At 71.0% G+C, this 55,743-nt stretch carries 54 protein-coding genes (2 of these 54 running past the window's edge); 31 read left to right on the forward strand and 23 right to left on the reverse strand.

Annotated features, from left to right (window positions below):
* The 9 genes from dnaK to ACFVU2_RS06310 all read left to right on the forward strand — a co-directional run.
* A protein-coding gene (gene dnaK, locus ACFVU2_RS06270) for a molecular chaperone DnaK (protein ID WP_387872197.1) crosses the window boundary here: on the forward strand, positions 1–1,461 show its 3' portion. 399 nt of this gene lie to the left of the window's left edge; 1,461 of the gene's 1,860 nt are visible here — the last part of the coding sequence; its start codon lies beyond the left edge, outside the window; its stop codon occupies positions 1,459–1,461.
* A gap of 2 nt (positions 1,462–1,463) precedes the next feature.
* Positions 1,464–2,063: a nucleotide exchange factor GrpE gene (locus ACFVU2_RS06275; protein ID WP_387872199.1), complete on the forward strand. Its 600-nt coding sequence runs from the start codon at positions 1,464–1,466 to the stop codon at positions 2,061–2,063.
* Between the two features lie 117 nt (positions 2,064–2,180).
* Positions 2,181–3,179, forward strand: a complete 999-nt coding sequence (locus ACFVU2_RS06280) for a DnaJ C-terminal domain-containing protein (RefSeq protein WP_387872201.1) — start codon at positions 2,181–2,183, stop codon at positions 3,177–3,179.
* 2 nt (positions 3,180–3,181) lie between these two features.
* A complete protein-coding gene (locus ACFVU2_RS06285) occupies positions 3,182–3,595 on the forward strand; it encodes a heat shock protein transcriptional repressor HspR (protein ID WP_387872203.1) in 414 nt (137 codons plus the stop codon).
* A gap of 101 nt (positions 3,596–3,696) precedes the next feature.
* Entirely contained in the window at positions 3,697–4,590 is an 894-nt protein-coding gene (locus ACFVU2_RS06290; RefSeq protein WP_387872205.1) for a sigma-70 family RNA polymerase sigma factor, read from the forward strand.
* 23 nt (positions 4,591–4,613) lie between these two features.
* Positions 4,614–5,090, forward strand: a complete 477-nt coding sequence (locus ACFVU2_RS06295) for a carboxymuconolactone decarboxylase family protein (protein ID WP_387872206.1) — start codon at positions 4,614–4,616, stop codon at positions 5,088–5,090.
* A 133-nt stretch (positions 5,091–5,223) separates the two neighbouring features.
* The gene (locus ACFVU2_RS06300; RefSeq protein ID WP_387872208.1) at positions 5,224–5,397 is read left to right on the forward strand and encodes a hypothetical protein; all 174 of its coding nucleotides are present in this window, start codon (positions 5,224–5,226) and stop codon (positions 5,395–5,397) included.
* Between the two features lie 174 nt (positions 5,398–5,571).
* Positions 5,572–5,895 carry an SdpI family protein gene (locus ACFVU2_RS06305; protein WP_387872402.1) on the forward strand — a complete coding sequence of 108 codons (324 nt, stop codon included), beginning with the start codon at positions 5,572–5,574 and terminating at the stop codon, positions 5,893–5,895.
* 144 nt (positions 5,896–6,039) lie between these two features.
* Positions 6,040–6,450 carry a hypothetical protein gene (locus ACFVU2_RS06310; protein ID WP_387872210.1) on the forward strand — a complete coding sequence of 137 codons (411 nt, stop codon included), beginning with the start codon at positions 6,040–6,042 and terminating at the stop codon, positions 6,448–6,450.
* On the opposite strand, the gene ACFVU2_RS06315 is transcribed toward ACFVU2_RS06310, so the two are convergent.
* Positions 6,447–7,187 carry a cysteine hydrolase family protein gene (locus tag ACFVU2_RS06315; RefSeq protein ID WP_387872212.1) on the reverse strand — a complete coding sequence of 247 codons (741 nt, stop codon included), beginning with the start codon at positions 7,185–7,187 and terminating at the stop codon, positions 6,447–6,449. The genes ACFVU2_RS06310 and ACFVU2_RS06315 overlap by 4 nt on opposite strands.
* A 125-nt stretch (positions 7,188–7,312) precedes the next feature.
* On the opposite strand from ACFVU2_RS06315, the gene ACFVU2_RS06320 reads away from it, so the two are divergent.
* On the forward strand, positions 7,313–7,825 hold the full coding sequence (locus ACFVU2_RS06320) for a hypothetical protein (protein WP_387872214.1): 513 nt from the start codon (positions 7,313–7,315) through the stop codon (positions 7,823–7,825).
* Positions 7,826–7,853: 28 nt separating this feature from the next.
* Here ACFVU2_RS06320 and ACFVU2_RS06325 read toward each other — a convergent pair whose 3' ends face one another.
* On the reverse strand, positions 7,854–8,531 hold the full coding sequence (locus tag ACFVU2_RS06325) for a GAP family protein (protein ID WP_387872216.1): 678 nt from the start codon (positions 8,529–8,531) through the stop codon (positions 7,854–7,856).
* Between the two features lie 126 nt (positions 8,532–8,657).
* Between ACFVU2_RS06325 and tdh the strand changes: the two genes are divergently transcribed.
* Positions 8,658–9,701 (forward strand): L-threonine 3-dehydrogenase, encoded by a 1,044-nt coding sequence (gene tdh / locus ACFVU2_RS06330; RefSeq protein WP_387872218.1) that lies wholly within the window; start codon positions 8,658–8,660, stop codon positions 9,699–9,701.
* Positions 9,701–10,891, forward strand: a complete 1,191-nt coding sequence (locus tag ACFVU2_RS06335) for a glycine C-acetyltransferase (protein ID WP_387872219.1) — start codon at positions 9,701–9,703, stop codon at positions 10,889–10,891. Before tdh ends, ACFVU2_RS06335 begins: the two co-directional genes overlap by 1 nt.
* A 168-nt stretch (positions 10,892–11,059) precedes the next feature.
* On the opposite strand, the gene ACFVU2_RS06340 is transcribed toward ACFVU2_RS06335, so the two are convergent.
* The 7 genes from ACFVU2_RS06340 to ACFVU2_RS06370 form a co-directional block, all read right to left on the reverse strand.
* Positions 11,060–13,123, reverse strand: a complete 2,064-nt coding sequence (locus ACFVU2_RS06340; protein ID WP_387872221.1) for an efflux RND transporter periplasmic adaptor subunit — start codon at positions 13,121–13,123, stop codon at positions 11,060–11,062.
* Entirely contained in the window at positions 13,120–14,013 is an 894-nt protein-coding gene (locus ACFVU2_RS06345; protein ID WP_387872223.1) for a hypothetical protein, read from the reverse strand. Before ACFVU2_RS06345 ends, ACFVU2_RS06340 begins: the two co-directional genes overlap by 4 nt.
* Before the next feature lie 37 nt (positions 14,014–14,050).
* On the reverse strand, positions 14,051–15,280 hold the full coding sequence (locus ACFVU2_RS06350; RefSeq protein ID WP_387872225.1) for an ABC transporter permease: 1,230 nt from the start codon (positions 15,278–15,280) through the stop codon (positions 14,051–14,053).
* Positions 15,277–16,002: an ABC transporter ATP-binding protein gene (locus ACFVU2_RS06355; protein WP_387872226.1), complete on the reverse strand. Its 726-nt coding sequence runs from the start codon at positions 16,000–16,002 to the stop codon at positions 15,277–15,279. The genes ACFVU2_RS06350 and ACFVU2_RS06355 overlap by 4 nt, the downstream gene beginning before the upstream one ends.
* On the reverse strand, positions 15,995–17,320 hold the full coding sequence (locus ACFVU2_RS06360) for an efflux RND transporter periplasmic adaptor subunit (RefSeq protein ID WP_387872228.1): 1,326 nt from the start codon (positions 17,318–17,320) through the stop codon (positions 15,995–15,997). The genes ACFVU2_RS06355 and ACFVU2_RS06360 overlap by 8 nt, the downstream gene beginning before the upstream one ends.
* Before the next feature lie 168 nt (positions 17,321–17,488).
* Positions 17,489–18,847 carry an alpha/beta hydrolase gene (locus ACFVU2_RS06365; protein WP_387872230.1) on the reverse strand — a complete coding sequence of 453 codons (1,359 nt, stop codon included), beginning with the start codon at positions 18,845–18,847 and terminating at the stop codon, positions 17,489–17,491.
* An 88-nt stretch (positions 18,848–18,935) separates the two neighbouring features.
* A complete protein-coding gene (locus ACFVU2_RS06370) occupies positions 18,936–19,970 on the reverse strand; it encodes a LacI family DNA-binding transcriptional regulator (RefSeq protein WP_387872231.1) in 1,035 nt (344 codons plus the stop codon).
* A 141-nt stretch (positions 19,971–20,111) separates the two neighbouring features.
* Here ACFVU2_RS06370 and ACFVU2_RS06375 point away from each other — a divergent pair, with 141 nt between their 5' ends.
* The 3 genes from ACFVU2_RS06375 to ACFVU2_RS06385 all read left to right on the forward strand — a co-directional run bounded on the left by ACFVU2_RS06375 (position 20,112) and on the right by ACFVU2_RS06385 (position 24,424).
* On the forward strand, positions 20,112–21,515 hold the full coding sequence (locus tag ACFVU2_RS06375; protein ID WP_387872233.1) for an MFS transporter: 1,404 nt from the start codon (positions 20,112–20,114) through the stop codon (positions 21,513–21,515).
* A gap of 13 nt (positions 21,516–21,528) precedes the next feature.
* Entirely contained in the window at positions 21,529–23,997 is a 2,469-nt protein-coding gene (locus ACFVU2_RS06380; protein WP_387872235.1) for a glycoside hydrolase family 3 C-terminal domain-containing protein, read from the forward strand.
* Between the two features lie 157 nt (positions 23,998–24,154).
* Positions 24,155–24,424: a hypothetical protein gene (locus ACFVU2_RS06385; protein WP_387872237.1), complete on the forward strand. Its 270-nt coding sequence runs from the start codon at positions 24,155–24,157 to the stop codon at positions 24,422–24,424.
* A gap of 43 nt (positions 24,425–24,467) precedes the next feature.
* On the opposite strand, the gene ACFVU2_RS06390 is transcribed toward ACFVU2_RS06385, so the two are convergent.
* Positions 24,468–25,157 carry a TetR/AcrR family transcriptional regulator C-terminal domain-containing protein gene (locus tag ACFVU2_RS06390; protein WP_387872239.1) on the reverse strand — a complete coding sequence of 230 codons (690 nt, stop codon included), beginning with the start codon at positions 25,155–25,157 and terminating at the stop codon, positions 24,468–24,470.
* A 129-nt stretch (positions 25,158–25,286) separates the two neighbouring features.
* Between ACFVU2_RS06390 and ACFVU2_RS06395 the strand changes: the two genes are divergently transcribed.
* The 5 genes from ACFVU2_RS06395 to ACFVU2_RS06415 all read left to right on the forward strand — a co-directional run bounded on the left by ACFVU2_RS06395 (position 25,287) and on the right by ACFVU2_RS06415 (position 31,909).
* Positions 25,287–26,894, forward strand: a complete 1,608-nt coding sequence (locus ACFVU2_RS06395) for an amidohydrolase (protein ID WP_387872241.1) — start codon at positions 25,287–25,289, stop codon at positions 26,892–26,894.
* 89 nt (positions 26,895–26,983) lie between these two features.
* A complete protein-coding gene (locus ACFVU2_RS06400; RefSeq protein WP_387872243.1) occupies positions 26,984–28,363 on the forward strand; it encodes an APC family permease in 1,380 nt (459 codons plus the stop codon).
* Positions 28,364–28,400: 37 nt separating this feature from the next.
* Positions 28,401–29,534, forward strand: coding sequence for a class I SAM-dependent methyltransferase (locus ACFVU2_RS06405; protein ID WP_387872244.1), 1,134 nt, complete (start codon positions 28,401–28,403; stop codon positions 29,532–29,534).
* Between the two features lie 129 nt (positions 29,535–29,663).
* On the forward strand, positions 29,664–30,290 hold the full coding sequence (locus tag ACFVU2_RS06410; RefSeq protein ID WP_387872246.1) for a GNAT family N-acetyltransferase: 627 nt from the start codon (positions 29,664–29,666) through the stop codon (positions 30,288–30,290).
* Between the two features lie 119 nt (positions 30,291–30,409).
* Entirely contained in the window at positions 30,410–31,909 is a 1,500-nt protein-coding gene (locus ACFVU2_RS06415) for an APC family permease (protein WP_387872248.1), read from the forward strand.
* A gap of 7 nt (positions 31,910–31,916) precedes the next feature.
* On the opposite strand, the gene ACFVU2_RS06420 is transcribed toward ACFVU2_RS06415, so the two are convergent.
* On the reverse strand, positions 31,917–32,882 hold the full coding sequence (locus ACFVU2_RS06420) for a zinc-binding alcohol dehydrogenase family protein (RefSeq protein ID WP_387872249.1): 966 nt from the start codon (positions 32,880–32,882) through the stop codon (positions 31,917–31,919).
* Between the two features lie 41 nt (positions 32,883–32,923).
* On the opposite strand from ACFVU2_RS06420, the gene ACFVU2_RS06425 reads away from it, so the two are divergent.
* Positions 32,924–33,343 (forward strand): MarR family winged helix-turn-helix transcriptional regulator, encoded by a 420-nt coding sequence (locus ACFVU2_RS06425; protein WP_387872251.1) that lies wholly within the window; start codon positions 32,924–32,926, stop codon positions 33,341–33,343.
* Between the two features lie 122 nt (positions 33,344–33,465).
* Positions 33,466–34,374, forward strand: a complete 909-nt coding sequence (ppk2, locus tag ACFVU2_RS06430; RefSeq protein WP_387872253.1) for a polyphosphate kinase 2 — start codon at positions 33,466–33,468, stop codon at positions 34,372–34,374.
* 45 nt (positions 34,375–34,419) lie between these two features.
* Here ppk2 and ACFVU2_RS06435 read toward each other — a convergent pair whose 3' ends face one another.
* Positions 34,420–34,770 (reverse strand): hypothetical protein, encoded by a 351-nt coding sequence (locus ACFVU2_RS06435; RefSeq protein ID WP_387872255.1) that lies wholly within the window; start codon positions 34,768–34,770, stop codon positions 34,420–34,422.
* A gap of 134 nt (positions 34,771–34,904) precedes the next feature.
* Between ACFVU2_RS06435 and ACFVU2_RS06440 the strand changes: the two genes are divergently transcribed.
* Together ACFVU2_RS06440 and ACFVU2_RS06445 are read left to right on the forward strand one after the other, a co-directional pair.
* A complete protein-coding gene (locus ACFVU2_RS06440; RefSeq protein WP_387872256.1) occupies positions 34,905–35,390 on the forward strand; it encodes a hypothetical protein in 486 nt (161 codons plus the stop codon).
* 151 nt (positions 35,391–35,541) lie between these two features.
* Positions 35,542–37,695 (forward strand): ATP-dependent Clp protease ATP-binding subunit, encoded by a 2,154-nt coding sequence (locus ACFVU2_RS06445; protein ID WP_387872258.1) that lies wholly within the window; start codon positions 35,542–35,544, stop codon positions 37,693–37,695.
* A 33-nt stretch (positions 37,696–37,728) separates the two neighbouring features.
* On the opposite strand, the gene ACFVU2_RS06450 is transcribed toward ACFVU2_RS06445, so the two are convergent.
* The 6 genes from ACFVU2_RS06450 to ACFVU2_RS06475 are packed head-to-tail and all read right to left on the reverse strand — an operon-like array spanning position 37,729 to position 40,488.
* Positions 37,729–38,259, reverse strand: a complete 531-nt coding sequence (locus ACFVU2_RS06450; RefSeq protein WP_387872260.1) for a phage tail protein — start codon at positions 38,257–38,259, stop codon at positions 37,729–37,731.
* 7 nt (positions 38,260–38,266) lie between these two features.
* The gene (locus ACFVU2_RS06455; RefSeq protein ID WP_387872262.1) at positions 38,267–38,767 is read right to left on the reverse strand and encodes a phage tail protein; all 501 of its coding nucleotides are present in this window, start codon (positions 38,765–38,767) and stop codon (positions 38,267–38,269) included.
* 14 nt (positions 38,768–38,781) lie between these two features.
* Positions 38,782–39,291, reverse strand: coding sequence for a phage tail protein (locus ACFVU2_RS06460; protein WP_387872263.1), 510 nt, complete (start codon positions 39,289–39,291; stop codon positions 38,782–38,784).
* Positions 39,291–39,611 (reverse strand): DUF6916 family protein, encoded by a 321-nt coding sequence (locus ACFVU2_RS06465; protein ID WP_387872265.1) that lies wholly within the window; start codon positions 39,609–39,611, stop codon positions 39,291–39,293. The genes ACFVU2_RS06460 and ACFVU2_RS06465 overlap by 1 nt, the downstream gene beginning before the upstream one ends.
* Positions 39,608–40,072 carry a GNAT family N-acetyltransferase gene (locus ACFVU2_RS06470; RefSeq protein ID WP_387872267.1) on the reverse strand — a complete coding sequence of 155 codons (465 nt, stop codon included), beginning with the start codon at positions 40,070–40,072 and terminating at the stop codon, positions 39,608–39,610. Before ACFVU2_RS06470 ends, ACFVU2_RS06465 begins: the two co-directional genes overlap by 4 nt.
* Positions 40,072–40,488: a DUF6916 family protein gene (locus ACFVU2_RS06475; RefSeq protein ID WP_387872269.1), complete on the reverse strand. Its 417-nt coding sequence runs from the start codon at positions 40,486–40,488 to the stop codon at positions 40,072–40,074. The genes ACFVU2_RS06470 and ACFVU2_RS06475 overlap by 1 nt, the downstream gene beginning before the upstream one ends.
* A gap of 179 nt (positions 40,489–40,667) precedes the next feature.
* Between ACFVU2_RS06475 and ACFVU2_RS06480 the strand changes: the two genes are divergently transcribed.
* Positions 40,668–44,498, forward strand: a complete 3,831-nt coding sequence (locus ACFVU2_RS06480; protein ID WP_387872271.1) for a beta strand repeat-containing protein — start codon at positions 40,668–40,670, stop codon at positions 44,496–44,498.
* A gap of 25 nt (positions 44,499–44,523) precedes the next feature.
* Positions 44,524–45,573, forward strand: coding sequence for a zinc-dependent alcohol dehydrogenase family protein (locus tag ACFVU2_RS06485; RefSeq protein WP_387872273.1), 1,050 nt, complete (start codon positions 44,524–44,526; stop codon positions 45,571–45,573).
* A 120-nt stretch (positions 45,574–45,693) separates the two neighbouring features.
* On the opposite strand, the gene ACFVU2_RS06490 is transcribed toward ACFVU2_RS06485, so the two are convergent.
* The 3 genes from ACFVU2_RS06490 to ACFVU2_RS06500 all read right to left on the reverse strand — a co-directional run bounded on the left by ACFVU2_RS06490 (position 45,694) and on the right by ACFVU2_RS06500 (position 48,956).
* Positions 45,694–46,284 (reverse strand): nitroreductase family protein, encoded by a 591-nt coding sequence (locus ACFVU2_RS06490; protein WP_387872275.1) that lies wholly within the window; start codon positions 46,282–46,284, stop codon positions 45,694–45,696.
* A gap of 126 nt (positions 46,285–46,410) precedes the next feature.
* Positions 46,411–47,421 (reverse strand): LacI family DNA-binding transcriptional regulator, encoded by a 1,011-nt coding sequence (locus tag ACFVU2_RS06495; RefSeq protein WP_387872277.1) that lies wholly within the window; start codon positions 47,419–47,421, stop codon positions 46,411–46,413.
* 8 nt (positions 47,422–47,429) lie between these two features.
* A complete protein-coding gene (locus ACFVU2_RS06500) occupies positions 47,430–48,956 on the reverse strand; it encodes an alpha-N-arabinofuranosidase (protein ID WP_387872279.1) in 1,527 nt (508 codons plus the stop codon).
* 220 nt (positions 48,957–49,176) lie between these two features.
* Between ACFVU2_RS06500 and ACFVU2_RS06505 the strand changes: the two genes are divergently transcribed.
* The 3 genes from ACFVU2_RS06505 to ACFVU2_RS06515 are packed head-to-tail and all read left to right on the forward strand — an operon-like array spanning position 49,177 to position 52,239.
* On the forward strand, positions 49,177–50,427 hold the full coding sequence (locus ACFVU2_RS06505) for an extracellular solute-binding protein (protein WP_387872281.1): 1,251 nt from the start codon (positions 49,177–49,179) through the stop codon (positions 50,425–50,427).
* A 34-nt stretch (positions 50,428–50,461) separates the two neighbouring features.
* On the forward strand, positions 50,462–51,409 hold the full coding sequence (locus ACFVU2_RS06510) for a carbohydrate ABC transporter permease (RefSeq protein ID WP_387872282.1): 948 nt from the start codon (positions 50,462–50,464) through the stop codon (positions 51,407–51,409).
* 2 nt (positions 51,410–51,411) lie between these two features.
* A complete protein-coding gene (locus tag ACFVU2_RS06515; protein ID WP_387872283.1) occupies positions 51,412–52,239 on the forward strand; it encodes a carbohydrate ABC transporter permease in 828 nt (275 codons plus the stop codon).
* Here the strand turns inward: ACFVU2_RS06515 and ACFVU2_RS06520 are convergent.
* Complete coding sequence (locus ACFVU2_RS06520; RefSeq protein ID WP_387872284.1) at positions 52,190–52,720, reverse strand: hypothetical protein; 531 nt, start codon at positions 52,718–52,720, stop codon at positions 52,190–52,192. The two genes, ACFVU2_RS06515 and ACFVU2_RS06520, sit on opposite strands and share 50 nt — an antisense overlap.
* Positions 52,717–53,388: a VOC family protein gene (locus ACFVU2_RS06525; RefSeq protein WP_387872285.1), complete on the reverse strand. Its 672-nt coding sequence runs from the start codon at positions 53,386–53,388 to the stop codon at positions 52,717–52,719. Before ACFVU2_RS06525 ends, ACFVU2_RS06520 begins: the two co-directional genes overlap by 4 nt.
* Before the next feature lie 442 nt (positions 53,389–53,830).
* On the opposite strand from ACFVU2_RS06525, the gene ACFVU2_RS06530 reads away from it, so the two are divergent.
* Complete coding sequence (locus ACFVU2_RS06530) at positions 53,831–55,384, forward strand: glycosyltransferase family 2 protein (RefSeq protein ID WP_387872287.1); 1,554 nt, start codon at positions 53,831–53,833, stop codon at positions 55,382–55,384.
* A protein-coding gene (locus tag ACFVU2_RS06535) for a glycoside hydrolase family 26 protein (RefSeq protein WP_387872288.1) crosses the window boundary here: on the forward strand, positions 55,377–55,743 show its beginning. The gene runs 1,115 nt beyond the window's last position; 367 of the gene's 1,482 nt are visible here — the first part of the coding sequence; it begins with the start codon at positions 55,377–55,379; its stop codon lies off the right edge, out of view. The genes ACFVU2_RS06530 and ACFVU2_RS06535 overlap by 8 nt, the downstream gene beginning before the upstream one ends.

A 55,743-nucleotide genomic window follows, 5' to 3' on the forward strand; every position in this document is an offset into this window, starting at 1 on the left:
GGTGAGATCGCGGGCCTCAACGTGCTCCGCATCATCAACGAGCCCACCGCCGCGGCCCTCGCGTACGGCCTCGACAAGGGCAAGGAGGACGAGCTCATCCTCGTCTTCGACCTCGGTGGCGGAACCTTCGACGTCTCCCTCCTCGAAGTGGGCAAGGACGACGACTTCTCGACCATCCAGGTCCGCTCGACCGCCGGCGACAACCGCCTCGGCGGCGACGACTGGGACCAGCGCGTCGTCGACTGGCTGATCAAGAAGTTCAAGGACACCACCGGCGTCGACGTCTCCGGCGACAAGATCGCCAAGCAGCGCCTGAAGGAGGCTGCCGAGCAGGCCAAGAAGGAGCTGTCGTCGAGCATGTCGACCAGCATCCAGCTGCCCTACCTCTCGCTCACCGAGAACGGCCCGGCCAACCTCGACGAGACGCTCACCCGCGCCCAGTTCGAGCAGATGACCAGCGACCTCCTCGACCGCACGAAGAAGCCGTTCCAGGACGTCATCCGCGAGGCCGGCATCAAGGTGGGCGACATCGCCCACGTGGTGCTCGTCGGCGGCTCGACCCGTATGCCGGCCGTCTCCGAGCTCGTGAAGCAGGAGACCGGCAAGGAGCCCAACAAGGGCGTCAACCCGGATGAGGTCGTCGCCGTCGGCGCCGCGCTGCAGGCCGGTGTCCTGAAGGGCGAGCGCAAGGACGTCCTCCTCATCGACGTCACCCCGCTGTCCCTCGGCATCGAGACCAAGGGCGGGATCATGACCAAGCTCATCGAGCGCAACACGGCCATCCCCACCAAGCGCAGCGAGACCTTCACCACGGCCGACGACAACCAGCCGTCCGTCGCGATCCAGGTCTTCCAGGGCGAGCGCGAGTTCACCCGCGACAACAAGCCGCTCGGCACCTTCGAGCTCACCGGCATCGCCCCGGCCCCCCGCGGCATCCCGCAGGTCGAGGTCACCTTCGACATCGACGCCAACGGCATCGTGCACGTGTCCGCCAAGGACAAGGGCACCGGCACCGAGCAGTCGATGACGATCACCGGCGGCTCCAGCCTGCCGAAGGACGACATCGAGCGCATGGTGCGCGAGGCCGAGGAGCACGCGGCGGAGGACAAGAAGCGCCGCGAGTCCGCCGAGACCCGCAACCAGGCCGAGCAGCTCGTCTACCAGATCGAGAAGCTCATCAAGGACAACGAGGACAAGCTCCCCGAGGACGTCAAGAACGAGGTCCAGGGCGACGTCGACGCACTCAAGACGGCTCTGGCCGGCGAGGACGACGAGGCCGTCAAGACCGCGTTCGAGAAGCTGAGCACGAGCCAGCAGAAGCTCGGCGAGGCGATCTACTCGTCGAGCCAGGCCGACGCCGCGGCTCCCGAGGCGGATGCCCCCCAGGGCGATCAGGCGGGTGAGTCCTCCGACGAGGACGTCATCGACGCCGAGGTCGTCGAGGACGAGGAGAAGAAGTAATCATGTCGGACAACACCCCGGGCGCACCCGGGTCGGGCGAGCCCGACCCGGAGCGCGAGGAGCAGTCGTCCGAGCACGACCTCTCGCACGAAGAGCTGGTCGACGTCGGCCCGGCCGCCGAGGAGGAGGAGACCGTCCTGTCGGACGACGACCTCGACATCCTCTCCGGCCAGACCACGGCCGACGAGCTCGCGGCGGAGCGTCTCGCCGACCTCCAGCGGGTCACCGCCGAGTACGCGAACTACCGCAAGCGCACGGAGGCCAACCGCGAGGTCGAGCGCGAGCGCGCCGTGAGCGAGGCCGTCAAGGGTCTCATCCCGGTGCTCGACGACCTCGAGCGCGCCGAGAAGCACGGCGACCTGACCGAGGGCAGCGCGTTCTCGACGATCGCGGCCAAGCTGCGCACCAACGTCGAGCGGCTCGGCCTCACCCCCTACGGCGAGAAGGGCGAGCCCTTCGACCCGCAGATCCACGAGGCGATCTTCCAGCAGCCCACCCCCGACGTGACGGCCGACACCGTCGCGGAGGTCGTCGAGACCGGGTACCGCCTGGGCTCGACCACCGTCCGGGTGGCGAAGGTCGTCGTCTCGGTCCCGGCCTGATCGACCGGATGCACGGCACGGCGGAGCGGCGGGACCACGGTCCCGCCGCTCCGGCCGCCCGCCGTGCGGACATCATGCAGACTTCACCCACGACCAGAACGATTGAGAGGAGGCGCCGTGGCTAGCCAGGACTGGTTCGACAAGGACTTCTACAAGGTCCTCGGCGTCTCCAAGGACGTCAGCGACGCGGACCTCAAGAAGACCTACCGCAAGCTCGCCCGCAAGTACCACCCGGACTCCAACCCGGGGGACGACGCCGCCGAGGCGAAGTTCAAAGAGGTCAGCGAGGCCTACTCGGTGCTCAGCGACGCCGAGGAGCGCAAGGAGTACGACCAGATCCGCGCCATGGGCGGCGGAGCCCGCTTCACGGCTCCCGGCACCGCCGGGCAGGGCGGCTTCGACGACGTCTTCGGAGGCATGTTCGGCGGCGGCCAGCAGCGCGGCGGCCAGTACACGTTCCAGCAGGGCGGCCAGAACGGCGGCTTCGACGACGTGTTCGGCGGCCTCTTCGGCAACGGCCGGTTCGGCCAGACCAGTGGAGGCTATCGCGGCTACGGCGGACCGACCCGCGGCCGCGACGTCACCGCGCACACCACCATCGACTTCCTCACCGCGACGCGCGGCGAGACCATCAGCCTCCAGTCGGCGGACGGCAAGCCGTTCAAGGTGAAGATCCCCGCGGGGGTCTCGGACGGCCAGAAGATCAAGCTGCGCGGCAAGGGGCAGCCGAGCGCGGACGGCGGCGAGGCCGGCGACATCGTGCTCACCGTCACCGTGCGCAAGCACCCCGTCTTCGAGCGGGACGGTCTCAACCTGCGCGTCACCGTGCCGGTGACCTTCGCGGAGGCCGCCCTCGGCGCCACCATCGAGGTCCCGACCCTCGGCGGCGACCCCGTCAAGTTGCGCGTGGCTCCTGGCACCCCGAGCGGCCGCGTGCTGCGTGTGAAGGGCCGCGGCGTCGAGACCGCCAAGGGCACCGGCGACCTCCTCGCCGTCGTGCAGGTCGCCGTCCCGTCCCACCTCTCCGCCGAGGCCAAGGAGGCCCTGGAGGCATTCGCCGAGAAGCTCCCGGACGAGAACCCCCGAGAGGACCTTCTGGCGAAGGCCCGGAGCTGACGATGGACGAGAACACCCAGGTCTTCGTCATCTCGATCGCGGCAGAGCTCGCCGGGATGCACCCGCAGACCTTGCGCCAGTACGACCGGCTGGGGCTCGTCAGCCCCAGCCGGACGGCCGGCAAATCGCGCCGCTACTCGATGCGCGACGTCGAGAAGCTGCAGGAGATCGCGCGTCTCGGCGCCGAGGGCGTCAGCCTCGAAGGCATCCGCCGCATCCTGGAGCTCGAAGACCAGGTGGGCTCGCTCCGCTCGCGCGTGCGCGAACTCGAATCGGCCCTCGCCGACGAACTCCTGAACCGCCCGGGCCGCCGCGTCTTCGCCGCCGGCTCCGAGGGCGAGGTCGTGTCCCTCCGCGCCGGCACCCGTGTGCGCCGGAGCACCCAGATGGTCGTCTGGCGCCCGCTGGAGCAATAGCGCTCGGCCCGCCGTACTCGATCACCGTGCGGACGGGGCTGTTACGTTTTCGCCGTCCGGATCGTCCCCTCTCGTAGAGTGCAGACGAGAGGGGACGCACGATGGACGGGAATGCCACGAGCGAGGCTTTCGAAGCGCAGCGCGGCCGGTTGACCGCGTTGGCAGCGCGAGTGCTGGGTTCGCGGGCCGACGCGGACGATGCGGTGCAGGAGGCGTGGCTGCGGCTCTCGCGGCAAGATGCGGCCTCCATCGACAACCTCTCCGGATGGCTGAGCACGGTCGTGGGGCGGATCTGCATCGACATGCTGCGAGCGCGGCGTTCCCAGGGCGAGACCGCATGGGAGGAACCCGGGCGCGAGTGGATCGTCGCCGACGACGTGGACGGCCCCGAGAGCAGCGCCGTCCAGAGCGACCTGGTCGGCGTGGCGCTGCTGATGGTGCTGGAGACGTTGACGCCGGAGGAACGGCTGGCTTTCGTGCTCCACGACACCTTCGCGGTCCCGTTCGAGGAGATCGGCCGGGTGCTCGGCAGATCGACCGACGCGGCGAAGATGCTCGGCAGCCGCGCGCGGCGCAAAGTGCGGGGTGCCGAGCCTCCCACCGACCGCCGGAGGCAGCGCGAGGTCGTGGACGCCTTCCTCGCCGCCGCGCGGGGAGGCGACTTCGAGGCGCTGCTGCGCGTCCTCGACCCCGATGTGGTCTGGCGCGTGCACACCCCCCGCGGCGTGACGGTGCGCCTCGGCGCGAGGGAGCTCGCACGCCACGCGGCGCTCGGCGGCCGGACGGGGACGATCGCCCGCCGGGTGAACGTCGACGGCGCCCCGGGCGTGATGGCGTGGCGGGCGGACGGCACGCCCCTGGCCGTCATGGCCTGCGTCGTCGCCGACGGCCGGATCGTGCAGGTCGACTCGCTGCTGCGTCCCGAACGGCAGGCGACGATCGCGGTGTCGCCGCCGTCTGTTACCTCCGAGGCCGGCGATCCGTCTACCTGGTGAGTCCGATCGAAAAGGAGAACATCATGGGACCCAGGTTCGACATGTACGCCGCCGAGATCACGCCCAAGTTCGTCAAATACATCGTCTCGGCCAATCGCGTGGTGCGTCAATCGACGCTGCCGCACACGATCGAAGGGCTCGTCGACATCAGAGCCAGCCAGATCAACGGCTGCGGCGCCTGCCTGGACATGCACGTCAAGGAGGCCGTCCAGGCCGGTGAGACCGCACTGCGACTCAGCCTCATCGCCGCCTGGCGGGAGACGACCGTCTTCACCGATGCCGAACGCGCCGCGCTTGAGCTGACCGAGCAGGGCACGCGCCTGGCCGACGGGGCCGGAGTCGACGACCGGGTGTGGGAGGCCGCGGCCGCGCACTTCGACGACGAGCAGCTCGCTGCGCTCGTCGCCCAGATCGCGCTCATCAACGCCTTCAACCGCATGAACGTGATGATCCGGATGCCCGGCGGGTCGTATGAGGCGGGGCAGCTCGACGGGGCGTGACGGGCCCGCCGGCGGGGCTAGAGTCGAGTCCGTCTCGCCCCTCGCCCGTACTCCGTGCCAGTTAGATCAACGGCTGCGGCGCGTGCTTCGACATGCGCAACAAGGAGGCCGTCCAGGCCGGGGAGACCCGGCGGTGATCGAGAACGTCGAGGACGAGCAGTTCGCGACGCTCGTCGTCCAGATCGCCCTCATCAATGCGTTCGACCGCATGAACCTGATGATCCGGATGCCCGAGGACCGCGTTCGAGGTGGGGCAGCGGGAGGACGGGCCAAGGATCGCAAGTGTGTGAACGCGCTTGTTTCATAGTGAAATGTGCAGTATTTTCAGAGAAATTGCAAATACGCACAGTGAAGTGGGTAAACACTATGAGCATGCCAGCGATCAGCGGCGAGTGGCATCCTTCATCCGGGCGATCAGGAGCGTGTGTGTGAGGGACGATCGTCCGGCCAGCCACGGTGGCGTCTCATGATCGTGATCTCCATGGCAACCCTCGTTCTGGCGGTGGGTGCCGACATCGTCATCGAACTCGCGGCGCACGGGAGACTTCGTCGGAATTCCGTCGTGGGTATCCGCACCCAGCGGGTCCGGCAAACCAACGCGACGTGGGTACGGGGACACGCTGCGGCGGTTTGGCCCGCTCGTGCAACGGCGATGCTGGTAACGGCTATCGGTGTCTGGGCCGTAGCTGTGGAATCGCCTCAACTGTCGGTCGTTTTGACTGCTGCCGGAGTTGTGGCGCTGTTCCTCGGGACGGGTACCGCGGCGCTTGTAGCGAGTCGGTCGGTCCGGAGGGTGAGACGCTGATCGGCTTCATCTCGCTCGCCGCGCATCACAAGCGCTCACAGAGCCGTGGGCCCAGCCCTCGTCCGTCACCTCCCTGCGATCCCGGCTGCGGCGCTAGAGTCGAGGCCTGACCACGCGCAGTCTAGCGATCGGGGAATCCAGATCATGTCCGAGCAGTCTCCGTTCCAGCCGACGTTCCAGACTCCTCCCGCGCAGCATGGTGTGACCTACGCTGCGCCGCCGTCCGTGTCGGCTTCGCGGCGTTCGCCCGTGCTCGGCTACGTCTCCCTCGGTGTCGCCGCGTTCGATGTGCTCGCCGGTCTCGTCATGGAGACGGCGCTGCGCCAGTTCGTGCTCACGATGCATTACGCCGATGCGGGGTACGTGGCCTTCTCGAGTATCTCCATGACCGTCGGGATCCTGCTGGACCTGGTGGTCATCGCGATCGCGGTCGTCGCCCTCGTCGGCCGACGCGGGACTGTTCCGGCCGCGATCGCGCTCGGCGTGGGCGGCGCGGGCCTGGTCTCCGCGCTCGGGAGCCTCCTCATCAACTCCCTGCCGCCGTTCGGCGGCTAGAGCGCCGTCGACGCCCCCTGCCCGACGTACAGGGTGTGCGTGAACTCGCGTGCATCCTCGGCCGCGATCTCGTTGTCGATGCCGGCGCGGACCTCCCGCATCAGCTTGTGGAGCTCCTCGTGCTTGCCGGGCATCCGTGCGTGACCGGTGCTGTCCCACAGGTTCGAGACGGGGAGCGTCTGCCCGGCCTCGACCGCGAGGGTCCACTCCTCGGTGGTCGCGACGGCGGCGAACTCGGAGTCCATCGTCACCAGCACGCTGACGTGCAGGGCGTCGGCCGAGATCGACCCGGCCTCGTTGACGAGGTCGAGAGTGCCGGTCGCGTCGGAGAGGAACTCGACCGTGAACCCGAGGGCGTGCGCGTCCCGGGCGGTGCCCGCGCAGCAGTGCTGGGTCATGTATCCGGCGATCGCGACGGTGTCATAGCCGCCCGCACGCAGCCACTGCTCCAGGTCGGTGTCGCGGAAGGCCGAGACGTCGGACTTCGTGATGAGGTGATCCGGGGTCCGGTCGGCGACGGACTCGTGCAGGGCCGCACCGTGCGAACCGCGCGCGAAGACCGGGGCGCCTTCGTCTTCGATGTGCTGGACGAGCACCAGCGCGACGCCGTGGTCGGCGGCCGCATCCATGGCGACCTCGATGTTCGGGATGGAGGTCATCAGATCCGGGTGGCAGATCGTCAGGTTGCCGTCGACGTACTCGTTCTGGACGTCGATCACGATGAGTGCGCGCTTCATGAGGGGACTCTAGCGCGACGGCCCGGCGACGACGAGAGAGGCCGGGGTTCGGTCAGCACGTCTCCACTCGTGTCGCCGGGCGCGGCTCCTGCGATGATGCCGAGCAACTCATCGAAGGAGGATCGATGGCCGACTACCCCCGGATCGCCTCGGCCCTGACCTCGCCGGACGGATTCCTGGCGCTCGCCGACGACCGGCGCGTGTTCGGCGCGAAGAAGCAGGCGGCCGCCGCGTTCGATCTGTGGAGCAGCGCGGACGCGCGGTACGTCGGCGCCTCCCGCGCCTTCGCGACGGCGGCCGGCACCGGCACCGGGCTCGCGATCCGCGTCTACTGGGACCCATCGACGACCACGCCGCGTCTCGCCGCCATCGCGTCCGCGATCGCGACGTCGCTGCCCGACGCGCTTGCGCGCGCAGACGAGAAGGCGACCTACGACTCCCGCGACAAGAGGCAGAGCGTCTTCTTCTCGTGGCGGGGGATGAGCTCCCGGCCGCTGTCGCAGTGGTTCCGCGAGCGGTTCGGGGTGGAGGCGTGCACCACCCGGCTGGAGAGCCTCGCCGACCTGACGCAGGACGTGGCCGTCGTCGCCTCCGCCGGTGGCGTCGACCACCTCTGGACGCTGACCGCGCCGGCCTGACCGCGGCCCGACGCGACAGGCCGACGGATCAGGCGAACGCGTTCGAGATCAGGATCGCGCCGAAGAACAGCAGCACGATGGCCGAGATGGTGGCCGTGTTGCGGATCAGCCAGCGCCGCACCTCGCCGAGTGCGGGGCGGGCGCGCTCGCCGCCGAACAGGACGGCCGCGGGCGGCAGCGCGACGGTGACGCAGGCGAGCACGCCGAACACGGCGACGGCCGCCACCGACGGCCCCCAGCCGGTGAGGCTGCTGCCGATCACGAGCCCGGCGCCTGCGCCGAACGCGAGCTCCTTCGGGTTCGCGACCGAGAGCAGGAAGCCCAGCCCGAACGCGCGCGGGCCCGACAGCGACTCGAGCGACGCCATCCAGCGCGGCGGCTTCTCGGCGTCGTCGCCGCGAGGCCGCTTGGCCCACTTGAGCACTCCGAGCACCATGAGCACCAGGCCGAGGAGCAGGCGCGCCCAGCCGACGCCGGCGGAGGCGTCGCCGCCGCCGACCTCGGCGAGGTACTCCGCGAGCGCGGTCACCACGCCGACCACGGCGAGCACGCCGAGCAGCCGGCCGGCGAGCAGGGCGAACCCCCGTGCGGCGCCGTGCGGCGAGAGCGGCACGACGACCCCGGCGACGAGGGGCAGCGGGCTGAGGGCGATACCGAGGGCGAGGGGAAGGACCTCGGCGAGCACCGGCAGCAGCGAGGTCGTCATATCGAGAATCTAGCGGTCCCAGCGCGTAGGCTGGATGGCGGTCCGAGCGGACGCTCACGAGGCGTGCACCCGGGCCGTTGCGATGACGCACACTTCACACCTGCGCACCCCACGAGGACGGCGACGATGAAAGCCCTGTACAAGAGCGAGGCCGGACCAGGCCTCGAGTTCCGCGACCTCCCCGAGCCCGAGGCCGGGCCGGAGGATGTGAAGATCCGCGTGCTCCGCACCGGCATCTGCGGCACCGACCTCCACATCCAGCGCTGGGACGACTGGGCCGCCTCCGCGGTGGCCGCCCCGCTGGTGCCGGGTCACGAGTTCTTCGGCGAGGTGGTCGAAGTCGGGCCGCTCGTCCGCGATGTCGCCGTCGGCGACCTGGTGTCGGGCGAGGGGCACATCGTCTGCGGCACCTGCCGCAACTGCCGCGCCGGCCGTCGTCAGATGTGCATCCGTACGCAGGGCGTCGGTGTGCAGCGGGATGGGGCGTTCGCCGAGTTCCTCGTGCTGCCGGCCACGAACGTGTGGGTCCACCACAGCGCGATCGAGCCCGAGGTCGGCGCGCTGTTCGATCCGCTCGGCAACGCCGTGCACACCGCGCTGGCGTTCCCGGTCGTCGGGGAGGACGTGCTGGTCACCGGCTGCGGCCCGATCGGGTTGATGGCCATCGCCGTCGCCCGCCACGTCGGGGCACGTTTCATCGTCGGCACCGACGTGAGCGCGCAGCGGCTCGCCCTGGCGCACGGGATGGGCGCCGACTTCACCGTGGACGTGTCGCAGTACGACATCCGCGAGGCGCAGCAGGCGCTCGGGATGCGCGAGGGCTTCGACGTCGGTTTCGAGATGAGCGGGGCGCCGACCGCTCTCCCCCAGATGATCGAGAACATGAACCACGGCGGCCGGATCGCGATGCTCGGCCTGCCGTCCCAGTCGATCGCCGTCGACTGGGGCATCGTCGTCACCCACATGCTCACCCTGAAGGGCATCTACGGGCGCGAGATGTTCGAGACCTGGAACGCGATGGGTGCGATGCTGCAGACCTCCGCCGCGCTCCACGACGCGATCGCCTCGATCGTGTCCGACCGCTTCCCCGCCCGGGACTGGGAGCAGGGATTCGCCGCCGCGGCGTCGGCCGGCGGCGGCAAGGTCATCCTCGACTGGACGGAGCTCTGATGTACGGAACGTTCCGCGACCACCTGGCCGCGCAGCTCGACGAGATCGAGGCGGCGGGCCTCACGAAGCGCGAGCGCAGCATCCACGGCCCGCAGTCGGCGCAGATCGTCGCCGACGGCGCCGAGGTGCTCAACTTCTGCGCCAACAACTATCTGGGTCTCGCCGACCATCCGGCGCTGCGGGATGCGGCCAAGACCGCCCTGGACGACTGGGGCTACGGGATGGCCAGCGTGCGCTTCATCTGCGGCACGCAGGAGCAGCACCTGGAGCTGGAGCAGCGGGTGTCGCGGTTCCTCGGCACTGAGGCGACCATCCTCTTCTCCTCGTGCTTCGACGCCAACGGCGGGGTCTTCGAGACCCTGTTCGGCGCTGAGGACGCGATCGTGTCCGACGCCCTCAACCACGCCTCGATCATCGACGGCGTGCGGCTGTCGAAGGCGCAGCGGTTCCGCTACCGCAACCGGGACATGGACGACCTGCGCGTCCAGCTCGAGGCCGCGCGCGAGGCGGGCGCCCGGTTCACCGTGATCGTCACGGACGGGGTCTTCTCCATGGACGGGTACATCGCGCCCCTGCGGGAGATCTGCGACCTGGCCGACGAGTACGGCGCACTCGTCTTCGTCGACGACTCGCACGCCGTCGGCTTCGTCGGCGAGCACGGGCGCGGCACCCCGGAGTTCTGCGGCGTCGCCGATCGCGTCGACATCTACACGGGGACCTTCGGCAAGGCGCTGGGCGGGGCATCTGGGGGCTACGTCTCCTCGCGCCGCGAGATCGTCGACCTGCTGCGCCAGCGCTCGCGCCCCTACCTGTTCTCGAACACGATCGCTCCCTCGATCGTCGCCGGCACCCTCGCGGCGCTGGATCTGCTCGAGGGCTCGGACGACCTGCGTGCGCGACTGGTCGCCAATGCGCGGCTGTTCCGCGAGTTGATGACCGAGGCGGGGTTCGACCTTCTGCCGGGGGAGCATCCCATCGTGCCGGTCATGTTCCACGACGCCGCGCTCACCGCGCGCATCGCCGACGAGATGCAGAAGCACGGCGTCTACGTAACCGCGTTCTCGTTCCCGGTCGTCCCGCGCGGGGAGGCCCGCATCCGCGTGCAGCTGTCGGCGGCGCACACGGACGACGAGATCCGCCGCTGCGTGGCCGCGTTCGCCGCGGCACGGGAGGCGGTCGCGGCCGTCTGACCCCGCCCCGCGGCGCCCGCCCGGCGCGACTGCGCCGTCCCGGGACGTTTGCGGTCACTCGCGCGACCGCAGTTGTCCCGCGGAGCGGCACTCGGGACCGCAGACGTCCGGCGGACGCGCAGCCGGGACGGACGCGAGCCCTCCTCGCGTCCGCCCGTGCGCTCCCGGTCAGCCGCGGCTGGGAGCGCCTCCGGTGAAGCCGGCCGGAGGGCCGCCCTGTCCGCCCGGGAATCCGGAGGTGCCCGACTGGCCGCCCAGGCCGCTGAGCCCTCCGGAGGTGCTGGACGAGTTCGAGCTGTCGCCCGTGGTCGTCGAGGAGAGGTCGGCGAGGATGACCTCCGTGCCGACGCTCAGGCCCGTGGCGATCTCCGTGCGGTCGGAGCCCTTCGCCCCGACGGTGACCGACGTCGCGACCGCCTTGCCGTCCTTCAGCACGTCGACCGTGTACTTCGTGCGGTCGCGGTGGAGGGCGGACGTCGGCACGGTGAGCACGTCGCCCGTCTCCGCGATGGTGACGACCGCGCTGGCGCTGGCGCCGTTGAGGAGGTCGGCCTCGGTGTCCGTGATCGCGGTGGTGACGGTGTAGCTGGGGGTCGTGGAATCGGTCGCCGTGTCGACGACGCCGATCGAGCTGATCGTGCCGGCGAGCGCCGTGGTGCCGCCCGCGACCGTGACGGCGACCGCCTGGCCGACCTTCAGCGTGGTGACGGTGCTGAGGCCGACGGAGGAGTCGACGACGAACCCGTTCGTGCCGATCACCGAGATGACCGCGGTGGTCGACCCGGCCGAGACGGAGTCGCCGGTGGCGAGCGAGACGGCTGCGACCGTGCCGGCGACCGGACTCGTGAGGGTGGCCAGGGCCACCTTGCTCTGAGCCAGCGCGAGCGCGGCTTTCGCGGCCTCGATCGCGGCGTTGTCGGCGACGATGGTCGCGGCCGATGCGACCTGGGCCGTGCCGGAGCCGGCAGCCGAGCCGGCGGCACCGCCCGTTCCGGAGGCGCTGCCGCCGGTGGACCCGGTCGCTCCGCTGCCAGTCGATCCGCTGCCGGTCGATCCGCCTGTGGTTCCGGAGCCGCTGCCCGTCGAACCGGAGCCGGACTCCGAACCGCTGCCCGAGCCCGTTCCGGTGGTGGAGCTCGCGAGAACCTTCTGCAGGGCGGCGACCGCCTCGTCCAGTTTCGTGGCCAGCGGCGTGACGGCGTTCTGCGCGTCGCTGGTCTTCTGCTGGCTGGTCAGCGCCGCGGTGATCGCGGTCTGGCAGGAGGCCAGGGCGTCCTTCGCGGCCTGCAGCTGGTCCGCGGCGGTGGACCCGGTGGTGCCGGTGGACCCGGAGGTGCCGGAACCCGAGGTGTCGGAGCCATCGGTCGCGGTGCCGGTGCCGTCGGTGCCCGTGCCGTCGGTGCCGGAGCCATCGATGTCGGAGCCATCGATGTCGGAGCCATCGGTGCTGGTCCCGTCGGTGCTGGTCCCCTCGGTCCCCGTCCCCGAGCCTGTCCCGTCGTCGAGTGCGGCCTCCAGGAACGGCTGGCACGTGGTCGAACTCGTCGCGACGAGGCTGTTCGTGTCGCCGAGCGCGGTGGAGGCGGCGGTGAGCTGAGCGAGCAGCTTCGACTGCGCGTCGGTGACGGCGGCGATCGCGGCCGCGGTCTCTGCGGACGCGCCCGACGAGGACCCACTGCCCGAGCCGCTCCCGGTGCTCGGCACGGATGCGGTGGAGCCCGTGGAGGCCGTCGTCGTGCCCGAACCGCCCGACGATGTCGTCGATCCAGAACCGGCCGAATCGGATGCTGTGGAGGTCGATGCCGACGAGCTCGACGCAGTGGACGTCGTGCCCGATTGCGAGGCGAGGTCGGTCGCGAGGGTCTCCTCGGCGTTCGTCACCGCCTGCTCGGCGGAGGTGACCGCCGCCTCCAGGTCGGTGGTGTCGAGGGTCGCCAGCGTCTGCCCGGCGGTCACGGTGTCGCCGATCGCGACCGGGACGCCGCTGACGGTGCCGGCGACCTGGAACGCCAGGTCGCGTCGGGTCGCCGAGGCGACCGTGCCGGTGAGTGTGGTCGTCTGGGTGACCGACGCCTTCGCGGCGACGGCGGTGCGGTAGTTCGCGCCGCCGGTCCCGGACGCCGCCCAGGCCACGCCGCCGCCGACCGCGCAGAGCGCGAGCGTCGCCACCGAGGCGATCACGACGGTGCGGCGCCGGCGCCGGACGGCCGGGCGCTTCGTGGCGGGGCTCATGCGCCGTCGCCGTTCGAGCCGGTCCCGCTGCCGGAGCCGCTCTGACCCGAACCGCCCGCGCCGCCGGGGCCCCCCTGGCCGCCGCCCGGTCCGGCCTGCGTGCATCCTTCGGTGCCCTTGTCCGAGACGACCAGGGCCGTGGCCGCGTAGCCTCCCGAGGAGTCGGAGGTCCCCGTCGCCATCACGCAGCGACCGGTCGTCAGGGCGTCCGCGGTGGCCGTCTGCGTGGTGGTGAAGGTGGTGCTGTCGTCGACCGTGACCTTCTCGGTGGAGGTCGTGCCGTCCTGCGCGGTCGCGGTCACGGTGATGGTGGAGCCGTCGACCGCTGTCACGAGCCCGGAGGTCATCCCGCCGAACCCGCCGCCTGTACCACCGGAGCCGCCGGGTGCTCCGGTGGGCGCATCGGTCGGGCGCTGGCCCGAGCCTTCGCCGCCGCCGCTGGGAGCGCCCGTGGGCGGGGTTCCTCCCCCTCCGCCCATGCCGCCGAAGCCGCCGGCCGTGCACGCGCCGTCGACGGCCGCGCTGATGGAGACCGAGGTCGCCGCTGTCGATGCCGACACGGTCGAGGAGGTGCCGGATCCGCCGGTGAACGCGCTGATGCACGATCCGGCGGAGATGTCGGTGAGCGCGGCGGTCACGCGCTGGGTGATGGTGGTCGTGTCGCTGTAGGTGACGGCGGTCTGCTCGCTCGCCGACTGCACCTGGAGGGTGGTTCCGTCGACGGCGGCGATCTCGCCGGTCACCCCGCCTCCGCCCTGCTGTCCCTGTTGCTGCGGGGCGGCGGTGCTGGAGGAGGTGCTCGCGGTGGCCGCGGCGCAGCCGGTGAGCGCGAGTGCGCCGAAGCCGAGTGCGGCGATCACCGCGGCGGCTCTGCGGGTGGGTGTCTTCATCGTGGTTCTCCTTGCGGGGTCGGAAAGGGAGGGGCGCTCACTCGGAGCGGAGCGCATCGATCGGGGCGAGGCGCGCGGCGCGCGCGGCCGGGTAGACGCCGAACACCAGGCCGATGGCGAGGGAGACGGCGATGGAGAGGACGAGCGCGACGGGGGAGATGACCACCGAGCTGCCGATCAGCACGGGCAGCACGAGCGCCGCCGCGACGCCCAGCACCGAGCCGAGCACACCTCCCGTGAGGCCGAGGATGGCGGCCTCCACCAGGAACTGGGTGCGGATCGCCGCCGGCGGTGCGCCGATCGCCTTGCGCAGGCCGATCTCGCGGGTGCGCTCGGTGACGGAGACGAGCATGATGTTCATCACCCCGATGCCGCCGACGAGCAGGGACAGCGCCGCGATCCCGGTGAGGAGCACGGTCAGCGTCTGGTAGACCGAGGTCGCCGTGCTGACGAGCGCATCCTGGCTGCTGATGGTGAAGTCGGCGTCGTCGGAGGTGGTGATGGCGTGCGCGTTGAGGAGGACGGACTGCGCCTCCTGATAGGCCGCGCTCAGCCGGTCGGCGTCCGCTGCCTGGATGTAGATCGTCGAGACGCTGGAGGTGTTCGTCCCGATCACGTCGTCGGCGGCTGTCGTCATCGGCACGATCGCGATGTCGTCGAGGTTGCTCGACGTGTCCGAGCCGGCGGACGCGAGCACGCCGATGACGCTGTAGGTCGTGCTGCCGATGGTGACCGACTGTCCGACCACGTTCTCGGAGCCGAACAGCTCCTGCGCGGTCTCGGAGCCGAGCACCACGACCCGCGCGCCCGAGGACTGCTGAGCAGCCGTGAAGAAGGCGCCGCGGGCGACCGTCCGCGAGCGCACCTCCAGCCACGAGTTCGTCACGCCGGTGACCGTCGTCGTCCAGTTCGTGTCGCCGTAGACGAGGGAGGTCTGAGTGGACTTCTCGGCAGCGACGCCCGCGATGTCGGGGGCGTTCACCTTCGACGACAGGGCGGTGGCGTCCGAGAGGGTCAAGGTGGTGCCGGAGCCGAAGCCGCCGCGCACCCCGCTGGAGTCGGTGCTGCTGCCGGGGGAGACGATGAGGAGGTTGCTGCCGAGGGCGCTGATCTGCGCGCTGACGTCCTTCTGCGTGCCCAGGCCGAGGCCGACGGTGAGGATGACCGCGGCGATCCCGATCAGGATGCCGAGCACGGTCAGCACCGAGCGCAGGGTGTGGGCGCGGATGGCCGACCAGCTGGTGTGGAGGGTCTCGTTCCAGTTCATGCCGCATTCACCTCGTCGCGGAGGATCTGCCCGTCGCGCACCCGGACGATGCGACGGGCGCGCTCGGCGACCTCCAGCTCGTGGGTGATCAGCACGATCGTGCGGCCGGCCTCGTGGAGTTCGTCGAAGAGGGCGAGCACGTCTTCCGTCGAGACGGAGTCGAGGTTGCCCGTCGGCTCGTCCGCCAGGATCAGGGTCGGCTCGCCGACGAGGGCACGGGCGACCGCGACGCGCTGCTGCTGGCCGCCGGAGAGCTCGCCCGGCCGGTTCTGCAGGCGGTCGCCGAGACCGACGCGTTCGAGCGAGGCCCGCGAACGTTCGCGGCGCTCCTCGGCCGGCACCCCGGCGTACACCAGGGGCAGCTCGACGTTCTTCTGTGCCGAGAGGGAGGGGAGGAGGTTGAACTGCTGGAAGACGAAGCCGATGCGCTGGTTGCGGATGGCCGCGAGCTCGGTCTCGTCGAGGTCCTCGACATCCTGCCCGCCCAGCCGGTACGCGCCCTCGGAGAGCACGTCGAGGCAGCCGAGCACGTTCATGATGGTCGACTTGCCCGAACCGGACGGGCCCATGACGGCGACGTACTCGCCTTCGTGGATGAGCAGGTCGATGCCGCGGAGGGCCTCGAACTCGATGCTCCCGCTGCGGTACATCTTGCGGGCGCCGGTGAGCTCGATGACCGGGTGGTCGGTGACGGGATGCTCGATGACGGCGGGCTCAGCCATTGCGGCTCCCCCCGTTCCCGGTCTGGCCCGTCTGGCCGCTCGGGCCGCCGCCGGGGAACTGGCCGCCTTCGCCGCCGCCCGTGAAGCCCTCGCCGCCGCCGGGGAACTGCCCCTGCTGGCCGGTCTGGCCGCCGGTGGTCCCGCTGCCGCCGGAGTTCGAACCGGAACCCGGGGTGAACACGGTGACGAGCACCGAGTCGCCCTCGCTGAGGCCCTTGGTGATCTCCGTGACGGTGCCGGAGGTCTCGCCCACCGTCACCGCGGTCGTCACGTTCGCGCCGTCGACGACCTTGGTGACCGTCGACTTCCCGTTCGCCGTCGTGATCGCAGCGCTCGGGACGGTGAGGACGTCGGTGCGGCGCTCGTAGACGATGTCGGCGGTGACGCTCACGCCGTCGTAGAGGTTCTCGGGCGAGCCGGTCACCGAGACGACGACAGGGTAGGCGGCGCTGCCGGAGGTGGTGGAGGGCAGCTGGCCGATGGACTTCACCGTGCCGAAGAAGGAGGCGTTGTCGGTCGTGGAGAGCTCCACCTGGTCGTTCTTGGCGATCGATGCGAGGTCGGACGCGCTCACGGTGAGGTCGACCTCCCACGAGCCGGTGCCGACGATGGTGAACTGTGCGGTGCTGCTGGACGTGCTGCCCGATCCGCTCCCGGTCGATCCGGTGCCGCCGGCCCCGCCGGTGCCGCCCGAGCTCGCGCCGGAGCCCGATGCGCTCGAGCCGGACCCGCTCGAACTGCCCGAGGTGCCGGTCACGGCGTCCCCGACCGCGACGTTCACGGCGGTCACCAGACCCGCGACGGGCGCGACCAGGGTCGTCCCGTCGAGCGCCGTCTGCGCGGAGTCGACCGACGACTGGGCGGAGGCGACCTGCGCCTGGGCCGCGGCGATGGCCGCTTCGTCGGCGGTGCTGCCGCTGGAGGAGTCCTCGGCGTCGGAGAGCTTCGCCTGCGCCGATGCCAGGTCGGACTTGGCCTGCAGGAGGGTCGCGTTCGCCGAGACGGTGTCGACCGTGGCGAGCACGTCGCCGGCGGCGACCGTCGCACCCGCGGTGACGTTCACCGCGGTGACGGTGCCCGAGGGCACGAAGTCGACGTCCTCCGAGACCGTGGGGCTCAGAGTGCCGGTGGCGCTGACCGTCTTCTGCAGGGTCTGGGTGCTCGCCTGCACCGTCCGGGTGACCGGCTGCGAGGCGGTCGCCTGTGCCGGGAGGGCGAAGCCGAACCAGTAGACCGCCCCACCCCCGACGACCGCGACCACGACGGCCGCCGTGATGATCCAGGTGCGCGGCCTGATCCGCGCGAGAGTCCGCTTCATTCGGGTGATTCCTTCCGTGACGCCCGCCCGATGGGGCAGCTGCGAGCGTAGGAAGGGGGTTTATGCGCGCCCGTTCAGCGGCCTATGCGCTTCCTGAACATCCCTTCAGGACTCACGGCACACGTGTGAGAAGGCGAGAAGTCGCGGGAGAAGAGGCGAGACGGCGGACTATTCGACCACTCGGCGTCGCGTGAAGAAGAGCAGCAGCTGCGCACTGAGGAACACGGCGAGCACCGAGAGATCGGCGATGGCGACCGTGCCGGCCACCGCTGCCACCTGGGTCACGCCGCAGGAGCGGTTCGGCTGGTCGTCCTGGCAGAGGAAGCGGTCGCCGGAGGTGATCGCTCCCGACTCCAGCCAGAGCGGGATGAGCTGGTTGTAGGCGGTCGCGAGACCCTTGGTGAGCGTCGGCCCCGAGTGGCCCTCGCCGGGCACCGCCCAGTAGGTGACCTTCCATCCGGCCTTCTCCGCGGCCGTCGCGGTGTCCTCGACCTGCTGGCGGAAGTGCGGGTCCTCCGCACCGGCGACGAAGATCCCGCGCATCGGATGATCGGCGTAGTCGGTCGAGGCCAGGACGTTGGCCGGCCAGTACTTCTCGTACTCGGCCTCGTCGTCGTCGTAGTACTTGGCGCGGGTGCGGTCCGAGCGGTACTCGCCGGGCTTGTCGGGGCCGGAGATGTCGATCACGTTGGCCCAGAGGTCCGGGCGCTTGGCCCCGAGGTAGGCCGCGCATTCGCCGCCGTGCGAGAAGCCGGCGACGGCCCAGTCATCGCGATCGTGGGAGACCGGGAGCTCCGATCTCACCCAGTCGGGCACATCCTGGGCCAGGAAGGTCTCCAGCTGCCCGGCGGACGTGTTGCTGCAGGGCGGATTCTTGTCGATCGCCCCGATCTGGTCGACGACCAGCACGAAGGGGGCGTCGTCGAGACGCTGGGTGCCGAGCGAGTGCAGGGCGTCGAGGGTGGCTCCCAGGGTCGGGTTGCCCGGCTGGCCCATCATCATGATGACGATCGGCCGGGTGCTGGACGGGTCGCGGATCCACCCCGACGGCACGAACAGGTGCGCGTCGCGTGAGGAGAACCCGGAGGCCGTCGGCGGGATGTGCACCGCCATCTGGTAGCCCTCGGCGAGGGTCGTCTCGGTGACGGGGATGTGGCGTCCGGCGACGGTCACGGTCGCGAACGCGGGCGCCGCGGCGAGCACGGCGATGCCGGCCGTCAGCAGGCCGGCGACGGCCGCCAGCGCGACGGCGACCGCGCGCAGGCGCCTGCTCTGGATGGCGTCGCCCAGCGCGAGCGGGAAGAGGGATGCCGCGAGTCCGATGGCGAACCAGCCGAGGCCGCCGAGGTCGGGGCGCGGAGCGAAGACCGACAGAAGGAACACGGCGACCAGCGCGACGACCTGCGTGGTGATGACGGCGACGACCGTCGGGAGCGCACGGAAGCGCCAGGCGCGCCGGACGAAGCGCCAGGCCGGGTAGGCGCAGACGATCGCGAGCGCCAGGCTGAGCCAGGCGAGAGTCCCCATCCCTCCACCATAGGTGCACGTCGATGCGTGGCCCGGCGCAGACGGGAGGCGTGGGGTGAAAACTCGCCCGAAGCGGGTGAGAGTCGGTTCAGGCCGACGGGGCTGCGGTCGGCGCGGCGGTCGACTCGCGGGGGATCACCTTCACGCCGGGAGCATCCACCCGCTCGACGCGGCCGCCCGAGCGCATGGTCGCGTAGGCCTCGACGAGATCGGCGGCGAGTTCGTCGGCGTCGAACGCGACCGTCGTCAGGCGCGGGATGAAGTCCGCCGATGCCGCGTGGTCGTCGGCGCCGATCACCGAGAGGTCGCCGGGGACGCTCAGCCCGGCATCGGTGAGCGCGCGGATCGCGGCGATGGCGAGGCCGTCGTGCGCGGCGGCGACGCCGGTCGGCGCCGCCGTGTCGTAGCGCAGGCCGCGGGCCCAGTCGCGCACGGTCGCGGCCGAGCTGGCCGCGTGGGTCACGGTGAGCTGCGCGCCGGCGGCGTCGGCGGCCTCCCGTGCTCCCGCGAGCCGCTCGTCGGCCATCGTGGAGGAGGCGGTCGGCATCAGGAAGACGATGCGGCGGTGGCCGAGCGCGACGAGGTGCTCGACGGCGGCGGTGCCGAAGGGTCGTTGCGGGATGACGAGGGTCGGCGCGTAGGGCACCGGGGCCTCCCCGTGCACGATCAGCGCCCGGACCCCCGCGAGGCGCAGCACCTCGGTGGCCTCGGCGTCGCAGCGCGCGGCCTCGGCGAGCACGGCCTCCGGGCGCAGCTTCGCCCAGAGCTGCGCGGCCTCGGCGCCGGTGGCGGAGACGTCGGCGTGCCGGAGGGCGTCCGTCCCGTCGTCGACCGTGCGCGTCAGGAGCAGCTGCAGCGTGCGCTCGACGGTCGCGCCGTGGTCGGCGGCGGAGGCGGCGACGACGAGCCCGGCGACGGCCTCGCCGCTCGCGAGGGAGCGCGCCGTCGTGTTGGGCGTGTAGCCGAGCAGGCGGGCGGCCTCGAGCACGCGGTGGCGGGTGTCGTCGGAGACGCGCGAGTTCGGCTTGTCGTTCAGGACGAACGAGACGGTCGCGCGCGAGACCCCGGCGGCGAGGGCCACGTCGGCGCTCGTCGGCGCTTTGACGACCTGGGGTGTGAACATGCTGGGTTCAGTCTAGATCCGGGTCGAATGCAGGTTACGCGTGTAATCAAAACCGAGCGATGGGTTGTATTTGGGGTCGTCGGTGGCTTATGGTTACGCGTGTTAGCACGCAAAGAGGCCTGCTTCTGAAAGGACATCCCCGTGACACCGACGTCTGACGATCTCCCCGAGGGCCCCCGCCCGGTCCAGCCGACCGTGCCCTCCAACCTCACCGGCGTTCCGGACAGCGCCGCACTCGGCTCGACGCTCACCACCGCCGGCTCGCCCTTCTCCGCCGCCCCGACGACGGCGACCTCGGCCCAGCGCCCCGACAAGGTGAAGGTGCGCGGCAAGCTGCTCAAGCTGATGCTGTCGATGTCGATCGCCAACCTCGCGATCTTCAGCATCTGGGGCGCGGTCCCGGGCATCCTCCTTCCGTTGCAGGTCCAGGGGATCGTCGGGGACGACCCGACGGCCAAGGCCGGCGCTCTCGGCATCATCGCCACGATCGGAGCCTTCGCGGCGATGGTCGCGCAGCCGCTGGCCGGAACGATCTCCGACCGCACGCGCAGCCGGTTCGGCCGCCGCGCACCGTGGATGGTCGCGGGCACCCTGATCGGCGGCCTCGCCCTCCTCGGGATGGGCGCCGCGAACTCCCTGGTCCAGATCACGATCGCCTGGGTCATCGTCCAGGTCGCCTACAACTTCGCGCAGGGCCCGCTGAGCGCCATCCTCCCGGACCGCGTCCCGAGCGCCGTGCGAGGCACCTTCGCCGCCCTCAGCGGCCTCGGCCTGATGCTCGGCGCCCTCGGCGGGCAGATCGCCGGCGCCGCGTTCGCGAGCGCCATCCCGGCCGGCTACCTGGTCTTCGCCGGTGTCGCCCTGATCGTGATCGTGCTCTTCGTCGTGCTGAACCCGGACAAGTCGAACAAGGGCGAGCCGAAGGCGCCCTTCAACTTCGTGGCGTTCGCGAAGACGTTCTGGGTCAGCCCGATCAAGCACCCCGACTTCTTCTGGGGCTTCCTGGGCCGGCTGCTGCTCTTCGCCGGGTACTTCATGGTCACCGGATACCAGCTGTTCATCCTGCAGGACTACATCGGCCTCAAGGGCGGCGCGGTCGCGATCGTCCCGCTGCTCGGAATCCTCAGCCTCGCCGGCACGCTCATCTCGACCCTCATCGGCGGCCCGCTGTCCGACAAGCTCGGGCGACGCAAGCCGGTGGTCATCGTGGCCGGCATCATCCTGGCGATCTCGCTCCTGTTCCCGCTGGTCATGCCGACCGTCACCGGCATGATGATCTTCTCGTTCGTCGCGGGTCTCGGCTTCGGCGCCTACCAGTCGGTCGACACCGCCCTGATGAGCGAGGTCCTGCCGTCGCAGAACGACTTCGCCAAGGACCTCGGCGTGCTCAACATCGCAGCCACCTTGCCGCAGACCCTGGCCCCCGGGCTGGCCGGCCTCATCGTCGTCCTCGCCGGTGGCGCCTACACGCCCCTCTTCCCCATCGGCATCGTCATCGCGCTGCTCGGCGCGTTCGCCGTCCTCCCGATCAAGTCCGTCCGCTAGGAGCTCTCCCGTCATGACCGACACCATCACCACCGAGGACGTCATCGCCGGCCTCCTCGGCTCCCTCTCCCTCGAGCAGAAGGTGCGTCTGCTCACCGGGGCGTCCTTCTGGACGCTGCACGACGAGCCGCAGATCGGGCTCGACACGATCGTGGTCTCCGACGGCCCCGCGGGCATCCGCGGCCAGGTCTGGGACGAGCGTGACGCGTCGGCCAACCTGCCGTCGCCGACGGCGCTCGCCGCGTCGTGGGACGTCGAGCGCGTCCACCGTCTCGGCCGGCTGATCGCCGCGGAAGCCCGCCGCAAGGGCGTGGGCGTCGCGCTCGGCCCGACGGTGAACATCCAGCGCTCCCCGCGCGGAGGCCGCCACTTCGAGGCCTTCAGCGAGGACCCGTGGCTCTCCGGCGTCGTCGGCACGGCCTATGTGCAGGGCGTGCAGGCGGGCGGGGTCGGCGCGACGCCGAAGCACTTCGTCGCCAACGACAGCGAGACCGACCGCATGACCGTGGACGTGCAGGTCGACGAGCGCACGCTGCGCGAGGTCTACCTGGCGCCGTTCGAGCGGATGGTCGTCGAGGGCGGCGCCTGGCTGGTCATGTCGTCGTACAACTCCGTCAACGGCGTCACGATGACCGAGAACGAGCTGCTGCGCTCTCCCCTGAAGGAGGAGTGGGGCTTCGACGGGGTCGTCGTCTCCGACTGGATGGGCGTGCGCGATACCGTCGCAGCGGCCGTGTCGTCGCAGGACCTCGCGATGCCCGGCCCGCAGGGCGTGTGGGGCGATGCCCTGGTGGAGGCGGTGCGTGCCGGCTCCGTCGCCGAGAGCGACGTGGACGGGAAGGTGCGCCGCATCCTGCGTCTCGCCGGCCGGCTGGGCGCCCTCGACGGCGTGGAGGCGGCGACGCCGCTCGCCGAGCCGTGGCCGCAGGAGAGCGTGGACGCGCTGCTGCGCGAGGCCGCGGCCGACGGGATGGTGCTGGTGCGCAACGAGGGCGGCCTCCTGCCGCTCGACTCCACCGGTACCTCCACCGGTGCCGGCTCGATCGCGGTCGTCGGTCAGCACGCCCGGGTCGCGCGCAGCCAGGGCGGCGGTTCGGCCACCGTCTTCCCGCAGCACGTCGTCACGCCGCTCGACGGGATCGAGGAGGCCTTCGGCTCCGACCGCGTGCGCTTCGCGCCGGGCGCGAAGTCGACCGAGAGCGTGCTCCCGTTCGATTCCCGCGTCGCGGTCGACCCCGTGACTGGGGAACCGGGTGTGCACGTGCGGTTCCTCGACGCCGACGGCGGCGTCGTGCTCGACGAGCACCGGCTGTCGGGTCGGCTCACCTGGCTCGGCGACCCGGTGCTCGGCGAGACCGCCGTGGTCGAGGCGACCGCGACCTTCACCGCCCCGGAGGACGGCGAGTACGCGGTCGGCTTCGCCGGCCTCGGCCTGTTCCGCTTCGAGGTGGACGGCGAGCTCAAGAGCGACGGCCTGTTCTTCCCCGAGGGCACGGACCCGTTCATGGCGTTCCTCAACCCGCCGAAGCAGTCGTTCCCGGTCGCGCTGACGGCGGGCCAGACCGTCGAGCTGCGGCTCGAGCACCGACCGCAGATGCAGGCCGGGCTCGCCGCCGTCATGTTCACCTTCGGCTACGAGGAGCCCTTCGCCGATCCCGCCGCCGAGCTGGAGCGGGCGGTCGCGCTCGCCGCGGAGTCCGAGACCGCGATCGTCGTCGTCGGCACGACGGAGACGCTGGAGTCGGAAGGCTTCGACCGCGCCGGACTGAGCCTCCCGGACGGCCAGGACGAGCTCGTCCGGCGCGTCCTCGCGGTCAACCCGCGCACCGTCGTGGTCGTCAACTCGGGCGGCCCGGTCATCCTGCCGTGGCTCGACGAGGCGCCCGCCGTCCTGCTGACCTGGTTCCCCGGGCAGGAGATGGGCGGCGCGCTGGCGGACGTCCTGACCGGCGCCCGCGAACCCGGTGGCCGCATCCCGACCACCTGGGCCGCGAGCGAGGACGACGTGCCGGTGTGGCAGGTCGAGCCGGTCGACGGCAAGCTGTTCTACGACGAGAAGCTGAACGTCGGCTACCGCGAGTGGGTACGGCGCGAGCAGCTCGGCGGTCCGGCCCCGGCCATCCCGTTCGGGCACGGTCTCGGGTACACCGAGTGGGCGCTCGGGGAGGCCGCCGTCGAGGGCCTGACGGCGACCATCCCGGTGACCAACGTCGGCGTGCGTGCGGGCAAGCAGGTCGTGCAGGCCTACCTCTCGCGTGTCTCCGACTCCGACATCGAGCGGCCCGTGCTGTGGCTGGCCGGCTACGCCGTCGTGCACGCCGGGCCGGGGGAGGCCGTCACCGCCACGGTCACCGTCGAGCCGCGGAGCCTGCAGCACTGGTCGGTCGACGACCACGCCTGGCGCACCGAGCCGGGGACGTACGCGCTGCGTCTCGGGACGTCGGTGGCCGCGTTGGGTGCCCCGGTGGAGTTCACGGTCTAGCCGGCACCGCCACCGCCATCCCCGCCGCCATCCCCATCCGATGGTCACGACACGCCGTCTCCGCACCCGCGCAGGCGGCGTGTCGCGTCACTTGGATGCTTGATGCGGATGCGTCAACCCGTTCCGCCGGCCGGTCCGAGCCGCTAGGTTCTGGACCATGTCGATGTCAGAGCCCTTCCTCCCCGCCCACGAGCCGCCTGCCGACGCGGACCCGCGCGAGCACGACATCGACGTGGATGTCGACGTGATCCCCGACGCGCCGCGCATTCGCGGCCGTCACCGTGCCGACGACGCCCCCGACCGGGTCGGCGAGGGGCGGAGCCCGGTCCGCGACGATGCGGCCGAGCCGCCGTTCCGCACCCCGGAGGCGCATCACGGCCTGACGGCGGACGAGCTGGAACACGATCTGGACACCGAGTCCGAGTAGGCGCCGGCGGCACCTGGCGCCGGGGCGTCAGCCTGGCGGGGCGTCAGCCTCCGAACGACGCGAAGCGCGCCCGGAGGCCGTCGAGCACGGCGTGCAGCCCGATCGCGAAGGCGCCGTCCGCGGGGGGCGCGTCGCCCACGGCTGCGGCCCGCGCCCGGTATGCAGCAGCGAAGGCAGGCACCTGCTCCTCCGCACCGGCGGGGTCGAACATGTCACCCGGCGCCACCGCGTCGAGTGCGGAGCCCAGGATGAACGACTCCACCGCCACGATCGTTGGCAGCACCTCCGCCTCCGGCCAGCCCGCCGCGACCATCGCCGAGACGACCGCGTCGTACATCCGCATCGTGCGCATCGCGCCGCGCAACGGCATCGTCGCGAGCATGGCGATCGTCGGTGGGTGCCCGGCGAAGGCGACCCGGTATGAGTAGGCCCAGTGCAGCATCGCGCGGTCCCACGGCTCGGTGGCGAACGCGCTCACGTCGATCCGGTCGCTGATCAGCTCGCGGATGCCCGCGATCACGTCCTCCTTGCCGTCCACGTGGTTGTAGAGGGCGCTCGGCCGCACGCGCAGCGACTGCGCCAGCCGGGACATGGTGAAGCCCTCGGTGCCGCCCTCGTCGAGCAGCCGAAGCGCCGCCTCCGCGATCAGGTCGCGGGTCAGCACGGTGGTGGTCGGCCGGCCGACACGACGGGCCGGCCGATCGGCGCGGGTGTCGTTCTGGGCCTCGGGCACGATCACACCCTAACGCCCGCCCGGCCGACGAATTCGCGTCCCGCTCTTCCCCTGACGGGGATCGTGCCCTAGTCTCTGACGAAATAAAAGAACGTCGTTCATTTTGCGGCGTCGGACTTCGGAGGTGCAATGGGCGCGACCGTCTTCGTCAACGGGACGATCCTCTCGAGCTACCGCGCGGACGCGTCGTCGTCGGAGGCCGCGGCCGTCGTCGACGGGGTGGTCGTCGCGACCGGCCCCGACGCCCTCGCGCTGCGGGGCACCGCGGACGAGGTGGTCGACCTGGCCGGCGGCGTGCTGGCCCCCGCCTTCGGCGACGGGCACGCGCACCCCCTCCAGGGCGGCCTCGAGAAGCTGGGCCCGCAGGTGCGGTCGTGCGGCAGCGTCGCCGAGATCGTCGCGTGTGTCACGGAGTGGGCGGACGCGCATCCCGAGCAGGAATGGATCTACGGCGGCAGCTACGACGCCACCCTCGCCCCTGAGGGGATGTTCGACGCCCGCTGGCTCGACGAGGCGGTGCCCGACCGGCCCGTGGTGCTGCGGGCCTGGGACTACCACACCGTGTGGGTCAACTCCGAGGCGCTCCGCCGCGCGCACATCGACGCCGACACCCCGGAACCTCCCCTCGGCCGAATCCCGCGCCGCGCGGACGGGACCCCGCTGGGCATCCTGCAGGAGCCGGGCGCCGTCGACCTGCTGCTGCCGGTCGAGCCGGGCCGCTCCCACGATGACCGCGTCGAGGCGATCCGGCTCGCGACCGCCGAATACGCCGCCCTCGGCGTCACCTGGATCCAGGACGCCTGGGTCGAACCGGCCGAGGTGGAGGCGTACCTCACCGCCGCCGAGCACGGCCTGCTCTCCACCCGCGTCAACCTGGCGCTGCGGGCCGACCCGTTCCGCTGGCGCGACCAGGTGCCCGGCTTCGTGGAGGCGCGCCGCCGGGTCGAGGAGCTGGGCGACCCGCTGCTGACCGCGGCCACCGTGAAGGTCTTCGTCGACGGTGTCGTCGAGAACCACACCGCGGCCATGCTCGCCGACTACACGGACATCCCGGGCGACCGCGGCCTCCCGAACTGGGACTCGGCGCAGCTGGCCGAGGCCGCAGCGACCTTCGACCGCCTCGGCTTCCAGCTCCACCTGCACGCCATCGGCGACGCGGCCTGCCGCACCGCCCTCGACGTCTTCGAGCACGTGGAGCAGGCCAACGGCCCGCGTGACCGCCGCCCGGTGGTCGCGCATGTGCAGCTCGCCGATCCCGCCGACCTGCCGCGCTTCGCCGCACTCGGCGTCACCGCGAACTTCGAGCCGCTGTGGGCGCAGCTCGACCCGATGATGCTCGACCTCACGCTTCCCCGCCTGGGGCCCGAGCGCGAGCAGCTGCAATACCCCATCCGCACGCTGCAGGAGACCGCCCACATCTCCTTCGGCAGCGACTGGCCGGTCAGCGACAACGACTGGCGGCCGGGGATCGCCACCGCGGTCACCCGGCAGACCGCGGCGCGATCGCCCGAAGCGGGATGGACCCCCGCCGAGCGCATCGCGCTGTCCGACGCGCTGGAGGCCTACTCCTCCGGTGTCGCCCGCCAGGCCTTCGCGGAGTCTACCCGCGGCGAACTCGTCGTCGGCGCCGCTCCCGACCTGGTCTGGCTCGACCGCGACCCCCGCGCGGCCGAGCCGCACGACCTGCGATCGGTCGCCGTGCTCGGCGCCTGGGTCGCAGGCGTCCGCCGCGCCTGAGGCGCACCGCCCCGCACGACGCACTGCACCGCCCCGCACCGCACCGCACGACCCGAATGCACCACTCGACGTAGAGAGGCCCGCACCACATGACCACGACCGACCTTCCCGTCCAGCCCCGCCTCAAGCGGGCGCTGGGGCCGACCGCCCTCATCCTGTTCGGGCTCACCTATCTGGCGCCCGTGACCGTCTTCACGACCTACGGCATCGTCACGGAGTCGACGGACAACCACCTCCCCTCGGCCTACGTCGTCGCCCTCGTCGCCATGCTCTTCACGGCGCTGAGCTACGGCGCGATGGCCCGGGCGTTCCCCGTCTCCGGCTCGGCGTACACCTACACCCAGCAGACGTTCGGCGGTCACGTCGGATTCCTCACCGGGTGGACGCTGATGCTCGACTACCTGTTCCTCCCGATGATCAACTTCCTGCTCATCGGCCTGTACCTGAACACGCAGTTCCCCGAGGTGCCGCAGTGGGTGTTCGCGCTCGCGTCGCTGCTGCTCGTGCTCGTGTTCAACGTGCTGGGCATCACGCTCGTCAACAAGCTGAACGTGGCGATCGTCGCCCTGTCGGTGCTGCTCGTCGTCGTGTTCGCGGTGCTCGCGATCAAGGAGCTCGCCACCAACCCGTCGTCGGACACCCCGAGCCTCATCGAGCCCTTCCTCCCCGGTTCGGGAGGTCTCGGCCCGATCTTCGCGGGCGCCGCCGTGCTCGCGCTCTCGTTCCTCGGCTTCGACGCGGTCTCGACCCTCTCGGAGGAGGCGAAGAACCCGAAGCGCGACATCCCCCGCGCCATCCTGCTCACCACCCTCATCGGCGGCGCGATCTTCATCGTCGTCTCGTGGCTCGGCGCGCTGGTCTTCCCCGACTGGCACGACTTCGCCAACGTCGACTCGGCGGGCGTGGACCTGATGGCCAAGGTGGGCGGCACCTTCCTCACCTCGTTCTTCGTCGCCGTCTACGTCGTCGGCGCGTTCGGCTCCGGGATGACGACCCAGGTCAGCGTCTCGCGCATCATCTACTCGATGGGGCGGGACAAGGTGCTACCGGGGATCTTCGCCACGCTCCACCCGCGGTTCCGCACGCCGTGGGTCGCCGCCGTCGCCGTCTCCATCGTCTCCCTGCTCTCGCTGGTGCTCACCCTCGACGTGGCCGCGACGATGATCTCGTTCGGCGCGCTCGCCGCGTTCTCGATGGTGAACCTCTCCGTCATCCGGCACCACCTGTTCCCGAAGGGCGGGCGTGACAAGCCGTCGACGGGGGAGTGGCTGCGGTACGGACTGCTCCCGGCCGTCGGATTCCTGCTGACCGTCTGGCTCTGGACGTCGCTCACGGCGACCACCTTCATCGTCGGCCTGTCGTGGGTGGCCGTCGGCGTCATCTACCTCGCCGTTCTGACCCGGGGATTCCGGCGCAAGCCGCCGATGATGGACTTCTCCGAGAAGGAGGGCGCGCCCGCGGAGGCCTGAACGGGCGGCCCTCGCCCGGTCTGCTTGACTGGGAGGCATGTTCCCGTACGAGCGACTGCGTCGCCGGCCCGACGTCGAGGCGCCGAACCTGTTCGCCGCCGACGCGGCGGACCGGCTCGTCGCCGACACGGCCGGCGACGCAGTGCTCCGCCCCGGGCTCGTCGTGATCGGCGACGCCTACGGCGCGCTCACCCTCGCCGCTGCGGCCGCCGGCGCTCGCGGCATCCGGGCGCACCAGGACCCGCTGACCGGCGAGCGCGCGCTCGACGCCAACGCGGCCGACCTGGGAGGCGCGCTCGGGCTCCCGGGCGACGGCGTCTACACCCACCATCCACTCGACGAGTCCCTCGTGCGCGGCGCGACGACCGTCCTCCTCCGCCTGCCGCGCAGTCTCGAGGCGCTCGCCGAGATCGCCGCGCTGATCGCCGAGCACGCCCGGCCGGACGTGCAGGTCTTCGCCGGCGGGATGCTCAAGCACATGAGCGTCGCGATGAACGGCGTGCTCGGCGACGTCTTCGGGTCGGTGCAGGTGTCGCTGGCGCGGCAGAAGGCGCGCGTCCTCACCGCCGCCGAGCCGCATCCCGCCGCCGCGACCGTGCTCGACCGGTGGCCCGAGCGCGCCTTCGACGACGAGACCGGACTCTGGGTGTGCGCGCACGGCGCCGCGTTCGCCGGGGCATCGGTCGACATCGGCACCCGCTTCCTCCTCAGTGTGCTGCCGCAGGCCGTCCCGCAGGCGCGCACCGCCGTCGACCTCGGTTGCGGCACCGGTCTTCTCGCCGCGGCCCTCGCCACCGCGCGCCCCGGCCTCCGCGTCGTCGCCAGCGACCAGTCGGCGGCCGCCGTCGCCTCGGCCCGGGCGACCGCCGCCGCCAACCGCGTCGCGGGGCAGGTGACGGTCGTACGGGACGACGGCCTCGCCTCCCAGCCCGGCGCCTCCGCCGACCTCGTGGTGCTCAATCCCCCGTTCCACATCGGCGGCGCCGTCCACACCGGCGCGGCGCACCGGATGTTCGCCGACGCCGCCCGTGTGCTGGCTCCCGGGGGCGAGCTGTGGACCGTCTGGAACTCGCACCTCGGCTACCGTGCCGCGCTCGAACGCACCGTCGGGCCGACGCGGCAGATCGCACGCAACACCAAGTTCACCGTCACGGCGTCGCGCCGGCCGTAGCCGCGCCTGCGCGCCGCCTATGCCCGGCTGCGAGCCTTCACACCGCGGCCCACACGGCTGGCAGCCCATTGCTATGCGCGCCGCCATAGCCTCGCCTCGAGGGCGGGGGCAGGGACGGACGGGAGCGACATGGGATCGGTGCTGCACCGGCCGCGCGCACTGCGCGGCCCCGCCCTCGACGATCCGCTGGTCGCGCCGGTGCTCGGCACCGACCGGCTGCTGCTGCGGCCCTACCGGGCGGCGGATGCGGTCGACTGGCTCGCGATCGAAGCCGACGAGCAGGTGCGGGCGGGACTCGGCTGGCCGATCCGCACGGAACGGCAGGCGCTGGAGCACTTCCGCGCCCGCACGCACCACACCGCGCTCAGCCAGGCCGGCGACTTCCTCGCGCTCGCCGTCGAGCTCGACGACCACGTCATCGGCGATGTCTCGCTGCATCTGCGCACGATCGCGGAGGAGACGCGCAGCGTCGAGATCGGCTGGTTGCAGCGGTCGGATCGTTGCGGTCGCGGATACGCCACCGAGGCGGCGCAGGCCGCGCTCGATCTGGCGTTCGGGAGGCTCGGCGCCGTGCTGGTCACCGCCGTGGTCGACCGCACCAACGAGCCGTCGTCGCGGCTGGCCCGGCGGCTGGGCTTCCGGCTGGCGGGCACGACCGCGGCGCGGACGGCCTGGGTACTCGCCCGCGAGGAACATCGCGGATCGACGAGTGGATTCGGCGGTACGGCCACCGATCGGCGACGGTTTCCTCAGTAGATGAGAGAATTCACAACCGAATCCGAAGCCATTCTTCTTGTGCGACCCCGCCCGGATTGCTAACGTCCCCCTGTCGCATCGACGCGACGGCCGCACCATGCGACCAGGCAGGGAGAGTGATGACCCAGACGAATTCCCGGCCGGCCTCCGCCGACCAGAACGGCGCCGAGAGCGCCCACCACAAGCTGCAGGCCGACGGGGTCAGCCCTGCGGGCTCGATCGTCATGGCGGTCGCCGGCAGCGCCCCGGCCTATTCCATCGCCGCCACGACCGCGACACTCGTCGGTGCCGCCGGACTCGGCGCCCCGGCGGCGCTCCTCTGGTGCGGCATCCCGATGCTCGGCATCGCGTGGGCGTTCCTCTACCTCGGGCGCATCGATGTGAACGCGGGGGCCGCGTACTCGTGGGTCGCCCGGGCCCTGCATCCCGTGCTGGGGTTCCTGTCCGGCTGGGCCCTGGTGATCTCCGCCACGATCTTCATGGTCGCGGGCGCCCTCCCCGCCGGTGCCATGACCGTCACGCTCTTCGCGCCGGAGGCGGCGGGGAACGTGCCGCTCATCACCGCGGTCGGCGCCGTGTGGTTCCTGGTGATGGCCGCGTGCGTGCTCTTCGGCGTGCACGTGACGGCGCGGGCGCAATGGGTCATGTCGGTGATCGAGGTGAGCATCCTCGTGCTGTTCGCGATCCTGATGATCGTGCGCGCAGCCACCTCGCCGCACGCGGGCCCGGACTTCTCGTGGGACTGGCTCGGGTTCTCGCACCTCACCGGATCGGGCGTCTTCGTGGCCTCCGCGCTGATCGCGGCCTTCTACTTCTGGGGCTGGGATGTCAGCGCCAACCTCAACGAAGAGACCAAGGACGGCCACAAGAGCGCGGGCTCGGCCGGCATCATCGGCGTCGTCATCGTCTTCCTCCTGTTCGAGGTCTTCACGATCGCGACCCTGGTGATGCTGCCCCAGAAGACGATCGAGGCGAACAGCGCCAACATCCTCTCGGTGCTGGGCGATGCGGTGTGGCCGGGCATCGGCGGCAAGATCCTGGTCGTCGCCGTGGCGCTCTCGACCGTCGCGACGCTCGAGACGACGCTCATCCAGGTGACCCGCACCCTGTTCGCGATGGGCCGCGACCACACCGTGCCGTCGGCGTTCGGCCGCATCCACCCGAAGTGGCGCACGCCCGCGTTCGCGACGCTCGTCGTCGTGGGCGTCTCCGTCATCCTGTTCCTCGGCTCCAACTTCCTCGGCAGCGTCGGCGACATCATGAACAACGCCATCCTGTCGATCGGCCTGCAGATCGCCTTCTACTACACGCTCGCGGGCGTCGCCGTGGTGGTCGCGTACCGCAAGGTGCTCTTCAAGTCCGTGAAGAACTTCCTGCTGATCGGGCTGTGGCCGGCGGTCGGCGCCGTCTTCATGGGCGTGATGTTCATCGCGTCCATCCCGAACAACGAGCCGATCGTGAACGTGCTCGGGATCGGGCTGATCGTCGTCGGCATCCTGCCGCTCGTGCTCTTCTACCGCAAGGCGAAGGGCTACTACACGCGGCGCCCGCTGGAGCTGCCGGCCGAACTCGACGCGACGGCGCCGGCGGGCATCGACGACCGCGACCCCGCCGCCTGACGCGGGCTCAGGGCACGAACACCACGCGCTCGCTCGCGCCCGGGTCGTCGCGCCACACGCCGGCGACCTCGCTCAGCGGCACCGGCCGCACCTCGATGTCGAAGTCGCCGCGGGACACCGCCTCGGCGATGGCGGGCAGCTCCGCACCGAACTCCGCGGGTGAGACCGACCCGATCCCGCTGCCGACGAGATCGAGCCGGGCTGCCCGGAACGCGGCCGACGGGATGCTCGCCGTGGCTCCCGCGACCGACCCGATCTCGATCCAGGTCAGGGGAGCGCTGCGGTCGCTGCGGTTGGTCACGATGTCGACGATCGCGCGCTCGGTCGGGGTGCCCCATACGTAGTCGAGCACCACATCGACGTCGGCGGCCTGCGACAGCTCGTCGAGCCCGAACGCCGCGTCGGCCCCGTGGCCGACCAGCGCTGCCGTCCGCCGGCGATCGCGCCCGGCGGCGATCACCTCGCCGGCGCCGAGCGTGCGCGCGACCTGCAGCGCGAGGCGGCCGGCGTTGCCGGTCGCGCCCAGCACCAGGACGCGCGCGCCCGGCCGCAGACTGGTGCGGCGCCGCAGCGCGACCCACGACGACATCACGGGGTTCATCGCCGCGGCGACGCGCGCGGCGTCGATGCCGTCCGGGAGGGGGACGGTCGCGGTGCGGGGTACGACGGTGCGCTCGGCGAAGGTTCCCAGCTCGCTCTCGTGCACCAGGGCGTAGCGCAGGCGCCCGTCGGCGTCGCGCACGACGGCGTCGATCCCGGGCACGAACGACAGGGAGCCTGTGCTCGTGTAGTGGCTGCCGTCGGCCTGGGAGCGCACCCGGGGATGGAGGGCCGCGGCCACGACGTCGACCACCAGGTCGTCGTCGCCCGCGATCGGGTCGGGCCATTCCCCGTATGCCGGCGGGGTGTCGAAGGAGGTGACGACTGCTGCGCGCATGATGCTCCAATTAGTTGGTGTTGCGAACCATTCCATGATGGTTGGTACTACCAACCTTTGTCAAGTAGGCTCGGTGCATGACCGACAGCCCCGACGACGCGCTCGTGGACGCCCTCGTGCAGACCTCCTTCGTCGTCACGGGCGCCCTCACCCGCATCGCCGCCGAACGCGATCTCTCCCTGACCCAGCTCCGGATGCTGGGCGTGCTGCGCGATCGCCGGCCACGGATGGCCCAGCTCGCGGCTCTGCTCGGCCTCGACAAGTCCACCGTCTCCGGTCTGGTCGAACGCGCGGAGCGCCGCGGCCTGGTGCGCCGCGTGCCGAGCGCCGACGACGCCCGTGCGGTGGAGGTCGAGGCGACGGCGGAGGGTCTCGCGCTCGCGCGTGCCGGAGCGGCCGACGTGCGCTCCGCCCTCCAGCCCCTTCTGGGCGCGGTCGACGCCGAGAGGCGGAGCGCCCTCACCGCCGAGCTGGAACGGATGCTGTCCGGGCGATGAACGCCCGGCCGTCGCCGACTCACGCCGCGTACACCTCGTCCGCGTACACTCTCGCGCACGAGACCGGCGACCAGCACAAACGACCGGCAACAAGCACAAACGACCGGCGACCAGGAGGAACGATGGCCGACGACACCCCCGCGACCGACCTGCGCGAGTACATCGAGCACCTGCGGGCGACCGGATACACCGTGCAGGGCGGCCACACCCCCGATCCCGACCTGATCGATCCCGAAGGCAACCCGGTCTACACCTGGCAGGAGGGCTACCCCTACTCGGAGCGGATGAGCCGGGAGCAGTACGAGCTGGAGAAGTACCAGCTGCAGGTCGAGCTGCTGAAGTTCCAGTACTGGCTGGAGGACAACGACCGCCGGGCGGTCATCGTGTTCGAAGGGCGGGATGCAGCAGGCAAGGGCGGCACGATCAAGCGGTTCACCGAGCACCTCAACCCGCGCACCTCGCGCGTCGTCGCGCTGTCCAAGCCGAGCGACCGCGAGCGCGGGCAGTGGTACTTCCAGCGGTACGTGCAGCACCTGCCGACGGCCGGGGAGATCGTCATGTTCGACCGCTCCTGGTACAACCGGGCGAACGTCGAGCGCGTGATGGGGTTCTGCACCGACGAGGAGTACGAGACCTTCATGGCGCAGGCTCCCGCGTTCGAGAAGATGCTCATCGACTCCGGCATCCACCTCACCAAGTTCTGGTTCTCGGTCTCGCGCACCGAGCAGCGCACCCGGTTCGCGATGCGCCAGCTCGACCCGGTGCGCCGCTGGAAGCTCTCGCCGATGGACATCGCTTCGCTCGACCGGTGGGACGAGTACACCGCGGCCAAGGAGGAGATGTTCCGCCGGACGGACAAGCGGCACGCGCCGTGGACCATCGTGCGCTCGAACGACAAGAAGCGCGCCCGCGTGAATGCGATGCGGTACTTCCTGAGCCAGTTCGACTATGAGGGCAAGGACACGTCGGTCGTGAGGCGTCCGGATCCGCTGATCGTCATGCGCGGCAAGCGGCTCGACGCGGACGAGTAGGCCGGGAGCCGCGCCGGCAGGTGGGCCGGCCGCGGGGTCCGTTGCTCAGTCGAAGTCCTCGTCCTGACGCGACCGTCGCCGCGGGCCGTCCAGCATCGACAGCCAGAAGAGCAGGGCCAGCAGGCCGAAGATCACCAGGGCCGCAGCGAGGTCGCTCCACTGGAAGGGGATGAACGCGCCGTCGATCGACAGCACAAGGACGGTCTCGATGATCCCGAAGCCGAGGAAGAAGATCCCCAGCAGCAGGCGCGTCACGCGCACTCGGCCGCGGTGGTGGAGCTCCACGCGCCGGAACTCGACCATCAGGGTCAGCAGGAGCAGCGGCAGGATCTGTGCGAGCGCCGCGGCCGACGCGCTGTCCATGAGGACGATGTGGAGGTCCATCGGGTCGATCATCACCGCCAGCGTACAAGCGCGGACGACTCGCACCGCGCATTGCCGTTCCTATGGGTTTGCTATCGTGGCCCCCGGCCTCTCAACCGCAGGGGGAACGATGCGGCCGTCGCGCCGCGGAAGAGCACAGGGGAACCATGAAGAAGACTTTCGGAGCGCGTCTCGCGCTCGCCGCCGTCACCATCGCGACCGTCACCGCCGCCGTCACCGGGTGCTCCGCGGGCGGGTCCGGCGACTCCACCACGTCGTCCTCGTCGCCGAAGCCCTCTGCTGCGGCGAAGGCGTCGGCCGACCAGTCGAAGGCCGACGCCTGCGCGGCCGTCAAGGCCGGGCTCCAGAAGCTGCAGAGCATGCAGAGCGAGGCCAGCGCCGCGATGTCGGACCCGCAGAAGGCGCTGGACCTGTTCGACCAGATGAGCGACACCATGACGTCCATCAAGGACCAGGTCGGCAACCCGGAGGTCAAGGCGCCGGTCGACAAGGCCTCGGCCGCGATCGACGACTACGCGACCTTCCTCCACGATGCCGTCTCGAACCCGGCCTCGATCGACGCGAGCAAGGTCGGCGAGAAGGCCACCGCGATCACCGAGTCGTTCACCGAGGTCGGCAAGGTCTGCGCCTGACCCTCTGATCGACCCGCGTTCCGACGCCCCGGTCGCCGCTCGTCGCGGTGGCGGCCGGGGCGTTTTCGTCCTCCCCGATCGGAATACCCTCTCGCCATTCAAAGTTGAGCTTAGTAGACTCAAGTTTGCACCTCACTCGGAAAGGAGATGTATGGCGAACATGCAGGGCGCGCCCTCCACCCAGGAGGAGGCCAAGAGCGCGCTGGAGCAGTACGGCGTCAACCTCACGGAGATCGCCAAGAGCGGCAAGCTCGACCCGGTCATCGGGCGGGATGCCGAGATCCGCCGCGTCAGCCAGGTGCTGACCCGGCGCACCAAGAACAACCCGGTGCTCATCGGCGAGCCCGGCGTCGGCAAGACCGCCGTGGTCGAAGGACTCGCCCAGCGCATCGTCGCGGGCGACGTGTCCGACTCGCTGAAGGGCAAGCAGCTCGTCTCGCTCGACCTGTCGGCACTCGTCGCGGGCGCGATGTACCGCGGCCAGTTCGAGGAGCGGCTGAAGGCCGTCCTCAAAGAGATCAACGACGCCGAGGGCGAGATCATCACCTTCGTCGACGAGCTCCACATCCTCATGGGTGCGGGCGGCGGCGAGGGCTCCGTCGCGGCGTCCAACATGCTGAAGCCCATGCTGGCCCGCGGCGAGCTGCGACTCATCGGCGCGACCACCCTCGACGAGTACCGCGAGTTCATCGAGAAGGACGCCGCCCTCGAGCGCCGGTTCCAGCAGGTCTACGTGGGCGAGCCGAGCGTGGAGGACACGGTCGCCATCCTGCGCGGACTCAAGGGCCGGTACGAGGCGCACCACGGGGTCACGATCGAGGACTCCGCCCTGGTCGCCGCGGCCTCGCTCTCCAACCGGTACATCACCGCACGACAGCTGCCGGACAAGGCGATCGACCTGATCGACGAGGCGGCCTCCCGCCTCAAGATGGAGATCGACTCCGCACCGGTCGAGATCGACACCCTCCAGCGCGTCGTCGAGCGCATGAAGCTGGAGGAGTTCGCCCTCGAGAAGGAGAAGGACGACGCCAGCAAGGCGCGCCTCGCCACGCTCCAGGAGCGCCTCCGCGAGCAGGAGGACGAGCTGGAGGAGCTGCAGGGCCGGTGGCGTGCCGAGAAGGCCGCCCTCAACCGGGTCGGCGCACTGCGCTCCCAGCTCGAGGAGGCGAAGACGAGCCGCGACGTCGCGTTGCGCGACGGCCGCTACCAGGAGGCGTCCCGCATCGAGTACGAGACAATCCCGAACATCGAGCGCGAACTGGCCGAGGCCGAGCAGGCCGAGCACGGCCACCCGCGTATGGTGAACGAGCAGGTGACGGCGGACGACATCGCCGCGGTCGTCGCCGCGTGGACGGGCATCCCCGTCGACCGCCTCACTCAGGGGGAGACCGAGAAGCTGCTCCACCTGGAGTCGGAGCTGGGCCGCAGGCTCATCGGCCAGAAGAAGGCCGTGAAGGCGGTGGCGGACGCCGTCCGCCGCACGCGCGCCGGCATCTCCGACCCCGATCGGCCGACGGGATCGTTCCTGTTCCTCGGCCCGACCGGCGTCGGCAAGACCGAGCTCGCCAAGGCGCTCGCCGCGTTCCTCTTCGACGACGAGAAGGCGATGATCCGCATCGACATGAGCGAGTACGGGGAGAAGCACTCCGTCTCGCGCCTCGTCGGCGCACCTCCCGGCTACGTCGGCTACGAGCAGGGCGGACAGCTCACCGAGGCGGTCCGCCGCCGGCCGTACTCGGTCGTCCTGCTCGATGAGGTCGAGAAGGCGCACCCCGAGGTGTTCGACGTGCTGCTGCAGGTGCTCGACGACGGCCGCCTCACCGACGGACAGGGCCGCACGGTCGACTTCCGCAACACCATCCTCATCCTGACGTCCAACCTCGGCAGCCAGTACCTGGTCGACCCGACGCTGAACGACATGGAGCGCGAGGAGGCGGTGCTGCAGATGGTCCGCCAGGCCTTCAAGCCCGAGTTCGTGAACCGCCTCGACGACATCGTGGTGTTCTCGGCCCTCGGCAAGGAGGAGCTGGGCGAGATCGTCGAACTGAACATCGACCGGCTGGGGCGCCGGCTCGCCGAGCGCCGCCTGGAGCTCGCCGTCACGCCCGATGCACGGGCCTGGCTCGCCGAGCGCGGCTACGACCCGATCTACGGTGCGCGTCCGCTGCGGCGGCTGATGCAGCGCGAGATCGACGACCGGCTCGCCACCGAGCTTCTGGCCGGCGAAGTGCGCGACGGCGACCTCGTGCGGGTCGACCTCGCTCCGAGCGGCGACGGTCTCAGCGTCGGGGCCGTGCGCGAGTAGCGGGCGCGGGCGCCGCGCTGCGGCCGGCGCCCGTCAGGGGCGCCAGGGGAAGATCCCCTGCAGGGCGATGATGAAGTTCAGCGCCAGGTAGGGCTGCAGGTTGTTGTGCGGCTGGGACCCTCCGGCGGCGCCGAACGCGTCCTGCGCGAGCGGTACCGTGCCCGCCGTGCCGTAGGCGGCCTCGGTCGCCCGGCCGGTGCGCGGCACGGCGAACGACGATCCCGCCGCCGTGCCGGTCGTTCCGGCCGTCGGGGTCACCTGCACGCCGTGGGTGTGCACCGGGATCTCCGACTGCAGCAGTTGGACCGTCGGCGCCCCGCCCGCCATGCCGAGGGGGACATCGCCCAGGGAGGTCGGGTCGTATCCGGTGCCGATCGGGACGGCGCCCCGCAGATCGGGCAGGGCGAATGTCGCCTTCCCGTCGCCGCCGAAGTTCGTACCCAGCAGGGAGAACAGGGCGGTGTTCTGGCTGATCGCTACCAGCTGCCCGCGGCAGAACGCCCAGCCGGTGGGCGGGAAGTTGAACGCGCCGAGCCGGATCTCGCCGACGAATTGGTCGGTCATGGTTGCCTCAGTTCTGGTTCGGGAACATGCCGTTGAGGCAGATGATGAACGACACCGCGAGGGACGGCGCCAGGTTGTTGTGCGGCTGTGCGCCGCCGACGGTCGAGACGGAGGCCGTCGACATCGTCCCGGACGCGCTCGCCGCGAACGCCGCCTTGCCCGGCTGGGCGAGATAGCTCGTCCCGGTGGGGGTGACGACCGTGGCGGCCGCGGCGACGGCGGCCGGATGGGTGTGCTGCGGGAGCTCCGCCAGGGTCAGGGTGTGCGCCGCTTCGCCCGCCGCCTGCCCCAGGGGGTAGGCGCTGTCCGAGAAGCCCAGCGGCACCCGGCCCATGAGGTTCGGGAGGTTGAACGTCGTCCGGCCGTCGCCGCCGTACAGGGTGCCGAGCAGCGAGAACAGGGCCTGGTTCTGGTTGATCGGCAGCGTCTGGCCGTTGCACAGCGCCCAGTTCTTGGGCGCGAAATTGAACGAGGCGAGTCGGATCTCGCCCATGTACGGGAAGGACATCGAATCGCTCCTGGTTAGCTCTGGCTGGGGAAGACACCGGCGAGGGAGATGATGAAGTTCACGGCCACGTAGGGCTGCCGGTTCTCGTGCGGCTGCGAGCCGCCTGCGGGCGCGAGCTGCTGCGGCGCCAGCGCCAGGCTGGGGGCCGCGGAGCTGTACGGGACATCGGCCCACGACGACAGGTAGGCGCCGGCCGCGGAGGCCGTGGTCGGGGAGGAGCCGACGGCGGGCAGATGCGTGTGGCTGGGGATCTGCGGGGTCAGCAGCGTCACCGAGTCGGTGCCGACGGACGTGCCGATCGGATAGGACCCGGCACTCGACGAACCGTAGTGCAGGGGGAAGCGGGCGGTGAGGTTCGGCAGGGCGAACGTCGTCTGGCCGTCGCCGCCGTAGGTCGTGCCGATCAGCTGGTACAGCGTCTCGTTCTCCGCGATCGGCAGCACCTGGCCCTGGCACAGCAGCCAGTCGAGCGGGGCGAACGTGCCCGCGAACATGCGGATCTCTCCGACATAGGGCTGGCCCATCAGTTCTCCTCCTGTGCTGCCTGGGCGAACGTCGCCTCGAGCGTGAGCGTCTGCCCGTCTCCCGATCGTCCGCTCGGGACGAGGAACACCGGCTCGGCCACCGCGTGACCCTCGGGACCGGATGCGGCGAGCTCGTAGGTCTGCTGGTCGACGGGCACCTCAGGTCCGCCCTCGAAGTGCAGGGTGTACGTCACCCACTGCTCGGTGCGGTGGGCGTCCGAGACGGCGGCCAGATACAGCTCGTGCGTCCGGCCGTCCGCGGCGGTCGCGCGCACCGTGCTGCCGGCGAGTGCCGCCCAGTCGGCGTGCGTCGCGGTCATCCGTCGACCGCCGTCGCCATCAGCACGTAGCCGAACTGCTCCGAGACCACCTCGAAGCCGTGGCGCTCGTAGAGGCGCCGCGCTCCGTGGTTGAGGCTCCAGACCGAGAGGGTGACGTGCTCGGCTCCGTGCACGAGGTCCGCGATGATCTCGGAGGCGATGCCGCGTCCGCGGTGCGGCGTGAGCACGGCGATGTCGACCAGATGCCGGCGGCCGCCGTCGTCGTCCACCGTCACGGTGCCGACCGGCTCTCCCGCAACGGTGATGATCGACGTGTGCGCGTGCGGGTAGCGGGCGCGGCGGTCGGCGGCGTGCGCGCGGAACTGCATGCCGAGCAGCGGGTCGATCTGCTCCTCGGGGAGGCCGGTGAACTCGACTCGTCGCGCGTCGACGAACACCCGGCGGAGGAAGGCGTCGTCCGCGGCGGCCGCGGGGCGCAGCTCCGCCGTCAGCAATGCCATCACGCCGTCCGGTTCACGACGGCCTGCATGGTCCGGGTCAGACCCGGGCGGCCGATCGGGCTGAGGAACAGGGAGACGTCGGGGGTGCCGGAGCGGCTCAGCGTGTAGATGCCGTCCGTCGCGCCGGAATCGGCGCTGAACAGCAGCAGGAAGCGGTGCTCGTCGCCCGCGGCCTCCGCCGAGAGGTCGTCCACGTCGGTGAGCACCAGGTGAATCGTCCGCTCGCTGTCCGACGCGACGAATGGACGACCGATGGCGGGCGTGAACAGGGAGCGGACGGCTTCAGCGGTCGCCGGTGCGGCCGCCGCTGCAGCGAGGGGAGCCGAGCCGGTACGTGCGAGCGCAGGTGCGGCCGGGAGCAGGACGGCGACGCCGAGGCCGCCGAGTGCGGACGCCATCACGGTACGGCGCGACACCTCGGGCACGGTTGTCCTCTCTGGGTGCTGCACGCTGTCGGAGGCGCGCAGCCTGGATGCGAGCTTAGGGCATGGCCCGCGTCCCCCTCTGGCCCTCACAGAGGGGCCAACGACGCTGGGCCGCTGCCCACTAGCATCGGTATGCCCGCTTCATGAGCCCGTGCGAGGAGCCCGACTCGATGCACTCCCGTTTCGCACGTCCGTCCGTCGCAGCCCTGACCGTCGCCGCCGTGCTGGCCTCCCTGTCGGTCGTCGGCATCGCCGCACCGGCCCAGGCGGCCGACCGCACGTACACGGTGTCGACCGAAGCCGACACCGATGTGAACGGCGCCTGCACGGACGCCGCGGTGACCGACCCCGGCTCTCCCGTCAGCCTGCGCGCGGCGGCCTGCGTCGCCGGCAACCGCGGCGGCTCGACGGTCGTCGACGTCCCCAGCGGCCTCTACCGGGTCGCGCGCGCCATCCCGGTCGGTCGCACCGCGGCCGCCGACATCACCATCCGGGGCGAGGCGGGCACGGCCATCGTCGGCGGCGGGTCCGAGCGTCTCTTCACCCTCGACCCCGGTCTCGTCGGCGGCATCGACGTGACCCTCGACACGCTGGACATCTCCGGTGGGGAGGACTACGGCTTCGGCGGCGGCGCGGTCGTCGGCGGCTCCGCGAACGCGGCGACCGCCGACACCCTGACGATCACCGGCTCCCGGTTCAGCCTCAACCGCGCGAACGTGGGCAGCAGCCCATCGACGGCGAACCCCGGCGGCGCCGTCCAGTTCGCCGGCGGCTCCCTGCACGTCGACTCCAGCACCTTCCTCAAGAACGATTCGGGCATCGGGTCCGGCGGCGCGATCTCGTACCAGGCGACCGGGACGACGACCGGGGAGGCGTTCACCGTCACCGGGAGCACATTCGCCGACAACGAGGCCACCGCGACCGGTGTCACCGGAGGCGCCGCCATCGCGATCAGCGCGCCGCAGGCGACGCCGACATCGCCCACCCTCTCCATCAGCGGGTCGACCTTCACAGGCAACACGGTGGACACCCCGACCAGCCGCTTCACCGGCGCCGGGGTGTGGCTCGACGGCGGGGCCCTCAGCATCACCGGATCCACCTTCACCGGCAACCAGAACGGCACCGGCGGGTCGGCGATCGCAGTGACCGCGGGCACGCTCACCGCCGCATACAACCGCATCACGGACAACGCGAGCCCGGCCGTGGCGGTCATCGGCGGAGCCGCGACGGCCACCGGCAACTGGTGGGGATGCCCCGCCGGCCCGGGCACCCCGGGATGCGATATCGTCACGGGTGCGGCGACGACCGCGCCGTCCCTCACCCTCGCCGTCAGCGCTTCCCCCTCCTCGATCGTGCTGCCCGGCCAGACGACCACCGCCGTCACCGCCCAGTTCCGCCTGTCCGACGGCACGCCCGTTCAGGCCACCGATCTGGGCGCCTTCGCAGGTCTTCCGATCACGTGGGCCGCGCCGGGCGGCGGTGCCGCCGTCTCGCCGTCCTCCGGTTCGATCGCCGCGGCGACCGGCTCCGCGAGCACGACCTTCACGGCGTCCGCGCCGGGAGCACGCACCGTCACCGCGACTCTCGACCACGCGACCGTGATCACGCCGATCGCGGTGAACGCCGCGCCCGCCTTCCTCACCGGCGCCGTCATCACCGGCGAGCTCGGGACATCCGGGAGCTTCACCGTCGCCGCGTCCGGCTACCCCTTGCCGACGCTGAGCGCGACTGGCGATCTCCCGACCGGTGTGACCTTCGCGGACAACGGCAGCGGCATCGCCACCATCGCCGGAACGCCCACGGGAGAGCCGCGGGACTACCCGCTCGTCATCACGGCTCACAGCTCCGCCGGCGACACCACCCAGAACGTCACCTACTCGCTCTTCGCGGCCTCCGCCTTCAGCAGCGCGAACGCGGCCACCTTCACCGCGGGCACGGCGGGCGCGTTCACCGTCGAGACGACCGGACGCCCGACCGCCGACCCGATCACCCTCACCGGTACGCTCCCGACCGGCCTCAGCTTCATCGACAACGGCGACGGGACGGCATCCCTCTCCGGCACGCCGGGCACGGGAACCGGTGGCGTGTACTCGCTTCGGCTCACCGCGGCGAACGGACACGGCGCCGCAGCGACGCAGACCTTCACCCTGACCGTGCGGGAGGCACCCGTTTTCACGAGCGGATGGGCGGCCGCGGCCACGGTCGGCGAGTCCTTCAGCTTCCCGATCGTGACGCTCCCCGGGTACCCGGCCCCGTCGATCACGCTCGCCGACGCGCTGCCGGCCGGGCTGACGTTCACGGACGGCGGGGGCATCGCGCTCATCCAGGGCACTCCGACCGGTCCCGGCCAGACCGTCGACATCCATGTGAAGGCGGACAACGGCGTCGCACCCGCCGCGACCGGCACCCTGTCGCTGGTGGTGCGCACGAAGCCGACCATCACGCTCCCGCTCGTCGACCAGAGCGCCATCGCCGGAGCGCCGGTGCGCTTCACCGCCGGGGCGGCCGGCTACCCGGCGCCGGCGGTGAGCTGGGCCGTCTCCACCGACGGCGGCGGATCGTGGACGACGCTGACCGGCGAATCCTCGCCCGTCCTCGACCTCGTCGCGACGACCGCCGACGACGGCAACCGCTACCGCGCGACCTTCAGCAACGCCGCCGGCGCTGTCTCCACCGAGGCCGCCCTCTCGGTCGGCGTGACCCCGGAGTTCACCAGCCCGTCCGGAGCCACGTTCCCGGCCGACGGCTCGGCGCACAGCTTCACCGTGACCACCACCGGGTTCCCGACGGCGACGCTCAGCGCGTCCGGCAGTCTGCCCGCGTGGCTCACCTTCACCGACAACGGCGACGGGACCGCCACCCTCGCCGGCGCCCCCACGACCGGTGCAGGCGGCCTGTACCCGCTGACCGTCACCGCAGCCAACGGCTACCAGCCGGACGCGGAGCAGAGCTTCGTGCTCACGGTCGCGCAGCCGTCCGCCATCACCAGCGCGGACGCGACCGGCTTCGCCGTGGGGACCGCGGGATCGTTCACCGTCACCACGACGCCGGGCTTCCCCCAGCTCACGCGCCTGAGCGTGAGCGGGGCACTGCCGTCCGGCGTGACCTTCACCGACCGCGGCGACGGCACGGGCGTCTTCACCGGCATCCCGGCGGCCGGCAGCGGTGGTGTGTACGGGGTGCAGGTGACCGCGGACAACGGCGAGATCACGACGCAGACCCTCACCCTCACGGTGACGGAGACCACAGCCTTCACGACCCCCGCGACGGCATCGGTCACCCGCGGCGTCGCAGCGACCATCGCGATCGGCACCGGCCACGCGTATCCCGCCGTCGACGCGATCGACCTCGTCGGCAGCCTGCCGTCCGGCCTGACCTTCGCATCCACCGGCGGCGCCGCGACGATCTCCGGCACCACGACCGATCCGGCTGGCACGGTGACCGTGCAGCTGAGCGCGCACGCAGCCGGGGAGCCCGACGTGGTCCAGACCCTCGAGCTCACCGTCCTCGACGCTCCGGTGATCATGCTGCCCCTCACACCGCCGACCGCGGACGGGTCGCTCGCGGGCGTTCCGTCGAACCCGGTCGCAGGCCAGACGATCACCCTCGCGGCCGACGGCTTCGCCGCCGACGCGCCCGTGACCTTCGGCATCTACTCGAGCCCTGTGGTCCTGGCCGTCGAGGACGCGGACACGCAGGGCGTGGCCCGGGCCACCGTCGTGATCCCGGCGGGCTACACCGGCCCACACTCGATCGTCGCGATGGGCACCGCCCCGGACGGCAGCGTGCGCGTGCTGCGCACCGACATCGTCCTGCCCGGCGCCGGCGGGTCGGGCGGCGGGTCGACATCCGGGTCCGCAGCAGGATCGCCGGACGGGCTGGCCGACACCGGCCTCGACTCGTCCGCGCTCGGCGGCGCCGGTCTCGTGCTCCTCGCGCTCGGACTGCTCACGCTGGCAGCGGGCGCCATGCGTCGACGCCACCGCGGCATCCGGAGCTGAGGACGGCCGGGCGTAGGCTCGGAGCATGCGCGCTACAGTCCTGCACGGGGAGCGAGACATCCGTCTCGAAGAGGTCCCCGATCCCGTCCTCTCCACCGGCGGCGACGCCATCGTCCGGGTCGTCGCGGCCTGCGTCTGCGGCTCCGATCTCTGGGGGTACCGCGGCATCACGCCGACTCCGAAGCCGCGACGGATCGGTCATGAGTTCGTCGGCGTGGTGGAGGCCGTCGGCCCCGACGTCCGCACCATCAAGCCGGGCGACTTCGTGATCGCGCCGTTCTACGACTGCGACATGACCTGCGTCAACTGCCTCAACGGTGTGAGCACCTCGTGCCTGCACGGCGGCTGGTGGGGCGCCAACGACCGTCTCGGCGGCTTCGCCGACGGCGGGCAGGGTGAGCGCGTTCGGGTTCCGCACGCCGACGGCTCCCTGGTCGCGACGCCGGAGTACCCGCGCGAGGAGCTCATCCCGAGCCTGCTGACCCTGGCCGACGTCATGGGCACGGGTCACCACGCCGCGGTGTCCGCGGGCGTCACCGAGGGCAGCACGGTCGTCGTCGTGGGCGACGGCGCCGTGGGGCTGTGCGCCGTGCTCGCGTCGGCACGGCTCGGCGCCTCCCGCATCGTCGCGATGTCGCGGCACGAGCCGCGTCAGGCCCTCGCCCGCGAGTTCGGCGCGACCGACGTCATCGCCGAGCGCGGGGATGCCGGCGTGGTCGCGGTGAAGGCCCTGTTCGACGGGATCGGCGCGGACTGCGTGCTGGAGGCCGTCGGCATGAAGGAGTCGATGGACCAGGCCATCCGGTCGGTCCGTCCCGGTGGAACGGTCGGCTACGTCGGTGCGCCGAACGGCGGCCCTGAGCTTCCGGTCCGCCCGCTCTTCAACGACAACATCGGCGTCAACGGCGGTGTCGCGCCGGTGCGCAACTACGTCGAGGAGCTGCTGCAGGACGTCTGGTCGGGCGCGATCGAGCCCGGCAAGGTCTTCGACCTGGAACTGCCGCTGAGCGACATCGCCGAGGCGTACGCGGCCATGGACGAGCGCCGGGCGATCAAGTCCCTCGTGCGCCCCTAGCAACCGCCACCCCGCAGGTCCCTCCGCAGGGCCGAAGTTCACGAAAAGGCCCTCATTCCGACGGGAATGAGGGCCTTTTCGTGAACCTCGGCGAGGGGCGGCGGGCGCCGCCTGAGCGCGTCAGGCGCGGACGATCACGACCTCGTCGAGCGGGCGGCGCGAACGCGGGGCGAGCTCGCGCTCGCGCAGCTGCTCGGGCAGTGCGTCCGCATCGCCGATGGTGCCGAGCGCGGTCACCGACACGGGCACGAAGCGCTCCTCGAGGCCGAATGCCGCGCGCAGGCCGTCGGCCTGGAAGCCGCCCATCTGGTGGGTGTGCAGGCCGTCGTGGTGGGCCTGGATGCTGAGGTGCGCGACCGCCTGCCCCACGTCGTACGTGGCCCAGCGGCGCTCGGTGCCTTCGGCGTCGGCGACCTCGGCCACGGCGACGATGAGAACACTCGCAGCTCCCGCCCATGCCTGGTTGAAGCCCAGCAGGTTGGCGACGATGCTGTCGAACTCGGCGGTCCCGCGGCGGGCGACGATGAAGCGCCAGGGCTGGGAGTTGTTGGCGGACGGCGACCAGCGGGCGGCCTCGAGGGCCGCGGTCAGCTTGGTCTCGTCGATGACGGCGACGGTGTCGAACGCCCGCGGGCTCCAGCGCTCGGCGAGCGCGGGGAGCAGGGGCGCGGCGGTCTCGGCGATGCGGGGCGCGACGTCGGTGAGCGACATGGGTGGATCTCCTCGAAGTGTGGATGGCTGGCCTCGAGGCTCCATTGCCCGGCTATATCGATGTAAACACATGGACGCCGGGAGTATTCCGCGAGCGTGTCCACCTGTTACGACGGACGACGCGACTCACGCGCTGCGACGCACGATCAGCGAGCAGTCCGTGGAGATCTCCTGAGGAGGGTCCTGACGTCCGTCCACGCGCGCCGCGAGGAGGTCGACGGCGAGCTTGGCGAGCTGGGCGGTCCCCGGCTCGACCGTGGTCAGCGGCGGCACGGAGAACTCGGCCATCGGCACGTTGTCGAAGCCGACCACGGCGACGTCGTCCGGCGCGCGGAGTCCGCGGGCGGCGAGCTGGTGCAGCGCGCCCAGGGCGAGGGTGTCGTTGAAGCAGAACACGGCGTCCGGGGGCTCGGGGAGGCGCAGCAGGGTCTCCATCCCGCGCGATCCGTCCCGCAGATGCCACTCCTCGGCCACGACGACGAGCTCGGGGGGAGCCGTCCGCCCGTTGGCGTTGAGGGCCTGGAGGAACCCGTCGAGGCGCAGGGAGGCGGCGCTCACGGTGCTGACGCGCGGATTGGTGCCGATGGCGGCGATGCGCCGGTACCCGCGGTCGACGAGGTACTGGGTCGCCAGCTTCGACGCCTCGACGTTCGCCATCGCGACGTGGTCCACCGGCCCGTTGAAGATGCGGTCGCCAAGGATCACGAGGCGGTCGTTCCCGGTCAGGTAGCGCTCGTCGCCCGGGCCGAGGGCGTGCGGCTGGAAGATCAGTCCGTCGGAATGCTGCCGTCGAGCGCCGGACAGGATCGCCAGCTCGGTGTCCCGGCGCCCCCCGGTCTGCTCGATCACGACGGCCCAGTCGTGCCGTTCGGCCTCCTGCATCACCTGACGGGCGAGTGAGCTGAAGTAGTCGATGCCGAGGTCGGGGATGGCCAGCGTGATGCTGCCGGTCCTCCCGGTCTTGAGGCTCCGGGCGGAGGTGTTGATGCGGTAGCCCAGCTCGCTCACGGCGCGCAGCACGCGCTCCCGGGTCTCGGGCCGCACCGACGGGTGGCCGGAGAGGACGTTGGAGACGGTGCGGGCGGTGACGCCCGCCCGGTCGCCGACGTCGGCCATCGTCACGCTGTTCCTGGTCATCCCCACCACTATGGACCCTTCGTGCAGTCGAGGCGGACCGCCGCCCACGAGAGCGGCGGGAGTGCCACGGTGAGCAGTCCGTCGCGCAGGCCGGCCGGCACGGCGCGGGGCACGACGCGCTCGGGGTCCGCCTCCGTGTTGGCCGCGAGGGGATCGTCGTCCCAGAGGGCGTCGACCCGGTCGATGCGCCAGGCGCCGAGCGCGGCGACGTCGAGGGAGGCGACGGCCGCGGTGCTGAGGGAGCGGTTCGTGAGCATGACCTCGACCGTCGTCGCGTCGGGGGACAGGGTGACCGTCGTGCCGACGTCCGACCCCTCGGGGGAGCGGGTGGCGAGCACCGTGTGCCCCGCGCTGCGCGCCGCGGCGGCGAACGGATGGAACGTGGTCTGCCGCCACGCCGGACCGCCGGGCTCGGCGCGGATCGGGCCGATCACGTTCACCAGCTGAGCGAGCGCGGCGATGCCGACGACGTCCGCATGGCGGAGGATGCTCTGGAGCAGGCTGCCGACGACCACGGCATCGGCCAGGGTGTACTCCTCCTCGAGCAGTCGCGGGTGCTGCTCGAAGCGGCGCTCCGGCTTGAGGTCGTCATAGGCGCGGTAGTTCCAGACGTTCCACTCGTCGAGGCTGATGCGCACGTCGCGGGCGGCGGGATGCGCCTCCTTCGCCCGCCGGATGCGTCCCGCGATGTCGTCTAGGAAGGCGTCGAGCGTCTCGGCCGAGCGCACGAAGGCGGCGAGGTCGCCGTCGTTGTAGAAGTAGATGTGGCAGGAGAGGTAGTCCACCAGCTCCACGGTGCGATCGAGGACGGTGTCCTCCCAGGCGCCGAAGGTCGGCATGTCCGCGTTGGAGGATCCGACGGCGACGAGTTCGAGGGTGTCGTCGAACATCCTCATGGCGGTGGCGGCCTGGGCGGCGACCTCCGCGTAGCCCTCGGCGGTGCGGAAGCCGAGCTGCCACGGACCGTCGAGTTCGTTGCCGAGGCACCAGAGGCGCACGTCGTGCGGGTCGGCGGCCCCGTTCCCCACCCGTTCGTCCGAGAGGGCGGTGCCCGACGGGTGGTTCGCGTACTCGAGCAGGTGGAGGGCGGAGCGCAGGTCGCCCAGTCCGAGGTTGACCGCGAGCATCGGCTCGACTCCGGCAGCACGGCACCAGGCGATGAACTCGTCGGTGCCGAACTCGTTGGTCTCGATCGACTTCCAGGCCAGGTCGAGGCGGCGCGGCCGCTGCTCCCGCGGGCCGACGCCGTCGTGCCAGTCGTAGCCCGAGACGAAGTTGCCGCCGGGGTAGCGCACGACCGTCACGCCCAGCTCCGCGACGAGGTCGAGCACGTCGGCGCGGAATCCCTCCGGCGTCGACGAGGGATCCGCCGGGTCGTAGAGCCCTCCGTAGACGCTGCGGCCCAGGTGCTCGACGAACGACCCGAACAGCCGGGGATCTGCGACGCCCACGGGGGTGCCGAGATCGACCGTGATGGGGACGCGCACGGTCTCCGCTGCGCCGGCCGCGGCGGGCGCGGTGGGGGTGGGTGCCACGTCGAACCTCATTTCTTCGGTGAATGTGATGCACCGTACGCGGAGTGGTCTCGCGCTGTCAACCCAAAACCTTTCGGGAAGAAATCTACTGATATCTCTTGACGAAACCCTTTTCGGTCAGCATGATTCGATAAACAACAGATGAGGCGCTCTCAATTCATCGATGAAATGAAAGCGAAACAGGATGCACCTGTCTCATCACACAGAGAGGCGAAACGCGATGAAGCAGAATCGTCGATGGCCGGGCGTCGCGCTCGCCGCGGCGGGGGTGGCGGCGGCACTCGTCCTGAGCGGCTGCTCCGGCAGCTCCGACGGCCCCGCCGACGCAGGCACGACCCTCACGGTCTGGCACTACTACAACACCGACGGACAGGTCGCCGGGCTCCAGAAGCTCGCCGGGTCGTTCGAGAAGAAGCACCCGGGAGTCACCGTCGACTTCCAGTACATCCCCGTCGACCAGATGACGACGAAGGCCGTCACCGCCGCAGGCGCCAAGACGGGACCGGACGTCCTCGTGTTCGGCGCCTCCGGGACGTACCCGCTCGCGCAGGCGGGTGCCATCGAGCCGATGGACGACTGGTGGTCGTCGTACGCCGACAAGGACCAGTTCCCGGACGGCGTGAAGCAGACCGTCGACGGCAAGCTCTACGGGGTGCAGGGATATGTCAACCTGCTCGGCCTCTGGTACAACAAGGACCTGCTCTCCCAGGTCGGTGCCGAGGTCCCCACGTCGATCGACCAGATGCAGGCGGCGATGGCGAAAGCCGTGGCCGCCGGCAAGCAGGGCGTCACCCTCACCGGCAAGCCGGGGCTCGAGAGCCAGTGGCAGGGCTTCCCGTGGTTCACGTCGCACGGGTTCTCCTATGGGGACCCGCAAGCGGCCGCGATGGCCGACACCTACTCGATGCTCCAGGACTGGACGGCGAAGGGATACCTCTCGAAGGAGGCCGCAACCTGGGACCAGACCGTCCCGTTCCAGCAGTTCGCGGCCGGCTCCTCGCTCTTCGCGGTCAACGGCAACTGGCAGATCGCCGCGGCGAAAGAGGCCTCGTTCGCCTACGGCGTCGCGCCGTTGCCGATCTCCAGTGACGGCGGCGTGCTGCTGGGCGGCGAGGTGCAGAACGTCGGAGCGTTCTCGAAGCACAAGGAGCTCGCCCAGCAGTTCCTCGAGGACTCGTTCTTCTCGGTCGACGGCGAGCTCACCCTGCTCGACTCGTTCGGATCGATCCCCGCCCGGGCGGACGCCGCGGCATCGGACAAGATCAGTGCCGACCCGATCCTCAGCGTCTTCGCCGACATCGTGCAGAAGCAGGGGCGGCCGTCGCCGAGTCCGCAGGTGCCGTCGAAGAACGTCAACGATGTCGAGAACCTCGTCGGCAACTACTGGAGCAAGGCGATCTCGGGTGGCGGGACCCCCGATCAGCTCGCCGATGAGCTGATGACCCAGCTCACACCCCTCCTGAAAGGCTGACGATCGGTGGCACGGACCGGCTCTCCCCTCCTCGGTGCGGATTCGACCCGCGCCGCCGACCGCGCGCCGTCGTGGCTCCTCTCGTCGTGGCTCCGGTCGTGCTGTCCGGGGCCGCCTGGGCGACCGCAGGCTCGCCCTCGCGCTCCCGGCAGCGGCGCTCCTCGCCGCCCTGGCGATCTGGCCGCTGACACAGCTCGTCCGGATGAGCGTCAACGACGTGACCGCCGCGACCCTCAACCGGGACTGGGACTTCATCGGGCTCGGCAACTACCAGACGATCGTCGCGGATCCGGACTTCGCCTCGGTCGTCGTCAACACCCTGCTGTTCGTCGTGGTCGTCACGGCCCTCGGGATGCTCGGGGGCTTCGCCGTGGCGGTCGCCGTCTCGTCCTCCACGCGAGGCGGATCGTTCCTGCTCGGGATGATGGTCTTCGTCTGGACGCTCCCCCCGGTGATCAACGGGTCGATCTGGAAGTTCCTGCTCGGCGACCACGGTCTCGTCAACGAACTGCTGCGCGCGATCGGAGTCGCCCCGACGGGGGTCGGCTTCCTCTACGACCCGGCGTTCGCGCTGTGGTCGGTCGCCCTCGTCAATGCCTGGGCGGTCATCCCGTTCAACGCCCTGATCTTCCGTGCGTCGCTGCTCGGGCTCGACGGCGAAGTGCTGGAGGCGGCCCAGGTCGACGGGGCCGGCCCGTGGCAGCGCATCCGCTACATCCTCGCCCCGCACGCGCGGCCCGCGGCGACGGTGCTCACCGTGCTCACCGTCGTCTACGCCTTCCGCAGCTTCGACTTCATCTACGTCATGACCGCCGGGGGGCCCGGAACGGCGTCCACCACGCTGCCGTACCTCGCGTACGCCCAGGCGTTCATCCGGCTCGACTACGGACAGGGCGCCGCCACGGCCTTGCTCGCCCTGGTGGTCGTCCTGGTCTTCGCTCTCGTCTACGTCCGCGACGTCCGTCGCACCGAGGAGGTCTGATCGTGTCGTCACTGCGCCGCCGTCGCGAGCCCGTCGCGTTCGGGATCCGCGTCGTCCTGTACCTCCTCTACGGACTTCCGCTGCTGTGGATCGTGCTCACTTCGCTCAAGAGCCAGGGCGATGTACTCGGCACGCAGTCGTCCTTCCTGTTCCAGCCGACGATCGACGCCTACCGGGAGGCGCTGGCCGACCCGCAGCTGGCGGGATCGATGAGGCAGTCGGCGATCGTCGCCGTCGGCACCACCGTCGTGTGCCTCGCCTTCGCCATCCCCGCGGCGTACGCTCTGGCCCGGCTCCGCTCCCGGGTCGTGCTCGTCGCCCTGGCGGTGCTCGTGATCCTGCAGATGATCCCGCAGACCGCGAACCTCATCCCGTTGTTCTGGCTGCTCTCGCAGTGGGGCCTGATCAACACGGACGCGGGGCTCATCCTGGCGGACGCCGCGCTCTTCCTGCCGTGGGCCGTGCTGCTCCTGCGGCCCTTCTTCGCCGCGATCCCGATCTCGATCGAGGAGGCGGTGCGGATCGACGGCGCCCGCACCCTGCGCACCTTCTTCTCGGTCGCCCTGCCGCTCGCGCGCAACGGAGTGCTCACCGTCTCCGCGATCATCTTCCTGGTCTCGTGGGGCGAGTTCCTCTACGGGATCACGTTCATGCTCTCGCCGGACAAATACCCCATGAGCGCGCTCATCGCGCAGCAGGCCGGGGCGTTCGGGATCGACTGGCCCCGCATGATGGCGTTCGCCGTCGTGTCGGCCGTGCCCGTCTTCGTCGTCTACGTGATCAGTTACCGGCTGTTGAAGACGGGGTTGACGTTGGGAGCGGTGAAGTAGTCGGCACCAGGTCGCGGTACTGCGTGAGCCCGCCGTCGAGCACGGGCACCTGGAGCGTCAGCGTCTCCGATCCGTTCTCGAACGTCACGTCGGTCAGGGCTCCCGGCTTGGCGTCGAGCCCGTCGAACTCGATGGTCTGGCCGTCGGGCACGCCGAGCTGCACCACTCCCGACGGCGCGAGCGAGACCGAATCGCTGCCGGCGGTCGTGTGGATGCTCACGTCCAGCGGCGACGTCCCCTGGTTGACGAGGCTGGCGACCAGGCCGGCGGGGCCGTCGCCGTCGGCGGCGGTCAGGAGCACGGCGTTCGCGACGTAGAGGTCGCCGACGCGGCCGCTCACGCCGTCGCTCGTCTCCTCGATTTGCAGGGTGTCCTGCGGCGCGAAGAGGTCGCAGCCGGTGAGCAGGAGCAGGACGGCGACCGAGAGCCCCGCCGCCGCGCCCGCGCGCGCGCGCACCTTCGTCCGTGTCGATGCCGTCACAGCTCCTCCTCCTCGGAATCGTCGCGCCACGCGGCGATGTCCGCCACATTGCCCTCGGGATCGGCGAGCGACCACCAGTGCGGTTCGCGGGTGTCGGCGGTGAGGCGGCCCCCGGCCGCGAGCATCGCATCCACCCGCCCGGCCGCCTCCGCCCGCGGGACGGAGATGTCGATGTGGAGGCGGTTGCGGTGGGGCATGGGGTGGTCGAGCTGCTGGAAGGCGAAGTCCGGACCACGGCCCAGCGGGTCGACCAGATCGCCGTCGCCGCGCCGGTCGTAGCCGAGCGCGGCCTGCCAGAAGGCCAGCACGGCGGGCACATCCAGGGCGAAGACACTGACCTGGACCGTCTGCGCGCCGGTGGCCGCCGTCTCCACGCCGAGCGCGCGTGCTGCTTCGGAGATGCGCGCGGCGAGGGCCTGATCGCGGAGGCTGATGTCGCCGACGTCGTGGCTGACGAGACGCACGACGAGGGTGCCGTAGCGCAGGTCGAGGTCGGGATGGTGGCCGGCCTCCTCGGCCAGCCGGGCGATCTCGGCGACGAGTGCGGCGCCGCGCTCGAACGTGCCCGTCGCGAATCGCACGACGGCTCCGTCGTACAGCACGGACCAGTCCTCGACGCCGTCGGCGTCGTGGAAGCGACGGGGGGAGATGCGGTCGTCCGTGCCCACGCGGCACAGCTTAGACCCCGTCCCGCACCCCGCAGAAGACTCCTCGTCGCGGCCGATTCTGTTAACGCTCGATGACGCGCACGTAACAATTCGTCACATTCGCGGGGGATTCCCTGAATCCCTTCGCGGGGTACACGAACAGGAGTAAGGGGTACAAAACCCGAGAGTGCATCATCTCCCGAATGGGGCCGGAGTTTTGTTGCCTCTATCAGCATTTTCGATCGCGACGCGCCCGGGATGCCCGATCGCGACACGCCCGGAAAGCAGTGTCCGCGTGTCTGCGGACAGCGGTGGTCGAGGGGGTCGTCCGACGCGCCGACCCGCCCTGTCCACCCCTACTTGCGGGCCATCCCTGAGACCCCGTACAACTTGAGCAACCCGAACAGACCAGATCCCCGCCGTCGTGGATGCCACCCCCCATCTCACAGTGAGAGGTCCGTCCGTGTTCATCTTCCTGCTCCAAATCCGGCACATGCTCGGCGGCCATCCGGAGATCTATCTCTTCGCCGTCTACTCCGCCCTCATCTGGATCATCTGGATCGTGAAGGTCCTGATGTCGCGCCGCTACCGCCCGTACACCGACGACTTCCACGGCACCACGAGCGTGGTCGTCCCGGTCGTCGACGAGCCGCTCGACCTGTTCCGGGACGTGCTCGGCCGCATGGTCGAGCAGCGCCCGGGCGAGATCATCGTCGTCATCAACGGCGCCCCCAATCCCGAGCTCGCCGAGGTGTGCGAGGAGTTCGCGCCGCTCGTCCGCTGGGTGCACACGCCCATCCCGGGCAAGCGCAACGCGGTCATGATCGGCACCAGGATGTCCACCGGCGAGATCACGGTGCTGGTCGACTCCGACACCGTCTGGACGCAGGACACCCTCAACGAGCTGGTCAAGCCGTTCGCCGACCAGCGCGTCGGCGGCGTGACCACCAAGCAGCGCATCCTCGAGCCGGAGCGCAGCTGGATCACCCGCTGGGCGGACTGGCTGGAGAACTCGCGTGCGCTGTACTCGATGCCGGCCCAGAGCGTCGTCGGGCAGATCGGCTGCCTCCCGGGCCGCACCATCGCCTTCCGCCGCTCGATCCTGATGCGCGTCATGGACAAGTTCATGAACGAGAAGTTCCTCGGGGTCTTCCTGGAGGTCTCCGACGACCGCACGCTCACGAACCTCACGCTCAAAGAGGGCTACCGCACGGTCTACCAGCACACGAGCCTCTGCTACACCGATGCCCCGCTGAAGGTGAAGAAGCTCTTCAAGCAGCAGCTCCGCTGGGCGCGCGGCAGCCAGTACAACACGCTCCGGATGCTCCCGTGGATGCTCGGGCACGCCCCCCTGCTGGCCTTCTTCTTCGTGATGGACATCATCCTGCCGTTCGTCCTCGCGGGCGTCCTCGGCGGCTGGGTGTACCGCTCGATCACCGGCCAGGGCTACAACTTCTACGAGGGCTTCCTGCACGAGTACGGCGTCCAGGCGGGCGTCCTGACCGTCGTGGCCCTCATGGTGGCGTCGTCGGTGATCAGCATGTCGATCCGGCAGATCCGGCACCTCTCCGAGAAGCCGAGCGACTTCTTCCGGCTGCCGATCTTCATCATCGTCTCCACCTTCTTCCTCATGCCCATCCGGCTCATCGGCTTCTTCCGCATGGCGCACGCCAGCGGATGGGGCACCCGGGCCGGCGCCTACGCCGGCGGGCCTGCCGAGATCAGCTCCGACGACGAGATCGCCGCGCTCGGCGACGCGACCGGTCCGTCCTCGGAATCGGCCCCCGGGTCCGGTGCGCCGGCCCGTGACCTGCCCGACGCGGTCGGCGGCGTGACGACCGCGACCGCCCTGCAGACCGTTCCCACCGCGACCCGCGCCGAGGCGAAGGCGGCGGAGGCCGCGACCGCCACGGCCACCAAGAAGTCCTCGAAGCGGCGCCGGCTCAACCCGCTCGCCGCCATCCCGTACCTGATCGGCATCGCGATCCTGACCCTGGAGGCTCTGTTCCTTGTCTAGCCCCTCGATCTCCACCAAAGCCTCGGCCTGGTGGTCGCAGTCCCGCTCCCGGGCGCAGGCGACCGCCGCAGCGGCCATCCTCCTCACGGCGACCCTCGTCGGCATCTCGGCCTTCGTCTGGGAGTCGCCGTCCAGCGCTCCGCTCCGCCAGGCCGTGGCCGACGCGGCGGAAGCCGTCACGCCGTACGCCGCGCAGAACACCGAGCTGCGGCGCAACCTCCAGCGCGCGACCCAGACCATCGCCTCCCAGAAGGGCAAGATGACGGCGATGCAGAGTGAGGCCCTCGCCGCGCAGGCGTCGACGGCCAAGCAGCTCGCCACCGCTCAGCAGCAGGCCGCCTCCGCTCAGAGCCAGCTCA

It is taken from the genome of Leifsonia sp. NPDC058194 (assembly GCF_042883605.1).
Taxonomy (GTDB): domain Bacteria; phylum Actinomycetota; class Actinomycetes; order Actinomycetales; family Microbacteriaceae; genus Leifsonia.

Excerpts from the sequence above, each read along its gene's own strand:
- ACFVU2_RS06275 (WP_387872199.1), top strand. The coding sequence starts at position 1,464 with ATGTCGGACAACACCCCGGGCGCACCCGGGTCGGGCGAGCCCGACCCG.
- ACFVU2_RS06285 (WP_387872203.1), top strand. The coding sequence starts at position 3,182 with ATGGACGAGAACACCCAGGTCTTCGTCATCTCGATCGCGGCAGAGCTC.
- ACFVU2_RS06290 (WP_387872205.1), top strand. The coding sequence starts at position 3,697 with ATGGACGGGAATGCCACGAGCGAGGCTTTCGAAGCGCAGCGCGGCCGG.
- ACFVU2_RS06295 (WP_387872206.1), top strand. The coding sequence starts at position 4,614 with ATGGGACCCAGGTTCGACATGTACGCCGCCGAGATCACGCCCAAGTTC.
- ACFVU2_RS06305 (WP_387872402.1), top strand. The coding sequence starts at position 5,572 with ATGGCAACCCTCGTTCTGGCGGTGGGTGCCGACATCGTCATCGAACTC.
- ACFVU2_RS06310 (WP_387872210.1), top strand. The coding sequence starts at position 6,040 with ATGTCCGAGCAGTCTCCGTTCCAGCCGACGTTCCAGACTCCTCCCGCG.
- ACFVU2_RS06315 (WP_387872212.1), bottom strand. The coding sequence starts at position 7,187 with ATGAAGCGCGCACTCATCGTGATCGACGTCCAGAACGAGTACGTCGAC.
- ACFVU2_RS06320 (WP_387872214.1), top strand. The coding sequence starts at position 7,313 with ATGGCCGACTACCCCCGGATCGCCTCGGCCCTGACCTCGCCGGACGGA.
- ACFVU2_RS06325 (WP_387872216.1), bottom strand. The coding sequence starts at position 8,531 with ATGACGACCTCGCTGCTGCCGGTGCTCGCCGAGGTCCTTCCCCTCGCC.
- tdh (WP_387872218.1), top strand. The coding sequence starts at position 8,658 with ATGAAAGCCCTGTACAAGAGCGAGGCCGGACCAGGCCTCGAGTTCCGC.
- ACFVU2_RS06335 (WP_387872219.1), top strand. The coding sequence starts at position 9,701 with ATGTACGGAACGTTCCGCGACCACCTGGCCGCGCAGCTCGACGAGATC.
- ACFVU2_RS06340 (WP_387872221.1), bottom strand. The coding sequence starts at position 13,123 with ATGAGCCCCGCCACGAAGCGCCCGGCCGTCCGGCGCCGGCGCCGCACC.
- ACFVU2_RS06345 (WP_387872223.1), bottom strand. The coding sequence starts at position 14,013 with ATGAAGACACCCACCCGCAGAGCCGCCGCGGTGATCGCCGCACTCGGC.
- ACFVU2_RS06350 (WP_387872225.1), bottom strand. The coding sequence starts at position 15,280 with ATGAACTGGAACGAGACCCTCCACACCAGCTGGTCGGCCATCCGCGCC.
- ACFVU2_RS06355 (WP_387872226.1), bottom strand. The coding sequence starts at position 16,002 with ATGGCTGAGCCCGCCGTCATCGAGCATCCCGTCACCGACCACCCGGTC.
- ACFVU2_RS06360 (WP_387872228.1), bottom strand. The coding sequence starts at position 17,320 with ATGAAGCGGACTCTCGCGCGGATCAGGCCGCGCACCTGGATCATCACG.
- ACFVU2_RS06365 (WP_387872230.1), bottom strand. The coding sequence starts at position 18,847 with ATGGGGACTCTCGCCTGGCTCAGCCTGGCGCTCGCGATCGTCTGCGCC.
- ACFVU2_RS06370 (WP_387872231.1), bottom strand. The coding sequence starts at position 19,970 with ATGTTCACACCCCAGGTCGTCAAAGCGCCGACGAGCGCCGACGTGGCC.
- ACFVU2_RS06380 (WP_387872235.1), top strand. The coding sequence starts at position 21,529 with ATGACCGACACCATCACCACCGAGGACGTCATCGCCGGCCTCCTCGGC.
- ACFVU2_RS06385 (WP_387872237.1), top strand. The coding sequence starts at position 24,155 with ATGTCGATGTCAGAGCCCTTCCTCCCCGCCCACGAGCCGCCTGCCGAC.
- ACFVU2_RS06395 (WP_387872241.1), top strand. The coding sequence starts at position 25,287 with ATGGGCGCGACCGTCTTCGTCAACGGGACGATCCTCTCGAGCTACCGC.
- ACFVU2_RS06400 (WP_387872243.1), top strand. The coding sequence starts at position 26,984 with ATGACCACGACCGACCTTCCCGTCCAGCCCCGCCTCAAGCGGGCGCTG.
- ACFVU2_RS06405 (WP_387872244.1), top strand. The coding sequence starts at position 28,401 with ATGTTCCCGTACGAGCGACTGCGTCGCCGGCCCGACGTCGAGGCGCCG.
- ACFVU2_RS06410 (WP_387872246.1), top strand. The coding sequence starts at position 29,664 with ATGGGATCGGTGCTGCACCGGCCGCGCGCACTGCGCGGCCCCGCCCTC.
- ACFVU2_RS06415 (WP_387872248.1), top strand. The coding sequence starts at position 30,410 with ATGACCCAGACGAATTCCCGGCCGGCCTCCGCCGACCAGAACGGCGCC.
- ACFVU2_RS06420 (WP_387872249.1), bottom strand. The coding sequence starts at position 32,882 with ATGGAATGGTTCGCAACACCAACTAATTGGAGCATCATGCGCGCAGCA.
- ACFVU2_RS06425 (WP_387872251.1), top strand. The coding sequence starts at position 32,924 with ATGACCGACAGCCCCGACGACGCGCTCGTGGACGCCCTCGTGCAGACC.
- ppk2 (WP_387872253.1), top strand. The coding sequence starts at position 33,466 with ATGGCCGACGACACCCCCGCGACCGACCTGCGCGAGTACATCGAGCAC.
- ACFVU2_RS06435 (WP_387872255.1), bottom strand. The coding sequence starts at position 34,770 with ATGATCGACCCGATGGACCTCCACATCGTCCTCATGGACAGCGCGTCG.
- ACFVU2_RS06440 (WP_387872256.1), top strand. The coding sequence starts at position 34,905 with ATGAAGAAGACTTTCGGAGCGCGTCTCGCGCTCGCCGCCGTCACCATC.
- ACFVU2_RS06445 (WP_387872258.1), top strand. The coding sequence starts at position 35,542 with ATGGCGAACATGCAGGGCGCGCCCTCCACCCAGGAGGAGGCCAAGAGC.
- ACFVU2_RS06450 (WP_387872260.1), bottom strand. The coding sequence starts at position 38,259 with ATGACCGACCAATTCGTCGGCGAGATCCGGCTCGGCGCGTTCAACTTC.
- ACFVU2_RS06455 (WP_387872262.1), bottom strand. The coding sequence starts at position 38,767 with ATGTCCTTCCCGTACATGGGCGAGATCCGACTCGCCTCGTTCAATTTC.
- ACFVU2_RS06460 (WP_387872263.1), bottom strand. The coding sequence starts at position 39,291 with ATGGGCCAGCCCTATGTCGGAGAGATCCGCATGTTCGCGGGCACGTTC.
- ACFVU2_RS06465 (WP_387872265.1), bottom strand. The coding sequence starts at position 39,611 with ATGACCGCGACGCACGCCGACTGGGCGGCACTCGCCGGCAGCACGGTG.
- ACFVU2_RS06470 (WP_387872267.1), bottom strand. The coding sequence starts at position 40,072 with ATGGCATTGCTGACGGCGGAGCTGCGCCCCGCGGCCGCCGCGGACGAC.
- ACFVU2_RS06480 (WP_387872271.1), top strand. The coding sequence starts at position 40,668 with ATGCACTCCCGTTTCGCACGTCCGTCCGTCGCAGCCCTGACCGTCGCC.
- ACFVU2_RS06485 (WP_387872273.1), top strand. The coding sequence starts at position 44,524 with ATGCGCGCTACAGTCCTGCACGGGGAGCGAGACATCCGTCTCGAAGAG.
- ACFVU2_RS06490 (WP_387872275.1), bottom strand. The coding sequence starts at position 46,284 with ATGTCGCTCACCGACGTCGCGCCCCGCATCGCCGAGACCGCCGCGCCC.
- ACFVU2_RS06495 (WP_387872277.1), bottom strand. The coding sequence starts at position 47,421 with ATGACCAGGAACAGCGTGACGATGGCCGACGTCGGCGACCGGGCGGGC.
- ACFVU2_RS06505 (WP_387872281.1), top strand. The coding sequence starts at position 49,177 with ATGAAGCAGAATCGTCGATGGCCGGGCGTCGCGCTCGCCGCGGCGGGG.